This is a genomic window from Achromobacter sp. D10, from assembly GCF_035282245.1.
In the GTDB taxonomy this organism is placed as follows: domain Bacteria; phylum Pseudomonadota; class Gammaproteobacteria; order Burkholderiales; family Burkholderiaceae_B; genus Achromobacter; species Achromobacter insolitus.
Genome location: NZ_JAYJLE010000019.1, coordinates 1 through 53,115, shown reverse-complemented (window position 1 = coordinate 53,115; position 53,115 = coordinate 1). Strand labels below are relative to the sequence as shown.

Annotated in this window: 58 protein-coding genes; 30 read left to right on the top strand and 28 right to left on the bottom strand. The window is 66.3% G+C overall.

The window, feature by feature from the left end:
- The first annotated feature begins 91 nt into the window (after window positions 1-91).
- Complete coding sequence (locus VCS63_RS29580; protein WP_254594549.1) at window positions 92-1,321, top strand: patatin-like phospholipase family protein; 1,230 nt, start codon at window positions 92-94, stop codon at window positions 1,319-1,321.
- The gene (locus tag VCS63_RS29575; RefSeq protein WP_042794801.1) at window positions 1,318-1,785 is read left to right on the top strand and encodes a barstar family protein; all 468 of its coding nucleotides are present in this window, start codon (window positions 1,318-1,320) and stop codon (window positions 1,783-1,785) included. Before VCS63_RS29580 ends, VCS63_RS29575 begins: the two co-directional genes overlap by 4 nt.
- A gap of 10 nt (window positions 1,786-1,795) precedes the next feature.
- Here VCS63_RS29575 and VCS63_RS29570 read toward each other — a convergent pair whose 3' ends face one another.
- Window positions 1,796-2,527, bottom strand: a complete 732-nt coding sequence (locus VCS63_RS29570; RefSeq protein ID WP_063643493.1) for a 16S rRNA (uracil(1498)-N(3))-methyltransferase — start codon at window positions 2,525-2,527, stop codon at window positions 1,796-1,798.
- 221 nt (window positions 2,528-2,748) lie between these two features.
- On the opposite strand from VCS63_RS29570, the gene tkt reads away from it, so the two are divergent.
- From tkt to VCS63_RS29555, 3 genes are all read left to right on the top strand, one after another.
- Entirely contained in the window at window positions 2,749-4,785 is a 2,037-nt protein-coding gene (gene tkt, locus VCS63_RS29565) for a transketolase (RefSeq protein WP_042794799.1), read from the top strand.
- A gap of 14 nt (window positions 4,786-4,799) precedes the next feature.
- Complete coding sequence (gene gap / locus VCS63_RS29560; protein ID WP_042794798.1) at window positions 4,800-5,810, top strand: type I glyceraldehyde-3-phosphate dehydrogenase; 1,011 nt, start codon at window positions 4,800-4,802, stop codon at window positions 5,808-5,810.
- 134 nt (window positions 5,811-5,944) lie between these two features.
- Window positions 5,945-7,141: a phosphoglycerate kinase gene (locus VCS63_RS29555; RefSeq protein ID WP_063643367.1), complete on the top strand. Its 1,197-nt coding sequence runs from the start codon at window positions 5,945-5,947 to the stop codon at window positions 7,139-7,141.
- A gap of 38 nt (window positions 7,142-7,179) precedes the next feature.
- Here the strand turns inward: VCS63_RS29555 and VCS63_RS29550 are convergent, their stop codons facing one another.
- Window positions 7,180-8,163, bottom strand: a complete 984-nt coding sequence (locus VCS63_RS29550) for a Bug family tripartite tricarboxylate transporter substrate binding protein (protein WP_063961574.1) — start codon at window positions 8,161-8,163, stop codon at window positions 7,180-7,182.
- A gap of 280 nt (window positions 8,164-8,443) precedes the next feature.
- On the opposite strand from VCS63_RS29550, the gene VCS63_RS29545 reads away from it, so the two are divergent.
- A complete protein-coding gene (locus tag VCS63_RS29545) occupies window positions 8,444-10,132 on the top strand; it encodes a SulP family inorganic anion transporter (RefSeq protein WP_104653723.1) in 1,689 nt (562 codons plus the stop codon).
- A 35-nt stretch (window positions 10,133-10,167) separates the two neighbouring features.
- Here VCS63_RS29545 and fabI read toward each other — a convergent pair whose 3' ends face one another.
- The 7 genes from fabI to VCS63_RS29510 all read right to left on the bottom strand — a co-directional run bounded on the left by fabI (window position 10,168) and on the right by VCS63_RS29510 (window position 17,349).
- A complete protein-coding gene (gene fabI / locus VCS63_RS29540) occupies window positions 10,168-10,941 on the bottom strand; it encodes an enoyl-ACP reductase FabI (protein ID WP_042794796.1) in 774 nt (257 codons plus the stop codon).
- A complete protein-coding gene (locus VCS63_RS29535; RefSeq protein WP_323881907.1) occupies window positions 10,938-12,122 on the bottom strand; it encodes an acetate kinase in 1,185 nt (394 codons plus the stop codon). Before VCS63_RS29535 ends, fabI begins: the two co-directional genes overlap by 4 nt.
- 233 nt (window positions 12,123-12,355) lie before the next feature.
- Complete coding sequence (locus VCS63_RS29530; protein ID WP_278486134.1) at window positions 12,356-13,300, bottom strand: phosphate acetyltransferase; 945 nt, start codon at window positions 13,298-13,300, stop codon at window positions 12,356-12,358.
- Window positions 13,297-15,678: a DUF3141 domain-containing protein gene (locus VCS63_RS29525; RefSeq protein ID WP_063961576.1), complete on the bottom strand. Its 2,382-nt coding sequence runs from the start codon at window positions 15,676-15,678 to the stop codon at window positions 13,297-13,299. The genes VCS63_RS29530 and VCS63_RS29525 overlap by 4 nt, the downstream gene beginning before the upstream one ends.
- 181 nt (window positions 15,679-15,859) lie before the next feature.
- Window positions 15,860-16,258 (bottom strand): VOC family protein, encoded by a 399-nt coding sequence (locus VCS63_RS29520; RefSeq protein WP_042794792.1) that lies wholly within the window; start codon window positions 16,256-16,258, stop codon window positions 15,860-15,862.
- Window positions 16,259-16,278: 20 nt separating this feature from the next.
- Window positions 16,279-16,914, bottom strand: a complete 636-nt coding sequence (yfcF, locus tag VCS63_RS29515; RefSeq protein ID WP_063643360.1) for a glutathione transferase — start codon at window positions 16,912-16,914, stop codon at window positions 16,279-16,281.
- A 105-nt stretch (window positions 16,915-17,019) separates the two neighbouring features.
- Complete coding sequence (locus VCS63_RS29510; protein WP_042794790.1) at window positions 17,020-17,349, bottom strand: DHCW motif cupin fold protein; 330 nt, start codon at window positions 17,347-17,349, stop codon at window positions 17,020-17,022.
- 184 nt (window positions 17,350-17,533) lie between these two features.
- Between VCS63_RS29510 and VCS63_RS29505 the strand changes: the two genes are divergently transcribed.
- The 5 genes from VCS63_RS29505 to VCS63_RS29485 are packed head-to-tail and all read left to right on the top strand — an operon-like array spanning window position 17,534 to window position 20,570.
- Window positions 17,534-18,475 (top strand): DnaJ C-terminal domain-containing protein, encoded by a 942-nt coding sequence (locus tag VCS63_RS29505; RefSeq protein ID WP_063643353.1) that lies wholly within the window; start codon window positions 17,534-17,536, stop codon window positions 18,473-18,475.
- 2 nt (window positions 18,476-18,477) lie between these two features.
- Entirely contained in the window at window positions 18,478-18,795 is a 318-nt protein-coding gene (locus tag VCS63_RS29500; protein ID WP_042797279.1) for a chaperone modulator CbpM, read from the top strand.
- A gap of 57 nt (window positions 18,796-18,852) precedes the next feature.
- Window positions 18,853-19,569 (top strand): AzlC family ABC transporter permease, encoded by a 717-nt coding sequence (locus VCS63_RS29495; protein WP_042794788.1) that lies wholly within the window; start codon window positions 18,853-18,855, stop codon window positions 19,567-19,569.
- Window positions 19,566-19,913 carry an AzlD domain-containing protein gene (locus VCS63_RS29490; protein ID WP_042794787.1) on the top strand — a complete coding sequence of 116 codons (348 nt, stop codon included), beginning with the start codon at window positions 19,566-19,568 and terminating at the stop codon, window positions 19,911-19,913. The genes VCS63_RS29495 and VCS63_RS29490 overlap by 4 nt, the downstream gene beginning before the upstream one ends.
- A gap of 42 nt (window positions 19,914-19,955) precedes the next feature.
- The gene (locus tag VCS63_RS29485; RefSeq protein WP_042794786.1) at window positions 19,956-20,570 is read left to right on the top strand and encodes a glutathione S-transferase family protein; all 615 of its coding nucleotides are present in this window, start codon (window positions 19,956-19,958) and stop codon (window positions 20,568-20,570) included.
- A gap of 16 nt (window positions 20,571-20,586) precedes the next feature.
- On the opposite strand, the gene VCS63_RS29480 is transcribed toward VCS63_RS29485, so the two are convergent.
- The 4 genes from VCS63_RS29480 to VCS63_RS29465 form a co-directional block, all read right to left on the bottom strand.
- Window positions 20,587-21,240: a DsbA family protein gene (locus tag VCS63_RS29480; protein ID WP_076817853.1), complete on the bottom strand. Its 654-nt coding sequence runs from the start codon at window positions 21,238-21,240 to the stop codon at window positions 20,587-20,589.
- 97 nt (window positions 21,241-21,337) lie between these two features.
- Window positions 21,338-22,813 (bottom strand): inorganic phosphate transporter, encoded by a 1,476-nt coding sequence (locus VCS63_RS29475; protein WP_042794785.1) that lies wholly within the window; start codon window positions 22,811-22,813, stop codon window positions 21,338-21,340.
- 104 nt (window positions 22,814-22,917) lie between these two features.
- Window positions 22,918-23,043, bottom strand: coding sequence for a hypothetical protein (locus VCS63_RS29470; protein ID WP_008162923.1), 126 nt, complete (start codon window positions 23,041-23,043; stop codon window positions 22,918-22,920).
- Window positions 23,044-23,056: 13 nt separating this feature from the next.
- Window positions 23,057-24,181 (bottom strand): D-alanyl-lipoteichoic acid biosynthesis protein DltD, encoded by a 1,125-nt coding sequence (locus tag VCS63_RS29465; protein WP_042794784.1) that lies wholly within the window; start codon window positions 24,179-24,181, stop codon window positions 23,057-23,059.
- Between the two features lie 268 nt (window positions 24,182-24,449).
- Between VCS63_RS29465 and mog the strand changes: the two genes are divergently transcribed.
- From mog to VCS63_RS29450, 3 genes are all read left to right on the top strand, one after another.
- A complete protein-coding gene (gene mog / locus VCS63_RS29460) occupies window positions 24,450-25,076 on the top strand; it encodes a molybdopterin adenylyltransferase (protein WP_063643349.1) in 627 nt (208 codons plus the stop codon).
- Window positions 25,077-25,142: 66 nt separating this feature from the next.
- Entirely contained in the window at window positions 25,143-25,481 is a 339-nt protein-coding gene (locus tag VCS63_RS29455; RefSeq protein ID WP_042794783.1) for a hypothetical protein, read from the top strand.
- 5 nt (window positions 25,482-25,486) lie between these two features.
- A complete protein-coding gene (locus VCS63_RS29450) occupies window positions 25,487-26,353 on the top strand; it encodes a peptidoglycan DD-metalloendopeptidase family protein (protein ID WP_104653722.1) in 867 nt (288 codons plus the stop codon).
- Between the two features lie 41 nt (window positions 26,354-26,394).
- Here the strand turns inward: VCS63_RS29450 and VCS63_RS29445 are convergent, their stop codons facing one another.
- From VCS63_RS29445 to VCS63_RS29425, 5 genes are all read right to left on the bottom strand, one after another.
- Window positions 26,395-26,682: a hypothetical protein gene (locus VCS63_RS29445; protein WP_063643347.1), complete on the bottom strand. Its 288-nt coding sequence runs from the start codon at window positions 26,680-26,682 to the stop codon at window positions 26,395-26,397.
- A 152-nt stretch (window positions 26,683-26,834) separates the two neighbouring features.
- Window positions 26,835-27,098, bottom strand: coding sequence for a translation initiation factor IF-1 (gene infA / locus VCS63_RS29440; protein WP_042794781.1), 264 nt, complete (start codon window positions 27,096-27,098; stop codon window positions 26,835-26,837).
- Window positions 27,099-27,598: 500 nt separating this feature from the next.
- The gene (locus VCS63_RS29435) at window positions 27,599-28,135 is read right to left on the bottom strand and encodes an SRPBCC family protein (RefSeq protein WP_323881903.1); all 537 of its coding nucleotides are present in this window, start codon (window positions 28,133-28,135) and stop codon (window positions 27,599-27,601) included.
- Complete coding sequence (locus VCS63_RS29430; RefSeq protein ID WP_104653721.1) at window positions 28,128-28,493, bottom strand: ArsR/SmtB family transcription factor; 366 nt, start codon at window positions 28,491-28,493, stop codon at window positions 28,128-28,130. The genes VCS63_RS29435 and VCS63_RS29430 overlap by 8 nt, the downstream gene beginning before the upstream one ends.
- 53 nt (window positions 28,494-28,546) lie before the next feature.
- Window positions 28,547-28,978, bottom strand: coding sequence for a GFA family protein (locus VCS63_RS29425; protein ID WP_042794779.1), 432 nt, complete (start codon window positions 28,976-28,978; stop codon window positions 28,547-28,549).
- Window positions 28,979-29,174: 196 nt separating this feature from the next.
- Here VCS63_RS29425 and phnC point away from each other — a divergent pair, with 196 nt between their 5' ends.
- The 3 genes from phnC to phnE all read left to right on the top strand — a co-directional run bounded on the left by phnC (window position 29,175) and on the right by phnE (window position 31,901).
- Complete coding sequence (gene phnC / locus VCS63_RS29420; protein WP_042794778.1) at window positions 29,175-30,011, top strand: phosphonate ABC transporter ATP-binding protein; 837 nt, start codon at window positions 29,175-29,177, stop codon at window positions 30,009-30,011.
- A gap of 32 nt (window positions 30,012-30,043) precedes the next feature.
- Window positions 30,044-31,024, top strand: a complete 981-nt coding sequence (gene phnD / locus VCS63_RS29415; RefSeq protein WP_063961579.1) for a phosphonate ABC transporter substrate-binding protein — start codon at window positions 30,044-30,046, stop codon at window positions 31,022-31,024.
- A gap of 82 nt (window positions 31,025-31,106) precedes the next feature.
- Complete coding sequence (gene phnE / locus VCS63_RS29410) at window positions 31,107-31,901, top strand: phosphonate ABC transporter, permease protein PhnE (protein WP_063643335.1); 795 nt, start codon at window positions 31,107-31,109, stop codon at window positions 31,899-31,901.
- A 31-nt stretch (window positions 31,902-31,932) separates the two neighbouring features.
- Here phnE and VCS63_RS29405 read toward each other — a convergent pair whose 3' ends face one another.
- Genes VCS63_RS29405 through VCS63_RS29395 form a run of 3 tightly spaced genes read right to left on the bottom strand, consistent with a single transcriptional unit; the run spans window position 31,933 to window position 35,313 of the window.
- Complete coding sequence (locus VCS63_RS29405; RefSeq protein WP_112966112.1) at window positions 31,933-32,451, bottom strand: GAF domain-containing protein; 519 nt, start codon at window positions 32,449-32,451, stop codon at window positions 31,933-31,935.
- Window positions 32,448-33,422 carry a tripartite tricarboxylate transporter substrate binding protein gene (locus VCS63_RS29400; protein ID WP_323881900.1) on the bottom strand — a complete coding sequence of 325 codons (975 nt, stop codon included), beginning with the start codon at window positions 33,420-33,422 and terminating at the stop codon, window positions 32,448-32,450. Before VCS63_RS29400 ends, VCS63_RS29405 begins: the two co-directional genes overlap by 4 nt.
- A 55-nt stretch (window positions 33,423-33,477) precedes the next feature.
- A complete protein-coding gene (locus tag VCS63_RS29395) occupies window positions 33,478-35,313 on the bottom strand; it encodes a gamma-glutamyltransferase family protein (RefSeq protein WP_323881898.1) in 1,836 nt (611 codons plus the stop codon).
- Between the two features lie 106 nt (window positions 35,314-35,419).
- Between VCS63_RS29395 and VCS63_RS29390 the strand changes: the two genes are divergently transcribed.
- Window positions 35,420-36,385, top strand: a complete 966-nt coding sequence (locus VCS63_RS29390) for a LysR family transcriptional regulator (protein WP_042794774.1) — start codon at window positions 35,420-35,422, stop codon at window positions 36,383-36,385.
- Between the two features lie 9 nt (window positions 36,386-36,394).
- Here the strand turns inward: VCS63_RS29390 and phnN are convergent, their stop codons facing one another.
- The 4 genes from phnN to phnF form a co-directional block, all read right to left on the bottom strand.
- A complete protein-coding gene (gene phnN / locus VCS63_RS29385; RefSeq protein WP_063643324.1) occupies window positions 36,395-36,973 on the bottom strand; it encodes a phosphonate metabolism protein/1,5-bisphosphokinase (PRPP-forming) PhnN in 579 nt (192 codons plus the stop codon).
- Window positions 36,970-37,713 carry a DUF1045 domain-containing protein gene (locus VCS63_RS29380; protein ID WP_323881896.1) on the bottom strand — a complete coding sequence of 248 codons (744 nt, stop codon included), beginning with the start codon at window positions 37,711-37,713 and terminating at the stop codon, window positions 36,970-36,972. Before VCS63_RS29380 ends, phnN begins: the two co-directional genes overlap by 4 nt.
- A gap of 2 nt (window positions 37,714-37,715) precedes the next feature.
- A complete protein-coding gene (locus VCS63_RS29375) occupies window positions 37,716-38,915 on the bottom strand; it encodes an alpha-D-ribose 1-methylphosphonate 5-triphosphate diphosphatase (protein ID WP_323881894.1) in 1,200 nt (399 codons plus the stop codon).
- 113 nt (window positions 38,916-39,028) lie between these two features.
- Complete coding sequence (phnF, locus tag VCS63_RS29370; RefSeq protein ID WP_042794770.1) at window positions 39,029-39,751, bottom strand: phosphonate metabolism transcriptional regulator PhnF; 723 nt, start codon at window positions 39,749-39,751, stop codon at window positions 39,029-39,031.
- A 184-nt stretch (window positions 39,752-39,935) separates the two neighbouring features.
- Here phnF and phnG point away from each other — a divergent pair, with 184 nt between their 5' ends.
- From phnG to VCS63_RS29325, 9 genes are all read left to right on the top strand, one after another.
- A complete protein-coding gene (gene phnG / locus VCS63_RS29365; RefSeq protein ID WP_042794769.1) occupies window positions 39,936-40,406 on the top strand; it encodes a phosphonate C-P lyase system protein PhnG in 471 nt (156 codons plus the stop codon).
- A gap of 1 nt (window position 40,407) precedes the next feature.
- Window positions 40,408-41,025 (top strand): phosphonate C-P lyase system protein PhnH, encoded by a 618-nt coding sequence (phnH, locus tag VCS63_RS29360; RefSeq protein ID WP_063643317.1) that lies wholly within the window; start codon window positions 40,408-40,410, stop codon window positions 41,023-41,025.
- 1 nt (window position 41,026) lies between these two features.
- Window positions 41,027-42,142, top strand: a complete 1,116-nt coding sequence (locus tag VCS63_RS29355) for a carbon-phosphorus lyase complex subunit PhnI (RefSeq protein ID WP_063643315.1) — start codon at window positions 41,027-41,029, stop codon at window positions 42,140-42,142.
- Window positions 42,139-43,032: an alpha-D-ribose 1-methylphosphonate 5-phosphate C-P-lyase PhnJ gene (locus VCS63_RS29350; protein ID WP_063643311.1), complete on the top strand. Its 894-nt coding sequence runs from the start codon at window positions 42,139-42,141 to the stop codon at window positions 43,030-43,032. Before VCS63_RS29355 ends, VCS63_RS29350 begins: the two co-directional genes overlap by 4 nt.
- On the top strand, window positions 43,029-43,805 hold the full coding sequence (phnK, locus tag VCS63_RS29345; protein WP_063961585.1) for a phosphonate C-P lyase system protein PhnK: 777 nt from the start codon (window positions 43,029-43,031) through the stop codon (window positions 43,803-43,805). Before VCS63_RS29350 ends, phnK begins: the two co-directional genes overlap by 4 nt.
- A 2-nt stretch (window positions 43,806-43,807) precedes the next feature.
- The gene (gene phnL / locus VCS63_RS29340) at window positions 43,808-44,530 is read left to right on the top strand and encodes a phosphonate C-P lyase system protein PhnL (RefSeq protein WP_063643306.1); all 723 of its coding nucleotides are present in this window, start codon (window positions 43,808-43,810) and stop codon (window positions 44,528-44,530) included.
- Window positions 44,530-45,735, top strand: coding sequence for an alpha-D-ribose 1-methylphosphonate 5-triphosphate diphosphatase (locus tag VCS63_RS29335; RefSeq protein ID WP_042794763.1), 1,206 nt, complete (start codon window positions 44,530-44,532; stop codon window positions 45,733-45,735). Before phnL ends, VCS63_RS29335 begins: the two co-directional genes overlap by 1 nt.
- 21 nt (window positions 45,736-45,756) lie before the next feature.
- On the top strand, window positions 45,757-46,299 hold the full coding sequence (locus VCS63_RS29330) for an MOSC domain-containing protein (protein WP_149065425.1): 543 nt from the start codon (window positions 45,757-45,759) through the stop codon (window positions 46,297-46,299).
- A 140-nt stretch (window positions 46,300-46,439) separates the two neighbouring features.
- Window positions 46,440-46,874: a hypothetical protein gene (locus VCS63_RS29325; RefSeq protein WP_042797275.1), complete on the top strand. Its 435-nt coding sequence runs from the start codon at window positions 46,440-46,442 to the stop codon at window positions 46,872-46,874.
- Window positions 46,875-46,890: 16 nt separating this feature from the next.
- Here VCS63_RS29325 and VCS63_RS29320 read toward each other — a convergent pair whose 3' ends face one another.
- Window positions 46,891-47,283, bottom strand: coding sequence for a hypothetical protein (locus VCS63_RS29320; protein WP_232033805.1), 393 nt, complete (start codon window positions 47,281-47,283; stop codon window positions 46,891-46,893).
- Window positions 47,284-47,431: 148 nt separating this feature from the next.
- On the bottom strand, window positions 47,432-48,727 hold the full coding sequence (locus VCS63_RS29315) for a dicarboxylate/amino acid:cation symporter (RefSeq protein ID WP_088607809.1): 1,296 nt from the start codon (window positions 48,725-48,727) through the stop codon (window positions 47,432-47,434).
- Between the two features lie 358 nt (window positions 48,728-49,085).
- Here VCS63_RS29315 and VCS63_RS29310 point away from each other — a divergent pair, with 358 nt between their 5' ends.
- Both VCS63_RS29310 and fba read left to right on the top strand, forming a co-directional pair.
- Window positions 49,086-49,985, top strand: a complete 900-nt coding sequence (locus VCS63_RS29310) for an SMP-30/gluconolactonase/LRE family protein (protein WP_149063976.1) — start codon at window positions 49,086-49,088, stop codon at window positions 49,983-49,985.
- Window positions 49,986-50,189: 204 nt separating this feature from the next.
- The gene (gene fba, locus VCS63_RS29305) at window positions 50,190-51,254 is read left to right on the top strand and encodes a class II fructose-bisphosphate aldolase (protein ID WP_042794761.1); all 1,065 of its coding nucleotides are present in this window, start codon (window positions 50,190-50,192) and stop codon (window positions 51,252-51,254) included.
- A 105-nt stretch (window positions 51,255-51,359) separates the two neighbouring features.
- On the opposite strand, the gene VCS63_RS29300 is transcribed toward fba, so the two are convergent.
- Entirely contained in the window at window positions 51,360-51,815 is a 456-nt protein-coding gene (locus VCS63_RS29300) for a GFA family protein (RefSeq protein WP_042794760.1), read from the bottom strand.
- A gap of 259 nt (window positions 51,816-52,074) precedes the next feature.
- Here VCS63_RS29300 and VCS63_RS29295 point away from each other — a divergent pair, with 259 nt between their 5' ends.
- Window positions 52,075-52,956 (top strand): phosphoribosylaminoimidazolesuccinocarboxamide synthase, encoded by an 882-nt coding sequence (locus VCS63_RS29295; protein ID WP_323881890.1) that lies wholly within the window; start codon window positions 52,075-52,077, stop codon window positions 52,954-52,956.
- Window positions 52,957-53,115: the final 159 nt, after the last annotated feature.

The following is a 53,115-nucleotide window of genomic DNA, read 5'->3' as shown; positions in this document are numbered from 1 at the left end:
TTCCTGCTGGGCGCGAATGCGCCGGTGCACATTCTGACCTCCAGCTCCACCGTGCGCCGCATCGTCAACATGACCGCGATGACGGTGGTCGATGTCAACACACCGCGTTGAAGTAACGCCTGCCGGTCCGGCGTGCCCGCGCACGCCGACCGGCCTGGTCCTGACCGGAGGCGGCGCCCGCGCCGCCTATCAGGTGGGCGTGCTCAGCGCCATCATGGAATTGCTGGATCCGGACTGGCATTCGCGCTTCCAGAATCCATTCCACATCATTTGCGGCACCTCGGCGGGCGCCATCAATGCCGCCGCCCTGGCTTGCCGCGCCGACAGGCCCCATCTGGGCGTGCGCCGCATCCGCCGCCTGTGGTCTTCCCTGAACACCGACATGATCTACCGGGCCGACGCGCCCGGTCTCATACGCACCGGCGTGCGCTGGCTGGGTCTGCTGTCGCTGGGATGGATGTATTCGGGGCTGACGCGAAAGCGGCCCCATTCCTTGCTGGACAACAGCCCCATGCAGGCTTTGCTGGAGCGCGTGCTGGACTTCCAGCATCTGCGCGCCAACCTTGAAAGCGGGGCGCTGTCGGCGCTGGCGATCACGGCGTCCGGCTACACCAGCGGCGAGCACCTGACCTTCTACCAGGCGCATACGCCCATCGAACCCTGGCATCGCTATCTGCGCCTGGCGCTGCCCACGCCTATCGGTATCGACCATCTCATGGCCTCGTCCGCCATTCCTTTCGTCTTTCCGGCCCGGCAGGTACAGGTGCATGGCAAGGGGGAGTGGTGCGGCGACGGCTCGATGCGGCAGCTGGCGCCGATCAGTCCGGCCATCCATCTGGGCGCGCATCGCGTGCTGGTGATCGGCACCGGTTTCCGCGACGAAACGCATCCCGAGAACCGCGAGGACTCGCCGCCTTATCCCTCGCTGGCGCAGGTCGGCGGGCACGCGCTGGCCAGCATTTTCCTGGACGGCCTGTCGGCCGACGTCGAACGCCTGGAACGCATCAACTTCCTCATGGAGCAGTCCGGCGCGGACGCCGCGCAGCGCCATGCGCGGCGCATCGAGGTCCTGACGATCACCCCAAGCCAGTCGCTGGATGTCATGGCGCTGGAACATTTGGGGGATATGCCGGCCCAAGCCCGTGCTCTTTTCCGCGTACTCGGTGTATCGTCCGATCCAGACCGTCCGGGCGGCGGATCGCTGATGTCCTACCTCTTATTTGAATCCAGCTACACCAAGCGATTGATTGAACTGGGTTATGCCGATACGATGCAGCGTAACGACGAAGTGATCGCCTTTTTCAAGGAGGCTCAGGCATGACGCGCAATGGCCAATCTACTCTGCAGCGGCAACTGATGCGCGGCGGTGCGCTGGCCCATGAAGGGCTGGACAAGAAGGCCGTCGTGGACGCCGCCCATGAGCTCGGCCTGGCCCTGTTCGTCGCCAATTGCGATCCTGCCCGCAGCCGTTCCGCGGTGCTGCGCGCCATCGTCAAGGCGGTCGATTTCCCCGAATACTTCGGCGGCAACCTGGACGCCCTCTACGACTGCCTGTGCGACACCGTGCTGGACCACAAAACGGGCGTGGTGCTTTGGCTGTACCGTCTGCACTCGGGCGACCCTGCGCTGGAAGAGGATTCTGGCCGCATCGAAACCGTCTGTTCCGACGCCGCGGATTTCGCGCGCGAGAACGGTCGCGTTTTTGCGTATGTCATCGAACACGCCGGGCGCCATCCGGATCCCGAACCCGGGGTGGCGGCTGCGCCCTACGGCGAAGACAGCTGATCCGGTTGCCTTACCAGGCGAGCAGCGCGCTGGCCGCCGACAACAGCGCCAACCCCGCGGTCTCGGTGCGCAGCACCCGGGGGCCGAAGCGCACGGCCTGCACGCCTGCCTCGCGGGCCTGGGCCAATTCCTTATCCGACCATCCGCCCTCGGGCCCGACCAGCAACGTCAGGGCCTGCAGGCCGGCCGCGGCCCGCAGCGTGCCGGCAAGGTCCTCGTCCGCTTCCGGGTGGCACAGCAGGCAGAGGCCGTCGGCGGGCTGTTGCAGCCATTCGGCCAGGGTGAGGGGCGCGTCCACGGCCATCAGCCGGTTGCGGCCGCATTGTTCGCTGGCGGACTGCGCGATGCGCTGCCAATGGGCCAAGCGCTTGTCGAGCCGGGCGCCCGATAATTGCAGGACGCTGCGCTGGGCCGCGATGGGGCTGACTCGCGCGGCGCCCAGTTCCACGGCCTTTTCCACCACCCAGTCCATCTTGTCCCCGGAGGGCAGCCCTTGCACCAGGGTGACGCGCCCGGCCAGCTCGGCCTCGCGCGGTACGAATTCGCCCAGCTGGGCGAAACCGGCCTTGCCGTCCACCTCGAGCGTGCCGGGATATTCGCCTCCCTGGCCGTTGAACAGCACCACGGCTTCGCCCGCGCGCAGCCGAAGCACGCGCAGGGCGTGGTGCGCCAGGGCTTCCGGAAGCGCCACGCGGGCGCCGGCGGTCAGGGGGATGTCGCAGAAGAAGCGGGGGGCTGACATGGATGGATGTACGTACGGCTAGCTATGGAAAAAAGGGGCCGCCAGCCCGCTGCCGGGCGCGGCGCGGGGGCACTTGCCCCCGGGGCGGTAGCCTAGCATGGGGCCGCCTTCTGGCCGATGGCGTGGGGGAAACCCCTGGATGCTAAAATCCCATGCTTCGCAACCTACTCAACTGGCCCCTATTTTGACCGTAGGCACGCCAGCTTCAAAGAGCCTTCCGAATGAGCAATCCGACCGCCCCTAAACTTGCCTTGGCGGATGCCATCCGCGCCCTCGCGATGGACGCCGTGCAACAAGCGAACTCCGGGCATCCGGGTGCTCCCATGGGCATGGCGGAAATCGCCCAAGCCTTGTGGGCCGGCAACCTGCGTCACAATCCCAAGGATCCCGCCTGGGCCAACCGCGACCGCTTCGTGCTGTCCAATGGCCATGGCTCCATGCTGATCTACGCCTTGCTGCATCTGACCGGCTACGACCTGCCGATCGAAGAGCTGAAGAACTTCCGCCAACTGCATTCCAAGACGCCGGGCCACCCCGAAGTGGGCATTACCCCGGGCGTGGAAACGACCACCGGCCCGTTGGGCCAGGGCCTGGGCAATGCCGTGGGCATGGCGCTGGCCGAAGCACTGTTGGCCGCCGAATTCAACAAGCCCGGCCACACCATCGTCGACCATCATACGTATGCCTTCACCGGCGACGGCTGCCTGATGGAAGGCATCTCGCACGAAGTCTGCTCGCTGGCTGGCACGCTCAAGCTGGGCAAGCTGGTGGTGCTGTATGACGACAACGGCATTTCCATCGATGGTCACGTCGAGCACTGGTTTGCCGACGACACCGCCAAGCGCTTCGAAGGCTATGGCTGGAACGTGATCCGTGGCATCGACGGCCATGACGTCGCCGCCGTGGACGCCGCCATCAAGGCCGCCCGCTCGCAATCGGAAAAGCCGACGCTGATCGTCTGCCGCACCGTCATCGGCAAGGGTTCGCCCAACATGGCCGGCACGCACAACGTGCACGGCGCGCCGCTGGGCAAGGACGAAATCGCCGCTACCCGCGCCGCGCTGGGCTGGTCGTCGGAACCGTTCCAGATTCCGCAAGACATCTACGACGGCTGGGATGGCCGCAAGCAGGGCGCCGCCGCTCAGGCCGAATGGCAATCCGCGTTCGACGCCTATGCCGCTGAATTCCCCGCCGAAGCCGCCGAATTCAAGCGCCGCATGAAGGGCGAACTGCCCGCCGGCTACGCCGAACAGTTCAAGGCCTTCCTGGACGCCACGCTTGAAAAGGCCGAAACCGTCGCCACTCGCAAGGCGTCGCAGTTCGCGATCGCCGCGCTGGCTCCGCTGTTGCCGGAAATGCTGGGCGGCTCGGCCGACCTGACCGGTTCCAATTTCACCGACTGGAAGGGCGTCGCCGCCGTCCGCGCCGGCGACAAGGGCATCCAGTTCGGCCGCCATATCAACTACGGCGTGCGCGAATTCGGCATGGCCGCCATCATGAACGGCGTGGCCCTGCACGGTGGCTACCTGCCGTTCGGCGGAACGTTCCTGACGTTCTCCGACTACTCGCGCAACGCCATTCGCATGGCCGCGCTGATGAAGCAGCGTGTGGTCCACGTGTTCACCCACGACTCCATCGGCCTGGGTGAAGACGGCCCGACCCACCAGTCCATCGAGCACGCGGCCAGCCTGCGCCTGATCCCCAATCTGTCGCTGTGGCGTCCTTGCGATACGGCTGAAACCGCCGTGGCCTGGAACGCGGCCGTGACGCGCCCCGCCAGCATCGGCATGGACGTGCACGACGGCGGTCCGACGGCCCTGTTGCTGTCGCGCCAGAACCTGCCTTTCGTGCAGCGTGATGCCGCCACCGTCGCAGCCATCGCCCGCGGCGGCTATGTGCTGCGCGATGCCGAAGGCGCCCGCGCCGTCATCATCGCAACGGGCTCGGAAGTCGCCATCGCGCTGGACGCGCAGGCGCAACTGGCCAAGGACGGCATCGCCGTGCGCGTAGTCTCCATGCCCAGCACCGACGTGTTCGACCGCCAGGACGCCGCCTGGAAGCAATCCGTGCTGCCCAAGGGCCTGCCGCGTGTGGCCGTCGAAGCCGGGGTTACCGCCTTCTGGCACAAGTACGTGGGCCTGGAAGGCGCCGTCGTCGGCATCGACCGCTACGGTGAATCCGCGCCGGCCGGCGCTCTGTTCAAGTTCTTCGGGCTGACCGCCGACAAGGTGGCCGAGACCGTCCGCCAAGTTTTGTAAAAAGGAGCTTAGTCATGACCATTCGCGTCGCCATCAACGGTTACGGTCGCATCGGCCGCAACATCCTGCGTGCCCACTACGAAGGTGGCAAGAAGCACGACATCGAAATCGTCGCCATCAATGACCTGGGCGATCCCAAGACCAACGCGCACCTGACGCGCTACGACACCGCCCACGGCAAGTTCCCGGGCACCGTCGAAGTCGACGGCGACTTCATGGTCGTCAACGGCGACAAGATCCGCGTGCTGGCCAACCGCAACCCGGCCGAACTGCCCTGGGGCGACCTGAAGGTCGACGTGGTGCTGGAGTGCACGGGCTTCTTCACGACCAAGGAAAAGGCCGGCGCGCACATCAAGGGCGGCGCCAAAAAGGTCATCATCTCGGCTCCGGGCGGCAAGGACGTCGACGCCACCGTCGTGTACGGCGTGAACCATGGCGTGCTGAAGGCCTCCGACACCGTCATCTCGAACGCGTCGTGCACCACCAACTGCCTGGCCCCGCTGGTCAAGCCGCTGAACGACAAGCTGGGCCTGGAAAACGGCCTGATGACCACCGTCCACGCCTACACCAACGACCAGGTCCTGACCGACGTCTACCACGAAGACCTGCGCCGCGCGCGTTCGGCCACCATGAGCATGATCCCCACGAAGACCGGCGCTGCCGCCGCCGTGGGCCTGGTGCTGCCGGAACTGAATGGCAAGCTGGACGGTTACGCCATCCGCGTCCCGACCATCAACGTGTCGATCGTCGACCTGTCCTTCGTGGCCAAGCGCGACACGACCGTCGAAGAAGTGAACGGCATCCTGAAGGCCGCCTCGGAAGGCGAGCTCAAGGGCATCCTGGACTACAACACCGAGCCCCTGGTTTCGGTGGACTACAACCACAACCCGGCCTCCAGCACCGTCGACGCGTCGCTGACCAAGGTTTCGGGCCGCCTGGTCAAGGTCTCGTCCTGGTACGACAACGAGTGGGGCTTCTCGAACCGCATGCTCGACACCACCGTCGCGCTGATGTCGGCCAAGTAAGCAACCCGGCGAGGGCCCGTGCATGGCTCGCTTTAGTGTGAACAGGCCCTAGTCCATAGAGGGGACGGATTTGTTTTCCGCGCGTGCGGAAAATGGGTTCGTCCCCTTTGTACGCCCATCGTAGGAATCCAAATATGTCCAAGGTCAACACTCTGTCCGCGCTGGCCAAGTCCGGCGCCCTGTCCGGCAAGCGCGTGTTCATTCGCGCCGATCTGAACGTGCCGTTCGACGACGCCGGCCGCATCAGCGAAGACACCCGCATCCGCGCTTCGGTGCCCGGCATCCGCATGGCGCTGGACGCCGGCGCCGCCGTCATGGTCACCTCCCACCTGGGCCGTCCCAAGGAAGGCGTGCTGACTGATGCCGACTCGCTGGCCAAGGTCGGCCAGCGCCTGTCCGAGCTGCTGGGCATGCCCGTGCAGCTGGTGCGCGACTGGGTCGACGGCGTCCAGGTCGATCACGGCCAGGTCGTGCTGCTGGAAAACTGCCGCGTCAACGTCGGCGAAAAGAAAGATGACGAGACGCTGGCCAAGAAGATGGCCGCGCTGTGCGACGTCTACGTCAACGATGCGTTCGGCACCGCCCATCGCGCCGAAGCCACCACCCACGGCATTGCGCGTTTCGCGCCCGTGGCCTGCGCCGGCCCGCTGCTGGCCGCCGAACTGGAAGCCCTGGGTCGCGCGCTGCACGAACCCAAGCGCCCGCTGGTCGCCATCGTGGGTGGCTCCAAGGTGTCGACCAAGCTGTCGATCCTGCAGTCGCTGGCCGACAAGGTCGACCAGCTGGTCGTGGGCGGCGGCATCGCCAACACGTTCATGCTGGCTGCCGGCCTGTCCATCGGCAAGTCGCTGGCTGAACCCGACCAGGTCGATCAGGCGCGCGCCGTGATCGACATCATGAAGCAGCGCGGAGCCGCCGTGCCGATTCCTGTGGACGTGGTGTGCGCCAAGTCCTTCGGCGCCGACGCCGAGGCCACCGTCAAGGCGGCTGAAGACGTGGCCGACGACGACATGATTCTGGACATCGGGCCGAAGACCGCGGCGCAACTGGCCCAGATCCTGAAGCAGGCGGGCACCATCGTCTGGAACGGCCCGGTAGGGGTGTTCGAATTCGACCAGTTCGCCAATGGCACCGAAGTGGTGGCGCGCGCGATCGCCGAATCGGAAGGCTTCTCGATCGCCGGCGGCGGCGACACGCTGGCCGCAATCGCCAAGTACGGCATCGGCGAGCAGGTGGGCTACATCTCGACCGGTGGCGGCGCTTTCCTGGAATTCCTGGAAGGCAAGACGCTGCCCGCCGTGGCCGTGCTCGAAGCGCGGGCCACCAAGTAAGAGTTAGAGGTAGGGGGGCTGTCCCGCCTTGGGATGGCCTATTCCATCTTGGCGCCCGACATCTTCACGATGTCGGCATAGCGGTCGATCTCGGACCGTATGAATGCGCCAAAGGCTTCGGGCGTCTGGCCTTCGGGGACCAGCGCGCCCATGCCTTCCATCCGCTTTTTCATCTCCGGATCGGCGACCACGGCATTGACTTCCTTGTTCAGGCGTTGCACCACGTCGGGCGGAGTGCCGGCGGGCGCGACGATGCCGTACCAGGCGGACGCGTACATATCCTTCACGCCGGCTTCGGCGAAAGTGGGCACGTCGGGCAGCGCGGGCAGCCGCTGGCGCGACGCCACCGCCAGCGCGCGCAAGGCGCCGGCCTGCACCTGGGCCAGGGAACCCGTGTCTATCATCATGTCGACCTGGCCCGCGAGCAGATCGGACACCGCCGGCCCGCTGCCCTTGTAAGGAATGTGCATCACATCCACGCCGGTCAAATACTTGAACATCGACCCCGCCAGGTGCTGCGATGAACCGACACCGCCAGACCCGTAATTCAACTTGCCGGGATTGGCCTTGGCCGCGGTGATCAGGTCGGCGACGGATTGGAAGGGCGATTGTTTCGGGACTTCCAGGATATTGGGGATTTCGGCGACGAAGGCGACGGGCGTGAAGTCCTTGACCGGATCGAAGCCCAGCCGGGCATACAGGTGCGGGTTGGCCGCGTTGGTCGAGCTGGTGGCGACCAGCAGCGTATAGCCGTCGGGTTTTTCCCGCACGAATGCCGCGGTTCCGATATTGCCGCCTGCGCCCGCCTTGTTGTCCACGATGACCGTTTGACCCAGTCTCTCGGTCAGGCGCTGGGCGAGCATGCGGCCCAGCGCGTCGGTGGCGCCACCCGGGGGCCAGGGCACCACCAGCTTGATCGGACGGTCCGGATAGGACTGGGCGGAGGCGGCAGGGGCGATGGCGGTGGCCAGCGCGGCCAGCGCGAGCGCGCTGCCGGCGCGGCGCAGGAAAGCGAACGACATGGTGTCTCCAGTTGTGCGAGCCGTCTTGTCCGCCCGGGAGGAGGCGGAGAGTCGGCCATAGTGATGTACAGGCGCGGCCTGCCGGCCGCTTTTTCTTATGCTGGCGACTCTACGCATTGGGGCTGCTGTCGAAAAGGGATAAAAATTTAAGGAAGTTCATTCCTCGGAGGAATAAAGTGATGGGGCTTTGATCCCGGTCCGCCCGGGGCTGTCTGGCTTGGTGTAGCCTTGGCGCAAATCGGCGCGCTGTGCGCGCTTTCTCTCCGATTCCCGCAGCATCATGAATCTTCGTTTCATTCCCGGCCTCAACAACTTCCGTGGGATTACCCGGGAATCGGCGCGGCGAGACGTCACTGCCGGCCTGAGCGTGGCGGCGGTGGCGTTGCCTGTGGGCCTGGCCTACGCCGCCATGATGGGCGTGCCGCCGGTGGCGGGGCTGTGGGCAGCCATCGCCGGAATGTTGGGCTACGCCCTGTTCGGCTCGTCGCGTACCTTGATCGTGGGGCCGGACACGGCCACCTGCACCCTGATCGCAGCCACCCTGACCGGCATGGCGCTGACCACGCCGGAAGACCGCCTGGTCGCCGCCACCGGCATCGCCCTGACGGTGGGCGTGGGGTGCCTGATCGCGCGCGCGCTGCGGCTGGGCGTGCTGGCCAACCTGCTGTCCCGGCCCGTCCTGATCGGCTACATGGCGGGCGTGGCGATCACGCTGGCCTTGTCGCAATTGAGCGGGTTGACGGGCGTGGGCCTGCGCAACAGCGGCTTGGTGCATCCCTTCCTGGAACTGTCGCGGCGCCTGCCGGAAATCCAGATACCCACCCTGATCCTGGGGCTGACGTCCTGCGTGCTGCTGGTGGCGGTGAAGCGCTGGCGGCCGACCTGGCCTGGCCCGATCATGCTGGTGGTGCTGGCCTGCCTGTTGTCATGGCTTTTCAATTTCCCTGGCCTGGGCATCGCTGTCGTTGGCGAAGTGCCTGCGGGCTTGCCGGCCCTGAGCCTGCCGCTGCGGCTGGAGGGCGTGGATGGCATTCTGCTGGGCGCCGCAGGGGTATTGGTGGTGAGCTTTTCCAGCGGCATCGTGACGGCCCGCAGCTTTGCCGCGCGCACCGGCGAGCACGTGGATCCCAACCGTGAACTGGTGGGCTTTGGCGCAGCCAACATGGCGGCCGGCCTGTTCCAGGGATTTGTCGTGACGGGCGCAGATTCCCGCACGGCGGTGGGCCTGGTGGCCGGAGGTTCTTCGCCTTTGGTCAGCGTCACCGCGGCGGCGGCGCTGGCCATCGTGGTGGGCCTGTTGAGCGGTCCGCTGTATTGGTTACCGCAGGCAGTGCTGTCGGCCATTTTGCTGCTGGCCGCCGTCAGCCTGTTCGACGGCCACGCCTTCATGCGCCTGGCCCGAATTTCGCGCATCGAGCTGGCGTTCGGCGTTCTCGCCGCGGTCGGGGTGGTGGGCTTCGGCGTGCTGCAAGGCGTGGCGGTGTCGGTGGGCGCCACGCTGCTGTACGCGATGTACGTGTCGGGCAATCCGCGTGACGCCTTGCTGGGCCGGCTGCCTGGGGAGTCGGTGCTGGGCAAGCTGCATCTGAACCCCGAAGCGCAGCCGGTGCCGGGCACGGTGATCTGGCTGTTTGAGTCCTCGGTCTGGTTTTTCAATGCCGACACCTTCCGCCGGCGCGCCCGGGAAGTCATGGAGCAGGCGGGCGATGTGCGCTGGTTCGTGCTGGACGCGGAAGCCATGACGCAGGCCGATGCCGATGCCGTCGAGGCGCTGTATGAGCTCAAGCGCGAACTCGACGAACGCGGCATTACGCTGCTGGTCGCGGGCGGGCACGGTCAGTTCCGCACCGCGCTGGAGCGATCGGGCCTGGTCAAGAAGATCGGCCGCGAGAAGATTTTTGGCAGCCCTGAACAGGCGGTCGAGGCGATCGAGCGCTGGCGCCAGGCACCGCCCGCCGCGCTGGGCTAAGGGCGGCTTACCGCGCCACGCGCCTTGCGCAGGGCTTAGTCGATGATGTGATAGCCGCCGTCGATGTAGATCGTCTGCCCGGTCATGCGGCGGGCGGCGTCGGTGGCCAGCCAGGCGGTGGCTTCGCCCACGTCGTCGATGGACACGAGGCTGCGCGTGGGCGCCTTGGCCTGTGCGCGGTCCAGCAGCGCGTCGAACTCGGCGATGCCCGAGGCGGCGCGCGTCTTCAGCGGTCCGGGAGAAATGGCGTGCACGCGTATGCCTTGCGGGCCCAGCTCGGCCGCGAGATAGCGGGTGGCGGATTCCAGCGCTGCCTTCACCGGCCCCATCATGTTGTAGTGCTCGACCACCATCTGCGAACCGTAGTAGCTCATGCAGAACAGTGTGCCGCCATTGCGCATCAGCGGCTCGGCGAGCTTGGCCATGCGGATGAAGGACCAGCAGGAGACGTCCATGGCCTGCAGGAAGCCGGCGCGCGAGCAGTCGGTCACGCGGCCGTGCAGATCGTCGCGGGGTGCAAACGCGATGGAATGCAGCACGAAATCCAGCTGTCCCCATTCGTTGGCGACGGTGTCGAAGACGGCTTCCAGTTCCCCGTCGCGCATCAGGTCCAGCGGCAATAGAAGCGGCGCTTCCACCTGGCGGGCCAACGGCTCCACGTGCCGCAGGGCCTTGTCGTTCAGGTAGGTCACGGCAAGCTCGGCGCCCAGCGCGTGGAAGGCCTTGGCACAGCCCCAGGCGATGGAGTCGGCGTTGGCGATGCCTGTCACCAGGCCACGCTTGCCGGCCAGTGGCAAGAGCGCGCTCATCGCTGCCTCACCAGCGCCAGCGTGTGCTGCGCGATGATCAGTTCTTCATTGGTGCGCACCACATACACGCCGATGCGGCTGTCGTCCGCGGAAATGCGAGGTCCGTGGCGGCCGTTGCGTTCGGGATCAAGCTTGATGCCTAGCCAGCCCCAGTGCTCGCTGATCGCCTGGCGGATCTCGGCGGAGTTTTCTCCCACGCCCGCCGTGAAAACGATGCCGTCCACGCCGTTCATCGCGCAGGCCAGGCCTATCATGCCTTCCGCCACGCGCCAGGCGAAGTACTGCAGCGCCAGCTTGGCCGACGGCGCGTCACTGGCCAGCAATTCGCGCATGTCGTTGCTGATGCCGGAAAGGCCCTTCATACCGCAATCGTGATAGAGCAAGTGCTCGATCTCGTCGTGGTTCATGCCGCGTTCCATCATCCACAGCACGACGCCAGGGTCCAGGCGGCCGGGGCGCGTGCCCATGGGCAGGCCCTCAAGCGCGGTGAAGCCCATGGTGCTGTCCACGCTCTTGCCATGGTGCATGGCGCAAGCCGACACGCCGGAGCCCAGGTGCGCCGCGATGATCTTGCCGTCGGCGATGTCGGGCAGCGCCTTACGCAGGCGTTGGGCGATGTATTCGTAGGACAGGCCGTGAAAGCCGTAGCGGCGCACGCCTTGCTGGTACAGCCGTTCCGGCAGCGCATAGCGGTCGGCCACATCGGAGTGGCTGCGATGGAATGCGGTGTCGAAGCAGGCGACTTGCGGGATCCAGGGCCGGCGCTCGCGGATCACGCGGATGGGCGCCAGGTTGTTTGGCTGATGCAGCGGTGCCAGCGGCGTGAAGGTGTCGAGCTTGGCGAGGATGGCGTCGTCGATCAGCACCGGTTCGGAGAGCTCGGGGCCGCCGTGCACCACCCGGTGGCCCACGGCCAGCGGCGCGCCGCCCAGATGGCCGCTGAGCCAGGTGCCCACGACTTCCTGGGCATTGGGCACGTCGGGCGCGTGGCCGGGCGCGATTTCGCGTTCGACCAGGGTCTGGCCGGCCGCATCGCGCACCCGCAGCTTGGGGTGCGAGGTGCCTATTCCCTCGAGCTGCCCGCCCAGCCGTGGGGCGAGTTCCTGCGCGCCGTCGATGTCGTATAGATAGAACTTGATGCTGGAACTGCCGGCGTTGATGACGAGGATGGTGTCGGTCATGGCGCTGTGATTCCACGTTGAGACAAGTTGCGCGCGTGCTTCTCTGCCCGCGGTACGGCCTGCCGAAGACAAAACGAAAAATCCCGTTCGAGCGTCTCGACTCGGAGCGTGCCGTGGCATGCGCAATACGCGTCGGAGCCGATCCGGGGCGCCGCGGATCCGGCTTTGCCGGTCCGCCAGTGCCGCCCCCTTGAGGGGGCCCGCGTTAGCGGGTAGGGGGTGGTTTCCATGTGTTAAGCGAGCGGGCGGGCTTCCTGCTGGCCCAGGTGGTGGGCGTAGATCGCAGCAACCGCGCAGGACGCGAGGCGCGAGCGCGGACTGTCCGCACGGCTGGTCAGGATGATGGGCACGCGCGCGCCCAGCACGATGCCGGCGGCTTCGGCGTTGGCCAGGAAGGTCAGGTTCTTGGCCAGCATGTTGCCGGCTTCCAGATCGGGTACGACCAGCACCTGCGCCACGCCGGCTACCGGCGAGCGGATGCCCTTGATGCGGGCGGCGTCGGGACTGATGGCGTTGTCCAGCGCCAGGGGACCGTCCAGCAGGCCGCCCGTGATCTGGCCGCGGTCGGCCATCTTGCACAGCGCGGCCGCCTCGATGGTGCTGGGGATACTGGGATTGACCTGTTCCACTGCGGACAGGATCGCCACGCGCGGCTCGCCCAGGCCCAGGCCGTGGTGCAGGTCGATCACGTTGCGGATGATGTCGGCCTTGGTTTCGAGGTCCGGAAAAATATTGATGGCGGCGTCGGTGATGAACAGCGGCTCGGCGTAGGTCGGCACTTCCATGATGAACACATGACTGATGCGCCGGCTGCTGCGCAGCCCGGTGGTGCGTGCCACCACTTCGTGCATGAGTTCGTCTGTGTGCAGGCTGCCCTTCATGAGCAGCTCGGCCTCGCCGCTGCGCACCAGGCCGACGGCGCATTCGGCCGCGGCGTGGCTGTGCGGCGCGTCCACGATGCGGGCGTCGCCCAGGTTGAGCTTATGCTCGGCGGCGGTGGCGCGGATCTTCTGCTCGGGGCCCACCAGGATCGGCCGCAGCAAGCCCAGGTCGCGCGCTTCGAGCGCGGCCGACAGCGACGGTTCGTCGCAGGGATGGGCGATGGCGCAATGCGCGGGCGCTAGCGTCTGCGCGCGCGCGATGAGCTTGTCGTAATGGGTGGATGTAGGCAGCGTCATGCGGATTTTGCCTTGGTGGATTTGCGCGCGGGACGCGCGGCGGGTTTGGCGGAGGCGCTACGCTTCTTGGCGCGTACGGGGACAGCAGGCTCGGCCGTGGCCGAGGGTGCTTCGTGCCTGGCAGCCGCCTCGCGCACCGGTTTGCGCGCGACGGTCGCCGTTTTCCTGGGCGCCGGCTGGTGAGCCTCCTCACGCTTCTGCGCACGGCGCTCGGCGTATTCGAAGATGCGTTCCATCTCGTCCAGGCTGATGCGGGCGGCTTCGCTCAGGGGTTCGGCGGCTTCCAGCACGTGCTTCATGGTGTCGAGCGTTTCGCGGATCGCGGCGGCGGGCGCGTTGTCCAGCAGGTGCGGTATGGCCTGGATGGCGCCGGCGGCGTCCAGGGTCATCATCAAAGCCTGATCGCGGATGATGTCCTTGAACTCCTGCAACGACAGCGCGGTGTCGGATTCGGCGCGCATCTTGCGGATCAGCGCGTAGCTGCGTTCGTCCAGGCCGCCCTCGGCGCCCGACACATACAGCAGCATGCGGATCGCGGCCACGCGCAGGCCGCCTTCCAGCATCAGCGATCGCAGCTCGGCGGCGCGCTCTTCCATGAAGCGGCGGTGCTCGGGTGACACGCCCGGATGCTTGCGCGGCGGGCCGGAGCGCGCGCCCAGGCCGGCCAGGTCCTGCACCAGCGGCGAACCGTAAACGCCCATGAAGGTGCGCTCGTCGGCGGAGTCGCGCAGCTCCTGCCAGATGTTCAGACTGGTTTCGACCAGGTTCGAGAACATTTCCTGCGCCATCAGGAAGGGGTTGTCGGCCGATACCGGCTGGCGGTGTTCGCGTACCCGCTCGGCGACCTGGGCAATCGGCGCGATGGCCGGATTGCGGTCGGAGATCAGTTCGTAAGGCAGGCGCAGCGGATGCAGGCGCTGCGACCATTCCGCCGATTGCGGCGTCACCAGGGCGCGCAGCCAGGGCTGCACGAAGCTGCGGTACATGCCCAGGTTGATGTCGGAAATGCGGGCAACGGCGGCAAAGCGGCGGTCGTCCTCTTCGTTGCGTTCGACAATGGCGCGCACGTCGTCCAGGGTGCGCTGTTCGAACGACAGCACGTAGTTGCCATAGGCCAGGTCGGCATTGGGCGTGTCGGGCGTCTTGTCGGCGATCTCGGCCTGGTAGATGCCCGGCGGCAGCACGTCGATCATATCGATGTTGGACGTGAATTCCTGGTGCTCCTTGCGCGCCACGCTGCCGGACACGAAGATCCCCAGGTGGCCGATGCTTTCATGCACGGCATACACGATGGTCTGCCCGTGGGCCAGGACTTCGGCATCGTCCTGGTACAGGTCGGGGATCCAGCCCAGCGCCTGCGGCGGCGGCGTGATGTTGTCGCCCTTGGAGCAGAACACCACGATGGGCGAGCGGATGTTGCGCAGGTCGATGCGGATGCCGTCCGAGGTCACCAGGCCGGCGGTGGCCAGGCGGTTGCCGACGAAAAGGTTGTCGACGATGTACTGGATTTCCGGGCCGTTCAGGAAGACGTGGCCGCCCCACCATTTTTCGAAGCTGAGGTAGCGCTTGGCCTCGGTGTCGACGTTGGAGTACAGGTTGTACTGCTTGGACCACAGGGTATTGGCCGGATTCAGGTTTTCGAAGTTCTGCACCAGCCAGGCGCCGTCGAATTTGCCGTCGCCGAGGTCGCTGGTCAGCGCGGTGAGCCAGCTGCCGCCCAGCAGGCCGCCGGCGTAGCGCATGGGGTTCATGCCGCGCCAGCCCGCCCAGTACGACAGCGGCGCGCCGGCTACGATGATGGGGCCGAACAGTTCGGGCCGCACCGCGGCGGTCATCATGATCTGCCAGCCTGCCTGGCAATTGGCCACGACTACCGGCTTGCCTTCGGCATTGGGGTGCAGCGCGATGATTTCTTCCAGGAACCGCGCCTCGGCCATCATCACGTCTTCGACGGTCTGGGTCGGCATGGGTTGGGGCAGGAAGGTGGCGAAGTAGCAGGGATGGCCCGCGCGCAGCGCTACGCCGATCTCGCTTTCAGGCTTGAAGCCGCCAATGCCAGGCCCGTGTCCGGCGCGCGGGTCGACCACCAGGAAGGGGCGCTTGATCGGGTCGGTTTCCACGCCCTCGGGCGGCTTGATGCGCAGCAGTCCGTAGTTGACGGGGCGGGGCAGGCAGCGCCCGTCCATGACCAGCTCGGACTCCATGCTCAGCACATTGGGTGCGCGCTTGGCCATGTGTTCGTGGTACTGGTTGCCGCGCTGGCGCATCACGTCGGCATAAAGCACGCCGCGTTGCCAGGCGTCCACTGCGTATTCGTAGGCGGCCGTCCAGGGGTTGAAAGACGGGGCGGGTACGCGATCGTTGCCGGATCCGGCCATGGCGATCTCCTGTAGGTTGCATGCGGCGGCGAGCCGCCGCGCCGATTCCGAGTGGAACCGGCCGAGTTGACCTCTCCATTACACCGCAACTGATGTTGCGCTGCAACATCGGACATCTTGATACAGGTCAAAGAGGCTTGATCTACCTGTCCCCATTAGGAACGGGCAGCCAGGCTACAGCTCAAGCAGGGTCATGGCAGACCGCTTCGATGCGGTTGCCGGACGGGTCCAGCAGGAAGGCGGCGTAGTAGTGGGGGTGATAGTGTTCGCGCAAGCCCGGCGCGCCATCGTCGCGTCCGCCATGGGCTAGGCCGGCGGCATGGAAGGCGTCGACAGCGGCGCGGCTGGGCGCCTTGAAGCACCAGTGGCGGCGCGCGGCGGGCATTGCCGCGCCGTCCTCGGCGAATACGGACAGATAGCTGTGCTGGCTGCTGCCGGCGCGGCAGCGTTCGCCGTAACCGAGCGCATCGGGGCGGTCATAGACCTTGGCCGCGCCCAGCGCCTGCATGACGGCGTCGTAGAACGGCCGTGCCGCGTCCAGTCGGGTAACGGCGATGGAGACGTGATCCAGCAATTGCATCGCGGCTCCTGTGGGGCGGTTCAGGCGCGCGCAGCCGCGTTGTGCTCCAGCCATTTCTGGACGGAGGGGCGTTGCCACTGGGCGTCGGCGTAGGCGCGCAGGGCGTCGGGCAGGTCGTCCTGGAAGAGGCGCTTGAGCATGAGCGCCAGGTCGGTGTCCGCAATGCACCAGTCTTCGAATAGCGAAGTGCGGCCATTGCCCACCAGGTGGGTGCCCACATGGATGAGCTTGGCCGCCGCTGCATGGGCGGCGTCCGACAGCGGCAGGCCGGCGGCGCCGTAGAACACGGTTTCGGTCGGCCGTTCCTGGCGCAGCGCGCCCAGATCGCTGCGCAGCCAGGCCTGCAACTGGCGGGCGCGAGCGCGCTGGCGGACGTCGCGCGGATAAAGCGCGGTGTGCTCGGGGGCGGGGAAGGCGTCTTCCAGGTATTCGGTGATGGCGCTGGATTCAGTCAGGCTGAAATCCGCATGCGTCAACGCGGGCACCCGCGAGGTCAACGCGCGGCTTTGGTAGGGCTGCATGCGTTGTTCGCCCGCTTCCAGGTCGATGGGACGCACCTCGAATGGCAGCTGTTTTTCCGTCAGCGCGATATAGACCGACATAGCGTAAGGGCTGAGGAACAGGGAATCGACGTATAGCGTAAGCGGGGCGCCCAAAATCTAGTCTCCGGTCAGACGGGTAGCGGCAGGGCCGTGGCGCGAGGCCGCGGACACTTCAAAGCGTAACGCATCTGCGGCCAGCGTGTCGCCCCGGGGAGGGAGTCAGTCGACGATGAAGAGCTTGGCGCCGGTGGCGGTGGAGGAGCGGTGCGGTTCGGCCTGGTCCGCGACCTGGTAGCTCATGCCCGGCTTCAGCACGAATTGCCGGCCGTCTTCGAGTTCGGTGTGCAGTTCGCCTTCCAGGCAGAACAGGATGTGGCCCTTGCTGCACCAGTGGTCGGCCAGATAGCCCGGCGTGTACTCCACCATGCGCACGCGCAGATCGCCGAATTGCCGGGTGCGCCAGTAGGCCATGCCGGTTTCGCCGGCGTGTTCGGTGGGTTCCACCTCGGACCAGTCAGTGGTGCCGAAGGGGATGTTGCTCATCTTCATCGTGGATCCTGTCTCGAAGTCCGGGCGGAATCGCGCCCATGGAAAAAGCAGATACTACGCGAGCGCAGGCCGAAAGCCTGACCGGGCGCATTGAAAAATCGCCCCATAACCCCTATCTTGCTGATATCCCAGGCCGGATCCGGCTAACCCGGAGGCGGCCGCAACGCTTTGCCAAGGGCTGCACATGGAGTTCAAGGACTACTACAGCATTCTAGGGGTGGAGCGGGAGGCCTCCGAAGACGACATCCGGCGCGCCTACCGCAAGCTCGCCCGCAAGTATCATCCCGACGTCAGCAAGGAAAGCGACGCCGAGACCCGCATGCGCGACGTCAACGAAGCCTATGACGTGCTGCGCGACAAGGAAAAACGCCTGGCCTACGACAACCTGGCCGCCGGCGTATCGCCCGAGGGCAGCTTCCAGCCGCCGCCCGGCTGGGACGAGGGCTTCGAGTTCCACCGCGGGGCGGCGCCCGGCGACGAGGCGCAGTTCAGCGAGTTCTTCTCTTCGCTGTTCGGTGGCCGCGGCCGGCGCGGCGGCGCGCAGCAACAGGAGTTCCGCGCGCGCGGCGACGACCACCACGCCGCGATCGAGGTGGATCTCGAAGACGCGCTCAAGGGCGCCACGCGCGACATCAGCCTGCGCTCCATGCAGATGGACGAGCAGGGCCGCCCCCATATGCAGACCCGCACGTTGAGCGTGCGCATTCCCGCGGGCGTGCGCGAAGGCCAGTACATCCGCCTGGCCGGACAGGGCATGCCGGGCTACGGCGGCGGCGAGAACGGCGACCTCTACCTGGAAGTCCGCTTCAAGCCGCATCCGCGCTACCGCGCCGATGGCCGCGATCTCTACATGACCTTGCCGGTGGCGCCCTGGGAAGCCGCGCTGGGCGCCAGCGTGCACGCGCCGACGCCGGGCGGCACGGTGGAAGTCTCGATACCGGCGGGGTCCGCCAACGGCCGCAAGCTGCGCCTGCGCGGGCGCGGGATTCCCGGCGATCCGCCGGGTGACCTCTACCTCGTGCTGGACCTGGTGCTGCCGCCCGCCGACAGCGAGGCGGCCAAGGAGGCCTATCGCAAGCTGCAACAGGACCTGCCCTTCAACCCGCGGCGTCATCTGGGGGTATGACCATGAAAAAAATCGTCGTCACCACCGCCACGGTCGTGGGCAAGTCCCGCCCGCTATCCGCCGACGATCTGGCCCGCGCCTGCGGCGAGGAAGTCGAATGGGTTGCGCGGCTGGTCGAGGTTGGCATCGTCAATGCCAGCGGCCCCGGCCCCGCCGACTGGCGCTTCTACAGCAGCGACCTGCAGCGCGCGCTGGACGCCCGCCGCCTGGTGCGCGATTACGGCGCCGGCCTGGACGCGGCGGCGCTGATCCTGGACCTGAGCCAGGAAGTCCGCCGCCTGAAGGCGCAGTTGCGCGCGCTGGGCCTGGAGGACAAGTAGCGGCGTTTCCCGGGTGGGTAAACTAGCTGGTCGTAGAACCGGATAAGCGAACACACCTTGGAGACACCTTCTGCCCCCGCGGCGGCGGCCCTGGCGGGCGGCGCCCGCATCGATGGCCTGAAATCCTGCCTGCCCGTCATGATCGGCTACTTCCCGGTAGCCGTGACCTTCGGCATCGCCGGGGTGGCTGCAGGCCTCACGCCCCTGCAGGTCGTGCTGATTTCCGTGCTAGTCTACGCCGGGGCCAGCCAGTTCCTGCTGCTCGCCTCCATCAAGGCCGGCACGCCATGGTTGTGGGTGGTGGCGCTGTGCTCGCTGCTCAATGCCCGCCACTTGTTGTACGGCCCGCTGCTGTCCCGTTTCCTGCCCGCCGCGCTGCGCGACCGGCTGAAGGTCGCGTTCCTCTTGACCGATGAGGTGTTCGCCACTGCCTTCAACCGCCTGCAGGCCGTGGAGCCCGCGGGCCGCCAGCGCTGGATGATCGCCCTGGGGCTGGGCGCATGGCTCACGTGGATCGCCGGCACCGCCGTTGGCGTCTATGCGGGCGACGGGCTGGAACGCCACTACCCCATGCTGTCCCAGGTAATGCGCTTTGCGTTGCCTGCGCTGTTCATGGCGCTGGTGTGCCAGAGCGCCAAGCGGGGCATGGGCCTACCAATCGTGGCGGCGGTCGCGGGCGCCGGAGTCGTGGCCGCGCTGGGTCACACCAGCCTGGCCATTCTGGCCGGCGCCGTCATCGGCTGCGCCGCGTATCGCCTGAGGAGGTCCGCATGAACGTGGACGGACTGGGTTTCTGGGGCGCGGTGATCGCCATGGCGGCCATCACCTATCTGACACGCGCCTTGCCCTTCATGCTGTCCGAGCGCAGCCGCCTGTTGCGCCACCTGTCGCGCGAAGGCTCGGCGCTGGCCGCACTCGGGCCCTCGCTGCTGGCGGGGATCGCCGCCGCGGTGATCGTGCCGGACCTGCTTGCCGCCGGCGAGCAGGCGGCGACCATCGGTCCCTACGTGGGCGGCCTGGTGGTGACTGCCGTGGCGGCCCGCCTGGTCAGCAACGCTGGCGTTGCGGTGCTGCTGGGCATGGCCGGCTACGGGGTGTTGCTGGCCTTGGCGGCGTAACGCCCGCGGGGCAAAATGGTCGGACTTCCATGGAGACCGACCATGCTTACGCTCTATCACGCGCCGCGCTCGCGGTCGTTCCGGATACTCTGGCTGCTCGAAGAACTGGGGGTGCCCTACGACACCGAAATGGTGTCCATCCGCGGCAGCGACAGCGCCGGCCACATGCCCTCGGACTACATCGATATCCATCCGCACCGCAAGGTGCCGGCGCTGGTGCACGACGGCGTGCCCGTATTCGAGACGCCCGCCATCGCGCTCTATCTGACCGATCTGTTTCCCCAGTCCGGGCTGGGGCCGGTGGTGGGCGACCCGCTGCGCGGCCCGTACCTGACCTGGCTGGCATACTCCACCGGCGTGTTCGAGCCCGCGATGGCCGAGCGCGCCTTCAAGACGCCGCACCAGGCGGGCGCGCTGGGCTGGGGCTCGGCCGACGAGGTCCAGCAAGTGCTGACCCGGGTCCTGGAGGCACGCCCTTTTTTCCTGGGTGAGAGGTTCTCGGCGGTGGACATCGTGCTGGGCGGCACCTTGCAATACATGATGCAGGTGAAGGTCATGCCTGAAACGCCGGTGTTCACGGCCTATGCGGAACGGTTGGGCGACCGTCCAGCCATGCACCGCGCGCTGCAGCGCGACGGCGACATCGAAGAAACCTGAGGCGGAGTCCGGGCCTTCAACCGCGGTCGATGCGAGCGCGCAAGTCCGCCTGCCATTGCTCCGGACGGCCCAGGTAACGGCTGGGCTCCAGCATGTCGAAGGCGCCGCCTTGTTCCAGCGCCAGAGTCGGAAAGCCGCTGCCGCCGACCTGGGCCAGCAACCGGCGGCTGGCCGCGATGTGCGCCGCCGTTTCGCTGCCCTGGGCGCCAGCATAGGCTGCGCGGAAGGCGTCCTGGTCCAGTCCGATGTCCGCTGCCAGCGACTCCAGCACGGCCGGATCGGCAATCCGCAGGCCCTGCACGTAGTGCGCGCGCTGGATACGCTTTAGCAGGTCCAGTCCTCGGCCGGCGAGCGTCTGCGCGGCCAGGACGGCAGTGGTGGGCGGCTCGGAATCGAACACGGCGCCTTCATCGCGCAACAGGCCGTTGTAATAGTCGTCGCCGAAGGGCTGGCCGGTCAGGCCGGCGATGCGCTCGTCATGCGGCATGACGTAGCGGCGCAGCCTGTCGGTGACCGGCTGGCGGTTGCTGCCGGTCATCATGCCGCCGCCGTGCAGGGCGATGTCCAGACCGGCGATGGCGCGGGCCGCCTCCACCAGGGGCGCGGCGCCGTAGCACCAGCCGCAAAGCGGGTCGAAAATGTAATGCAGGGTGGGGTGTGGGGTAGCCATGGCGCCATGGTAGACGCGGGCCGGGAAGGAAGAAAGCCTGGCCGGGTAGCCAGAGTGTTGCATCGGCCGTGCAGATTGCCTGCACGGCCGCACATCATCACCCGGCGATCTGCACGCCGACCCAGAACAGGCCGGCGGCCAGCAGCATCGAGGCGGGCAGGGTCAGTACCCAGGCCATCAGAATGTTGCGCACCGTGCTGCCTTGCAGGCCGCTCTTGTTGGCGATCATGGTCCCTGCCACGCCGGAAGACAGCACGTGGGTCGTGGATACCGGCAGGCTGAAGACGTTGGCAATGCCAATGGCGCCCATGGCGGTCACCTGCGCGGACATGCCCTGTGCATACGTCATGCCCTGCTTGCCGATCTTTTCGCCCACCGTCAGCACCACGCGGCGCCAGCCGACCATGGTGCCCGCGCCCAGCGCCAGGGCGACCGCCACGATCACCCAGAAGGGAGCGTATTCGGTGGTGGCCGTCAGGTCGGCGCGCAGGCGCTGCAGATCCGCGCGCTCGCGCGAGGGCAGTCCTTCGATGCGCGCCACCTTTTTGGCCGTATCGTCCAGACAGAGCAGGTAGCGGCGCACGGCGATGCGCTTTTCGGCCGACAGGTCGGCGTAGTTGGACACGCCGTGCAGTTCGGACTGCAGCGCGGCGATGGTCGGCATGGTCAACTCGGGGTCGCAGCGGAAGTTGCGCGGCAGTTCGGTGGTGGCGTCCACGCGCTTGAGCGCCAGGTACTCGCCCAGCATGGCTTCGTTGCGCTGGTAGAACACGTTCAGGTGGTTGGCCGCGTCGCGGGTGCGCTCGATCTGGTAGGTGGTGCTGTTGGTGTCCAGCACGAAGTTGGCGGGCACGATGCCGATCAGCACCAGCATGATCAGGCCGATCCCTTTCTGGCCGTCGTTGGAGCCGTGCACGAAGCTCACGCCCATGGCCGACAGCACCAGCACCAGGCGGTTCCAGAACGGGGGATGCTTCTTGTTGTCGATGGCGCGGCGCTGTTCCGGCGTCTTGTGCATCTTCGACAGCGGCAGCCAGCGCTTGAGCATCAGCAGCAGTCCGCCCGCCACCAGGAAGCCGGCCACGGGCGAAACCACCAGGGACAGGCCGATGTCGATGGCCTTGCCCCAGTTGACGCCGTCCGCCAGGGGCAGGTCGGTGATCAGCGCATTGGCCAGCCCCACGCCCAGGATCGAGCCGATCAGGGTGTGCGAGCTGGACGCCGGGATGCCGAAATACCAGGTGCCCAGGTTCCAGGCGATGGCTGCGGCCAGCATGGCGAACACCATGGCCAGCCCGCGGCCGGTGTCGACGTTGATCAGCAGTTCCACGGGCAGCAGGTGCACGATGGCATAGGCCACGCCCACGCCGCCGAGCAGCACGCCCAGGAAATTGAATATGCCGGAAAGCACCACCGCCAGGTGGGGCGGCATGGCCTTGGTGTAGATGACCGTGGCCACGGCGTTCGCCGTGTCATGGAATCCGTTGATGAATTCGAAGGCCAGGACGAATGTCAGGGCCAGCGCAAGACTGAGGCCTACCCAGAGGTCTAGGCCGTGGAAGAGGTCGAACATGGAGGCGGGGGAGGTTCCGGCGAGAGGAGCCGATTATTGCAGATTTGTGACCTGTCACTGGTTGCTTGCGGCTACCAATTTGCAGGCACTGCTCCCGCAGCCGGTCAGAATTTCGAATACTGGAACTCGATTTCCATCGGTTTGCCCAGGTTGGCGGACGTGTCCGCCTGGATCACCATCACCGCCAGGACGCCCAGATACAGAAGGCACAGCCAAAGGGTTCTTTTCATTGCCGGCAGTCCTTCATGGATAGAAAACTTCCGCGATTTTCTGGTTGACCCGCAGCCAACCCAGCTCGCCCAGATGCTGCACGTCGCGCAGCATTCCCACTTCGAACGGCGCGCTGTACATGTCCATGCAGCGCATGGCGTAACGCTGGCACAGCGCCGCAACTTCCTGCTGCACCGGCCTGAAGCGGTCCAGGTCCTTGAAAACCAGGGGATGCAGCGGCTGCATGACGAAGAGGGCGGGGACGCCTCGCTGGCGCAGCAGGGCCATCAGGGAGTCCAGCTCGCGCAGTTCATCCCGGCCAGTCAGCGGCTGGGGCTGATAGGCGGTCTTGCCGCCCGCGGGAATGCTGCGCAGGTACTTGTTGAAGAACTCGTCGCGCACGGCATAGCGGTTGCCGGCCATGAGGGCCTGCTCGGCATCCTGGGCCTGCGCGGCCAGTGCCTCCCAGTCCACCACCCGGGCGGCCGCCGGCGGTCCCTCGCGCTCGCGTTCCGGAGCAGGCGCCGCGTGGGCGGGCGTCCATAGATCGACCAGGCGCTGGCGGAAGACGTAGGCCTGCTCGGCCGCCATTGACCAGGCGACGCCCGCATCGCCCTTGGCCTGCAGCCAGCGGACCACCTCCGCCCGGCCCTCGGGTTGCCGCAGCAGGCGGGGCAGCAGCGGATTGGCGTGCTCCTTGAACTCGTCCGGACCCAGTCCGCCGTCGCCATCGAACCAACCGGGCGACAGCATCACCACCACGCGGGACGCTGGCGACAGGTCTTCGGCCATGGCTGCCAGCACCAACTGCATGCCCAGCGACTGGAATCCCGAATGGCCATAGGCCAGCACGGGCATCTGCAATTCGTCAGCCAGATAGCGGTAGGGTACGAAACGCAGGTCGTTGCTGGTCAGTTCGGACGACCCCAGGATCACGAGCCGGTCGCCTGTGCGCAAGGCCTGGCTCATGCGCGACAGGTTACGTGTCTGCTCCTGCAGCGTATTGCCCAGGTTAGGGATGTAGATCCCGGGCGCGGCGGCGGGTACCGGCTCCGTTTTCAACGCCAGGGAGTGCCAGGCGCCCCACCCGGCGGCAGCCGCCGCGGCGAAGGCCAGCGCCGCCGCCAGCGCATGCTGCCGTAGTGTGCGTTTGAACATGGGGAACCAATAAAGCGCGGGGCGCCTCTATTTCCAGGTAAGAGGAGAGGTTTGTTAGCGGATGTTATCGAGCGGCCATGACCGGAACAAGCGTGGGAAACCCGCGCCTGCGGCCGATTCGCCTTTTTGCCACAGGCGGCGCCGTGAATCCCGCAGGGAGAGAATGCGATAGCATCGCTGTGGCGGGGGGCTTCTGGATTTCCAGTATTGACCTCGCCCGCGGCCGCATCCGCGCCGCTTGAATGCACTTCAGCCAGATCCGCAGCCCATGACCGCTACTACCCGTATCGCCCGCAAGCACCCCGACGAACTGATCGTCGGCCTGGTATCCGTTTCCGACCGCGCCTCCAGCGGCACATATCAGGACCTGGGGCTGCCCGCGCTGCGCGAATGGCTGGGCGGCGCCCTGGTTTCGCCCTGGCAGGCGGTGGACCGCCTGATTCCCGACGAACCCGCGCGCATTTCCGAAACGCTGATCGAACTGGTGGACGGCTGCGGCTGCGATCTGGTCCTGACGACCGGCGGCACCGGACCGGCGCGCCGCGACGTGACACCCGAGGCGACGCTTGCCGTCGCCACCAAGGAAATGCCCGGCTTTGGCGAGCAGATGCGGCAGATCAGCCTGCGTTTCGTGCCCACGGCCATCCTGTCTCGCCAGGTGGCGGTCATCCGCGAAACCCCCGATCACGCCGCCCTGATCGTGAATCTGCCGGGCCAGCCCAAATCCATCCGCGAAACGCTGGAAGGTCTCAAGGGCGAAGATGGCGCCGTGCTGGTGCCCGGCATCTTTGCCGCCATTCCTTATTGCATAGACTTGATCGGCGGTCCGTACGCCGAGACCCGGCCGGAAGTCATCGCGGCTTTCCGCCCCAAATCGGCCCGCCGCGCGTCCTGACGCCTCGCGGCGTTACGTTATATTGGCCGCCCCATCCACCTCCAACCGTTTGAGAGTTCCATCGCCATGAAGGTCCGCACCGCTTTGTCCCTTACTGTCCTGGCAGCCTTGTCGGCTTGCGCCAACGTCAAAGACGTGCGCGACCGCGATCCGGTCTTCTACGGTTCTACCCAGCGCACGCCCGAGGACTACACGGCCTGCGTGGCGGAGTCCTGGAAGAACATGGGCATCAATTTCCAGCAAAAGGCGGTGCGCAATGGTTTTGAACTGATCCAGGAAGACAGCCTGGGGGTGGAAGCCGTGCTGACGACCATACATTGGAAGGGCAAGACGGACGTGCGCCTGTCCACGCGCATCGCCCGCCGCGACCAGAGCATCATCGAACCCGCCAATCTGTGCCTGTGAACGCCATGCATCATCGTCGCGACGTCCTGCGGCTGGGCCTGGCCGCCGCCGCTCTCTGCCTGGGCCTGCCGGCCCGCGCGCAGCAGGCGGGCTTCATCAGCCGCAAGCTCAATGTTCCCGTGCCGGGCGGCGTTGCCGTCCTGGGTCTGGGCAACGGCGAGCGCGCGCCCGAGGTCACCTTCCTGGGGCGGCGCGTGCTGGTCGTGCGTGAAGAAGGCAAGCAGTGGATCGCCGTGGTCGGCATCCCGCTGAGCGTGAAGCCCGGCGAGCAACAGGTGGACGTGAAGGACGCCCAAGGCAAGCGCGCCCTGTCCTTCAAGGTCGGCGCCAAGGAGTACAAGGCCCAGCACATCACGTTGAAGAATCCGCGCCAGGTCAATCCGAATCCCGACGACATGGCGCGCATCGAACGCGAGCTGGCCGAGCAGACCGCGGCCAACCGCGGCTACCGTGCGGGCGTCACGCCCAGCAATCTGCTGCTGGACCGGCCGGTGAATGGCGGCCGGCTGTCCAGCCCGTTCGGCCTGCGGCGATTCTTCAATGGCGAGGAGCGCAATCCGCATTCGGGGCTGGATTTCGCCGTGCCGGCGGGCACGCCGATCAAAGCGCCGGCCGCGGGCGTGGTCGTGCTGGTGGGGGATTACTTTTTTAATGGCAAGACGGTGTTCCTGGATCATGGCCAGGGCTTCGTCAGCATGTTTTGCCACATGTCGGCCATCGACGTGAAAGTCGGCGACGAGGTGCCGCGCGGCGGGCTGGTGGGCAAGGTCGGCGCCACAGGCCGCGCGACCGGCCCGCACCTGCACTGGAACGTCAGCCTGAACGACGCGCGCGTCGATCCGGCGATCTTCATCGGGGCATTCAAGCCCTGATCCAGGGGAGAGGGGCGCCGCGCAGCCGGCGCCGCTTGCAGTCAGGCCGTGGCGGCCTGTTGCGCAATCAGCTGCAGCACGTGCTGATGCACGCGCTCCGCATATTCCATCTGCTGCCGCACCCGCAACTGCTCGGACTCCTGTTCGTCCAGGCAGTTGTCGTATTTGGTTTTAGCTTCGGCGTAGGTCAGGCCGGTATTGCGCAAGCTGTTGATGAAGGTCTCGCGCGACTGATGCAGCAGGCGCAAGCCTTCCTCGCCCTTGACGAATTTTCTACGCGCCAGGGCAAGCTGGTCGGCGGCGGCTTGCAGGTCTTGTGTCAGGTCCATCTTGCTTCATGCTCTTCCTGCCGGCGTCGCGCCTGGCAGAGGGCGCCATTCTTTCATGAACGGGCGCTCCACGCATTACGGCATCGCGCGGCCCAAGGTTAAGGCTCGCGAGAAAAGGGGAGCCGGCGCAAGGCCGGCCCTGTCGCGCCGGTTTAGCGGCGGTATTGCTGAGGACGCTGCGGCGCGGGACCGCGTTCGTCCTTGTGGCGGAAGTTGATGCGACCCTTGGTCAGGTCATACGGCGACATTTCCAGGGTGACGCGGTCGCCAGCCAGGATGCGGATGCGGTGCTTGCGGATGCGGCCGGAGGCGTAGGCGCCGACTTCGATGCCGTTATCCAGCGTGACACGGTAGCGGCTATCGGGCAGCACTTCGTCAACGATGCCATCCAGTTCGATGAGTTCTTCTTTAGCCATTCTTTTCTCCTATCAAAACGCGCAGCCATACCGGCGGCATGGCGCGCCGCGCGAAGCGGCAAGCGCGTCGGACCCGGACTAGCAGGTCCAGCGGTTTGAACGTAAAACGTCCGGGCAAGCGCGGGTATGGGCCATGGCATCCGAAGCGGATGTCTGAATTGACGGATACTCGCGCCGCGTGGGCAGTGTGCGCGCGATGCGCGGCTTGGTCGCGGCGGCGCGTTTTGCGCAAATCGCCGGAAGAAGCGGGGTGGAGCGTTTGCTGCCAGGCCGCGCAACGGTAGAGAAGCAGGCGCGCCTGGCGGCGGGTTTGTTCCGGGAAAACCGGGCGAGTTCCGGGTTGCCCCGGAGCGTTGCCCGCACGCGGTACAGGTTGGCACTCAGAGTGACCGAAGCCCGGTTTTTGCGGAAAAATCACGGACTTATGTTACTGCATCGAGCAATAATTAGCCAGTATTTATCTGTAGCCACGCCGTGATAGTTGCTACTCGACGACTCTGCTAGCCGGAGATCCGGCCCCGGTATTCCTGTTCCACTTGACCCAGGACGGACCAGAACGGGCCGGGGGCGCGGCTGGCCAGCCGGGCCTCCAGCACGCCCAGATGCACATGCCAGCCGCCGGCCACGTCCACCATGGCGTCGCGCGAGGCCAGCTTGCGGTGCGTCAGCACCAGGCGCGTTTCCTGGCCTTGCGGCGTCAGCTCGAACGTGACTTCGGAAGGATGGCCGGGGGAACCGCCCCAGGTGAACGCGAGCAGCCGTGGCGGCTCGCAGCGCGTGACGATGCCTTGCGTCGTCACGCCGTCTTCATATGGCTTGTACGCTTCGGGGACCGGCTCGGCGACCGAGGACAGGTCGGCATGCATGAAACGCAGCGTGACGCCGCCGCCTACGCGCAGGTCCATGTCGCCTGTGGCCAGCCAGCGGCCGCGTTTTTCCGATTCGGTCAAGAATGCCCAGACCTCCTCGACGCTGGCGGGCAGGATCCGCGTGAAGCGGATGGAGGTGGGGTCAAGAACGACGCCGTGATCACTCATGAGGTTCTCCAGGAGACGCGGCCGGGGAACGGCTGGCGACGAGCGCGGCTTCCAGCGCGCCCAGCTTGCCCGACCAGAATTGTTCATAGAAGCGCAGCCATTGCATGGCCTCGGCCATGGGCTCGGGATTGAGGCTGCATACGTGCGTGCGGCCGCGGATGGCCCGCCGGACCAGGCCGGCGCGTTCCAGGGCCTGCACGTGCTTGGAGGCGCCCGCGAAACTCATGCGGTGGGGCGCCGCCAGCTCGCCGATGGTCTGCTCGCCCTGGGCCAGGCTGCGCAGCATGTCGCGGCGCGTGGGGTCTGCCAGCGCGCGAAAGACGGCATCAAGGATGGGGGAGGGCATTGATTCAACCATGAGGTTGAATATAGGCCAGTCTCCGCGGGAGATTCAACTATATGGTTGAATTTTTATGTAACCGCCTGGGGATGATCTTCTTCCATTGCGCCATACGCGTCCGGGTACTGCGGCAGGTCGTCGGTAATGTCGTACCAGGGCGCCTTGCTGGCCACATGGCAGTGCGCAGCTGGCTTGATCCCCGGATCGTCGTCCAGCGGACCCAGCGGCAGGCCGTAGACGTCCGGGGTCTGGTCGAAGCGGGTGAGCAAGGGCGTCCCGCAGGCTTCGCAGAAGCCACGATAGCTGCCCGGGGACGAGCAGTACCAGGTGACGTGGTTTTCTCCGCGTGCCCAGGCAAAGTCCTTGGCCTGGACCGTCGCGCGGCTGCGGAATGCGGCGCCATGCGCTTTGCGGCAGATCGTGCAATGGCAATTGAGGGCGTCGGTGAGCGGGCCGGTGATCTCGTAGGCGACTCGGCCGCACAGGCAGGAACCTTTGATCATGATGAACGCCAGGCTGGTGGGGGAATATCCCCAATATACCTGCGGCGCGTGGCGCGGGAACCGGCTTTTATGACGAACGTCTTTCAGATCGTTGCGGCGTCCCTATTTTCAGCCAAATGAATCGATCCGCGGGTCATCGTGCTGTCATGCCACGAAAACAGAATGCCGCCATGAACACAACCATGGGGATTCAACGATGACTTACGCCATCGAAGTACAAGGGCTCTGCAAGAGCTTTCATGCTGGCGCCAAGGCGCTTGACGGCGTGAACCTGCAGGTCGCCGACGGCGAGATGGTTGCCTTGCTGGGCGCTTCGGGTTCAGGCAAGTCGACGCTGCTGCGCCATCTGTCGGGTTTCGTGGCGGGAGACTCGGGCAGCGTCGCCGTCAACGGCCGCATGATCCAGCGCGACGGCCGCCTCAGCCGCGACGTGCGCGCCGCGCGCGCCAGCATCGGGTTCGTGTTTCAGCAATTCAACCTGGTGGGCCGTCTGCCGGTCATCACGAATGTGTTGACCGGCTTGCTGCCGCGCGTGCCCCTGTGGCGCAGCCTGACGCGCTGGTTCCTGCGCGGCGAAGTGCGCCAGGGCCTCGAAGCGCTTGCCCAGGTTGGTATAGACGACTACGCATTTCAGCGTGCCTCCACGCTGTCCGGCGGCCAGCAGCAGCGCGCAGCCATCGCCCGAACCCTGGTGCAGAACGCCCGCGTCATCCTGGCCGATGAGCCCATCGCATCGCTGGACCCCGAATCGTCGCGCCGCGTGATGGACACGCTGGCCCAGATCAACCGCAGCCGCAAGGTGGCCGTGGTGGTGTCGCTGCACCAGGTGGACGTGGCCCTGCGCTATTGCCCTCGCGTGGTGGCGCTGCGCCACGGCAAAGTCGTCTATGACGGTCCCTCCGCGAACCTGACGCCCGCCATGCTGAGCGAGCTGTACGGCTCCGAGCTGAGCGAGCTGCTTCCCGAATATGCGCCGCAAGCGCCCGCCAGGCCGGGCATGGCGCCGCTGTCCCGTTTGGCGCGAGCCGCGTGATCTTCCGAACCCTTTCTCCCCGGAGCCTTTCCATGCTACGCAGAACCTTTGTCACCCTGATCGCCGCCGCCGCCCTGTCCACCCAGGCCTACGCGCAAGATGCCAAGACCTTGAACTTCGGCATCATCTCGACGGAGTCGTCCACCAACCTGAAGTCGGTGTGGCAGCCCGTCATCGACGACCTGAGCCGCGCCATCGGCGTGCCGGTCAAGCCTTTCTTCGCCTCCGACTACGCCGGCATCATCGAAGGCATGCGCTTTAACAAGGTGCAGATGGGCTGGTTCGGCAACAAATCCGCCATCGAAGCCGTGGACCGCGCCCAGGGCGAGGTGTTTGCCTCCGTCATCGACAAGGACGGCAACCCCGGCTACTGGTCGTTGCTAATCGTCAACAAGGACAGCGACCTGAAGACGCTGGACGACGTGCTCAAGCGCGGCGGCGCGCTCAGCTACGGCGCGGGCGATCCCAACTCGACCTCGGGCACGGCCGTGCCGGGCTATTACCTGTGGGCCGCCAACAAGATCGAACCCAAGACCTTCTTCAAGACGGTGCGCGCCAGCAACCACGAAACCAACCTGCTGTCGGTCATCAACAAGCAGGTGGACGTGGCCGTCAACAACACCGAGGCGCTGGAGCGCTATCGCCTGAACACGGGCAAGGATGCCAACGACAGCGTGCGCGTGCTGTGGAAGTCGCCGCTGATTCCCGCGGATCCCCTGGTCATGCGCAGCGACCTGCCTGCGGACCTGAAGGCCCGCATCCGCGACTTCTTCGTCAACTACGGCAAAGGCAAGGACGCCGAGCGTGAACTCGCGAATCTGAAGGCGCTGACCTACCAGGGCTTCCGCGCTTCCGATAACCAGCAACTGGTGCCGATCCGCCAGATCGAACTGGCGCGCGAGAAGGCCAAGGTCGAAGCCGACACCACGCTGGGCCAGGCCGAAAAGCAGAAACAGTTGGCCGAACTGGACAGCAAGCTGGCCAGCCTGGGCCAGCCCGCCGCCAAGCAATAAGCCTCTCACCGGCAAGCCGGAACGCCGCGGGGCGCGCCGGCTTGTCCGCCACTGATCACTACAACGCGGATCGCCTTTTCATATGAACGTAGCCATGCAGACCTCTCGCCTTTCCGCCGCGCCGCGCTCGTCGCTGCCAGTCCTGCTCGTATGGGCCGTCGTGCTGGCGCTGCTGGTCATGTCGTGGAAGGGCGCGGACATGCGGCCGCTGGACCTGTTGCGCGATTCGGGCAACATGGCGCAGTTCGCGGCCGACTTCTTTCCGCCGAATTTCCGCGATTGGCGCATGTACCTGGACGAGATGATCGTCACCGTGCAGATCGCTGTCTGGGGCACCTTCATGGCCATTGTGGTAGCCGTGCCGCTGGGGCTGCTGTGCTCGTCGAACATGGTGCCTGCCTGGGTGTACCAGCCCATGCGGCGCCTGATGGATGCCTGCCGCGCCATCAATGAAATGGTGTTCGCGATGCTATTCATCGTGGCGGTGGGCCTGGGCCCATTCGCCGGGGTGCTGGCGCTGTGGGTGCACACCACGGGCGTGCTGGCCAAACTGTTCTCGGAAGCGGTCGAGGCGATCGACCCGCGTCCCGTGGAGGGCGTGCGCGCGACCGGCGCCAATGCGTTGGAGGAAATCGTCTATGGCGTGATCCCGCAGGTGTTGCCGCTGTGGATCTCGTACTCGTTGTACCGCTTCGAGTCCAACGTGCGTTCGGCCTCGGTGGTCGGCATCGTGGGCGCGGGCGGCATAGGCACCGTACTGTGGGAAATCATCCGCAGCTTCCGCTACGCCGAAACGTGCGCAGTGATGATCATCATCGTCGCCTTTGTGGTGGTGATCGACATGGCGTCGGCCCGCATCCGGCGCGCGCTGATCTGAGACGACGGGGCCCTCGCGGGCCCCGCCATGCTCACGCCTGCGGCTGCAGCGCCTGGAACGCCGGCAAGGCCAGCAGACCCGCGAGCTGCGCCGCTTCTACGTCGGCGTCCGAGACCGCCACGCGGGGCATCAGGAAGTTGACGGTGCCCAGGCAGACTCCGCCATACACGACCGGCACATTGATGACGGACCGCAGGCCCAGCCGCTGGATCGCGTCATGGTCGTCGAAGAACTCGCGGATTGCTTCCTCGCCTTCGCCCACGAACAGCTTTTGCTCCAGCAGGACATGGCGGCCCCACGCCGTGCCGTTCTTGTCCTTGCTGCCGCCCGGCGGATAGGCTTCGGGGTTGGAACTGTACAAGCGCACCACCCGCATCGCTTGCGCGTCATAGCGGTTGACGGTGCACAGCGCATGCCCAAGGGCGGCGTGCGCGTGGGCGTCGATGGCGCGGAAGGCGGCCGCCGGATCGGCGGCGGCGTAGGCGAGGACGACGGCGGATACGCCAGCTTGCGCCGGCGGCGGCGAGACGCGGTTGCTGCTGACGGTCATTCGGCGCTGATTCCCAGTTCTTTGATGAGCTTGCCGTACTTGTCAGCGTCGCGCGCCAGGATCTGGCTGAATTGTTCGGGCGTGGTGTCGGTCAGCAGCACGCCCATGTCGGCCATCTTCTTGATGACCTCGGGGCGCTTGAGGATCAGGTTGATCTCGCGGTTCAGGCGCGCCGTCAGTTCGGGCGGCATGCCGGCCGGGCCGAAGGCGCCATACCAGACCGACAGTTCATAGCCCGGCAGCGTCTCGGCGACCGTAGGCACGTCGGGCAGCAACGGCGAACGCGCTTCCTCGGTGACCGCCAGGAGCTTGAGCTTGTTGCTCTGCACGTGCGGCAGCGTCTGCGTGCCGGCGCTGAACAGCACCTGCGTGCGGCCGGCCACGGTATCCAGCACCGCGGGCGCGCCACCGCGATAAGGGATGTGCATCATCTTCACGCCGGCGGCTTTCTCGAACAGCGCCGCGCTCAGGTGGTTGGTGGAACCCTGGCCGGCGGAGGCGTAGGCCACCGTGCCGGGATTGGCCTTCAGGTAGGCAATGAATTCCTTCAGGTCGGAGGCGGGCACGGACGGGTTTACCACCATGGTGTTGGTGACCAGGGCGAGCTCGGCAATGGGCGTGAAGTCCTTCACGCCGTCGAACGGCATGCTGGAATACAGGGCCTGGTTCATCGTGTGCGTGCTCATCGAGCCCACCAGCAAGGTGTAGCCGTCGGGCTTGGCGCGCGCCACGAAGGTGGTGCCGATATTGCCGGATGCGCCCGAGCGGTTTTCCACGATGACCGGCTGGCCCAGCGATTGGGTCAGTCCCTCGGACAGCACGCGCGCCAGGATGTCGGTAGAGCCGCCGGCGGCCCACGGCACGACCAGCGTGATGGGTTTTTCGGGCCACGCGGCATGGGCCAGCGCGGGCGCGGACAGCGCCAGTCCCAGCGCGAACGTGCGCAGCAGTCGTTTGAATTGCAGTTTCATGGTGTTTACCCCTTTGCTTGGTGTCCGGTCTGTGTGCCGGTTGAATGAAACAGGTTCAGCGGCCAGCGGCATAGCCCTGCATGCCGCGCGGGTTGGCGCCGGCGCGCAGCAGCAGCCGTCCGCCGGCCGCGGGCTCGCGGGTGCAGGCGCTGATGCGGCCTTCGGACCAGTCCGGTCCCACCTTGACCTCGTGGCCCGCCGCGCGCAAGGCATCCAGCGTCGCGGACGGCATCCGCGATTCCACGGTCAGCCGGTTCAAGGTCAGGCTGCGGGGCCAGAACGAGCCCGGAAAATGATCGATATGCCAGGAGGGCGACTCGATTGCCTCCTGCAGGTTCATACCCATGGCATGGCGCAGGAAAAACGCCACGGTCCATTGGTCCTGCTGGTCGCCGCCCGGCGTGCCGAAAGCCATATAGGGCTGCCCGTCGCGCAAAGCCAGGCCGGGCGACAGCGTGGTGCAGGGCCGCTTGCCCGGCTGCAGCTGGCCCGGCACGCCTTCGTCCAGCCAGGTCATCTGCAGGCGGGTGGTCAGCGGAAAACCCAGGCCGGGCACGACCGGGCTGGAGGACAGCCAGCCGCCCGAGGGCGTGGCGGCCACCATATTGCCGTCGCGGTCGATGACGTCGATCTGGCAGGTGTCGCCTACGAAGATCTCGCGCGCGGCCCACTCGGCCACCGGCGGCAGCGCCGCGAAGGTCGGTTCGCCCACGCCGAAGCGGGTATCGGACGCGGCCAAGGTGCGCGCGGCTGCGTCCAGGTCGGGCAGGCGTGGCGCCAGCCCCCCGGGGCTGCCCGGCCGAAGCTCGGACGAGGCGTGATCGCCGATGCCGGCCGAGCGGGCGCGCGCGTAATCGTCGCCGAGCAGGGCGGCTAGCGGTACTTGCGTGAAATCAGGGTCGCCATACCAGGCGCAGCGGTCGGCGAAAGCCAGCTTCGCCGCTTCGGCCACGCGGTGCACGAATTGCGGGGAAGTGGGCTCCAGCCCGTCCAGCTTCAGATGCCGCAGCATCGCCAATTGCTGCAGATGGACCGGCCCTTGCGACCAGACGCCGCATTTGGCCACGGTGTAGCGGCCGTACTGGACCGTGAGGGGTTCGTCGTAGGTGGCGCGCCAGTCCGCCAGGTCGGCCTTGCGCAGCAGGCCGCGGTTGCGCTGGCCGGTGGTATCGCGCACCGCCGCCTGGGTGTAGTAGTCGTCGATGGCGTCGGCCACGAAACCGCGGTACCAGATATCCAGCGCGGCATCGATGCGGCCGCGGCGGTCGGTGCTCTTGGCGTGCGCATCGTCCAGGATGCGCGTGTAGGTGGCGGCGATGGCGGGCGTGCGGAACAGCGCGTCTGGCGCGGGCACGCGGCCGTCGGGGAGCCAGACGTCGCGCGAGCTGGTCCATTCGTCGCGAAACAGCGCCTGTACCGCCAATATGGCCTGCGAGATGCGCGGCACCAGGGGAAATCCTTCGCGCGCATAGTCGATGGCCGGGCGCAGGACCTCGGCCAGCTCCCAGGTGCCGTAGTCGCGCAGCAAGGTCAGCCAGGCGCCGAACGCACCGGGGACGGTGGCGGGCAGCAGGCCTATGCCGGGCACCAGCTCCACGCCCAGGCCGCGAAAGTATGCGGGCGTGGCAAGCGCGGGCGCGGGGCCCTGGCCGCATAGCGCCCGCATGCGCTGTTCCCGCTCGCTCCACAGCAGGATGGGCACTTCGCCGCCGGGTCCGTTCAGGTGCGGTTCGACGATCTGCAATGTGAAGCCGCCCGCGACCGCCGCATCATAGGCGTTCCCGCCGCGTTCCAGCACGCTCATGGCCACTTGCGAGGCCAGCCAGTGGGTGGAGGAAACCACGCCGAAGGTGCCGCGTATTTCAGGGCGAGTGGTGAAGGATGCGCTCATGGGACCATTCCGGGCTGCGAGGAGGTGTTTCAGTATAGGGTCATGAAATAACTGTTTTTTCCTTTGTTGGCATAATTGAATAACCGTTTGGTTATAGGAAAAGCTCTTGAACTGGGATGCCGCACGTCTTGCCAACCGTCTCAAGCATCGTCACCTTACGTTGCTGATCGATATCGCCAGGCACGGTTCACTCACGCGGGTGGCGGCGGCTGCGGGCATCAGCCAGCCGGCCGTTACCAAGGCCTTGACGGAAATCGAGGACATCTTCGGCGCGCCGCTCTTCACGCGCACCGGGCGAGGCCTGCAGCCCACGCCATTGGGCAACCTGGCCCTGGTGCGGGCGCGCCACATGCTGAACGACCTGGATTTGTGGGCGCGCGAGGTCGAAGCGCTGCACGCCGGCCGTTCCGCGCATCTGCACGTGGGCGTAGTGCCCTACGTGTCCAGCGCGCTGTTGACGGTGGCGATCAGCCGACTGCACCAGCGCCACGGGGTGACGCTAAGCCTGCACCGCGCCACGACCGACCACCTGGTTCCCATGCTGCGCCAGCATGAGCTGGATTGCATCATCAGCCGTGCCACCTCCACCCTGGCGCCGGACGACCTGATCCACCGCGTGCTATACCGCCAGCGGCCGCGCCTCATCGCGCATGGCCGGCTTGCGCAGCGGCTTGCGCGGCGCAAGCCGGATTGGGCCGCGGTGGCGGCGATGGACTGGGTGCTGCCGGCGGCGAATACGCCCACGCGGCAACTTATCGTGGAGCATTTCATCCGCGCCGAGCTGCGGCCGCCGTCACCAGTGCTGGAGGCCTATTCCACCGACGTGATCGAGGGCATGTTGACGATGAACGAGACCTTTGTTTCGGTCGTGCCGGAAGATATCGCCCGTGAACTCTGCCAGCGCGGAAAATTGGGCATGGTGCCCTGGGACTTCGGTTGGGAACTGCCGCCGATCAACCTGATCCGGCGCAGGCGGGACCAGCCGCTGGCAGCGGAAGAGTGCTTTTCGGAGATTTTGCTGGACCTGTGCGGAGACGCTGCCGCGCCTTGGGCGCAGGGCGCTTCGCGCTGAAGCGCCGCGCTACGCGCCGAGCTTGCCGCGGGCGATATCCAGCAGGACCGCTGCGGCGGTCTCCGGCGCCGCATCGTTGCAGACCCGCAGCAGCCGGCATTGCCGCGGCACCGGAAATGCCTGCGTGGCGCGCGCCAGGCGCAGCGCGATCTGCTCCGTGCTTTCCCGGCCGCGTCCCGCCAGGCGGCGCGCGAGCAGAGCAGGGTCCACCGTGACTTCCACCGCCGTCAGCGCCGGATAGCGCGAATGCGCTTCTTCCAGGTGCGCGCGCGAGCCGTTGACGATGACCGCGGCGCCGCAGGACAGCCAGGCGTCGATCTCGATGCCGATGCCGTATTGCAGGCCGTGGCTGGTCCAGCGCAGCGCGAAGCACCCCAGCGCGGCGCGGCGTCCGAACTCGTCTTCGGTCAAGCGCAGCGCGTCCTCGGTGCCGCCGCTGTCGCGCGTGATGTAGCGGTGCGCAACCAGCACCGGCTCGTCGCCCCGCAACTCGGCGCGCAGCAGGCGCAGCATGGTGTCCTTGCCGCTGCCGGACGGACCCATCAAGTAGATCAGCCGCGTGCCGTCGGCGGGAGCGTAGGCAGTCATGTGGCCGCTGGACCCTGCAGATAGGCGGCGCCCGCTGCGTCGGTGCAGGAGCCGTCAAAGCCATAGTGGCGCGCGGCGACGAAGTCCGCGCCCGGGGCGGACTGCACATAGACGCTGATTCCGGGCACGTACATGGCCTGGCCGCGCAAGGGCTCCGCGAACATGGCAATGCCGGCCTGCGCCTGGGCCAGCGCATCGTCTCGCAGCTTGCCGGTCAGGGTGATGTGAAAAACGTAGGTGTCGAATACGTACGGATAGCCCCAGCGCGCCAGCATCGATTGCTGCGCTGGGCTCAACGACTGCGGTTGGCGGCGCGCGATTTCCTCGGGCGTTGCGGGCGCGCGCAAGGAATCCAGGTCGCGCACGGCCGCCTCGGCCAGCGTCTGGATCCGGGCCCGGCCTGGCGCATCGGACGCTGCGATGCGCCAGGCCAGGAAACCGCGCAGCGGTTCGCATTCCAATTCCAGCGAGAAAGGAGCGTTGCCTTCGGCCAGTCGGCGCGCGGCGGCGTCGACCTGTTGCGGGCTGGCGCCCGGAATCAGGCGAAAGGGCGGTTTCAGCGTTGCGTGCAGGCCGTAGTGGCGAGGTGCTTCGGTCCAGGCGCGCGACTCGGCGGGTTGGTCCGGCAGCGGCGGCAGGGCCTCGCCGGTGTCGGCGCAACGGCCCAGCCAGCGGCTGCCGTGTTCGCGCCAGAGGCCCGTGGGCGCCAGGTACAGGGCGTAGCGATGGGCAAGCGGCATGGTCAGGCGGCCATCCTCTGGCTGTGGCTGTCGCCGAAGGCGCGTGTGGCATAGCGCAGCTCGCCGCCCACGATGGCGGCGCAGACGCGGGGCAGGCCCGGCACCTGGTCGTCCACCACGATGGCATCGGCGATCAGCCCCGGCGCCAGCGCGCCGCGGTCCTTCAGGCCGGCGGCGCGCGCCGGGTTCAGCGACACCAGCTCCCAGGCTTGCGCCAGCGGCAGCACGCCATCGTTGACCAGCCGCATCACGGCGGCCAATGGAGCTGGGTAGTAGTAGTCGGAGGTCAGGATGTCGCACAGGCCCGCGCGGATCATCTCGGTGGCGCTGGGCGCGCCTGTGTGGCTGCCTCCGCGCACGACATTGGGCGCACCGAAGACCACGGAGTCCCCCAGGTCGCGGGCGACGCCGGCAGCCTCGCGGGTCAACGGAAATTCCGCCACGCCGCAGCCCAACTGGTGGTAGTAGCGGCGCGTGGCGGCATCCGGATCGTCGTGCGAGGCCACCTTCAAGCCGGCTTCCTGCGCGCAGGCGGTCAGCTCGCGCATTGCGTCCGCCACCGAATCGGCCGCGGACATGGCGGCGCGGATGCGATCCTGGAAGACGTCCAGGTCGCACTCTGCGCGGTTCGCGTACTGCATCAGCTTGCGTTCGTCACCGAGGCGGCGCGCCATGCTGGGCAAGTGGTCGTTCAACGCCAGGAAGCGGACACGGCCATCGCGTATCCACTGCTGGGCGGTTTCCAGGCCGCCCACGTGATGCGTTTCGAAGCGCAGATGCACATAGTGCCGGGCGCCCATGATGTGGCGCATGGTTTCCAATGCGCTGAACATGCGCTCGGCATAGGCTTCGCCGCGCAGTCCGCCTTCCCAGGACAGGGTGACGCCATGGAATTCGGTCGTAATGCCATTGGCCAACAATTGGCGATCCACGTCGAGCAGGGCGCTGTCATACGGAAACGTCACACTGGGCCGCGGCATGATGGCGCGTTCGAAGGCGTCGCCGTGCAAGTCCACGATACCGGGCAGCACCAGCAGATTTCCGGCGTCGAACCACGGCGCCGCGCTCCGCTGCGCCGCGGGCGAGCCTTCGATGAGTCCGCCATGGAACCGCAGGCAGGCCTGTTCGACGCCGCGCGGCGTCAGGATGCGTTGGCCTGTTACACCGGCCAGGGGCGATGGGGCGTGCGTGTGTGTGTTCATGGCGTGACGTTAGCGGGATTGCATTACAACCAGATGTCTAGATGAGTTGGGCGGCGTGGCGGGCAATCGTCTACCGCCTGCGCGCTATTGCGCGCGCAGGCGGAGGTATGCGGTCAGCTGTCGTCCGTCACCATCAACTGCACCATGTCGCCCACGAAGCGGGCGACGCTGTATTGCAGCGGCGCGCCTTCCTGGTCCACGTTCAATGCCTCTACTTGCAGAATGGGGCGGGTCTTGGGTTGGCCCAGCAGGCGGGCGATTTCAGGCGTGGGCAGGGCGGCCGTGATGCGCGACCACTTCCGTGTGTAGTCGCCGATGCCATAGTGGGCATAGACCTTGGAGATCGAGCGCAGGGATGCCAGCCGTTCCGCGAAATCGGGAAACCGCTTTTCGTCGAAGAAATGTTCCGACGCGCTGATCGGGCGGTTCTCCGCCTTGCCGACGATTTGCACGCGCAGCAGCGGCGCGGTGCGGCCCAGGCCCAGGTGCTTGGCGATGTCGCCAGCCCGCAGGCTCTGGCTGCCCAGGACTTCCTGGTGGCCCAACATGCCTTGGCTGCGCAGGTTTTCGGAAAAGCGCGTGCGTTTGCCGATGGCGTAGTCGATCGCATGTTCCTGGACGAAGGTGCCGCGTCCTTGCTCGATGCGGACCAGTCCGCCCTGTTCGAGTTCGCCCATCGCGCGGCGGATGGTGTGGCGGTTGACGGAAAACTTGGCAGCCAGCTCGGGCTCGGACGGCAATTGCTCGCCTGCCGCATAGAGCTTGTTGCGGATGTCGTCCGCAAGCGCTTCGCCGATTTGCCGCCAGACGGCGATGCCGGAACCTCTTTCGACCATAGGTTGTGCTCGTGCTGTCACATCAGCTTCATGAAGAATGGCTGTGATTGTGCACCATGCCGCGGCCGCCGGAAAGGCGCTGCGCGCACGCTGCAACTGTCATCAAAAATTCACGCCAGGCTGTTGAACTTCCATTTCGGAGCGATCATACTCCATCCGGTCGTCTAGACGTTTAGAGGAAAAAATGGATCACCCGAAGACAGGGCAGGATGCGGCGAACGCCCGGCGCGCCGCCTGGATGCGCGTGCTGGCGCTGGCCGACCCGGCCGCGCTGGACGGCGCTTTTAGCGCGCTGGCGGGCAAACCCGAGCACCAGACTCTGCGCCCCGCGCAGACCGGCATGGCCATGGTGCGCGCCCGCAGCGGCGGCACCGGCGCCCGCTTCAACCTGGGCGAAATGACCGTGACACGTTGCGCGGTGACGATGGGCGAGGGCGTGGTCGGCGTGGCGTACGTACAGGGCCGCTCGCAGCGCCACGCCGAACAGGCCGCCGTGGCCGACGCGCTCCTGCAATTGCCGGAATGGCACGACACGGTACAGGCGCAGTTGATCCAGCCGTTGGCGCGCCAGCATGCCGAACGGATCGAGCGCCAGGCCCGCGTGGCCGCGCAGACCAAGGTGGAATTCTTCACGATGGTACGAGGCGAGGACTGACATGCAGCAACAGATAACTGCCGCCGCGGCCTCGGGCCGGGCTCTGCTTGCGGGTTTCGCGGATCCCGTCGGCGATGCGCAGGCCACGTTCCGCGCCGCGCTCAATGCGATGGCGCATCCGGGACGCATCCATGACATCATGGCCGCGCCGGGCGTTCCCGCGGGCCTCTCTCCCGCCATGACCGCAATGCTGCTGACGCTGGTGGACGTGGACACGCCGCTTTGGCTGCCGGAGACCGTCAGCGCGGATGCGATCGCGTTCCTGCGCTTTCACTGTGGTTGCCCCATCGTGCCCTCGCCATCGCTGGCGCGCTTTGCGGCGGTGCCCGCTGGCGGCAAAGCGCCCGCGCTGTCGGCCTGCCACCAGGGCGATCCTGCCTATCCCGATTTGTCGACCACCTTGCTGATCGAGGTCGAATCGCTATCGGCGGGCGAGCCCGCGATTCTCAGCGGCCCAGGCATCAAGGGCCAGCAGACCCTCGCCGCGTCAGGTCTGCCCGAAGGCTTCTGGCGCGAATGGCGTATCAATCATCAACGGTTTCCGCTGGGCGTCGATGTGTTCCTGACGCAGGAACGGCGGATTTGCGCGTTGCCGCGCAGCACCCGCAGGGAGAACTGACATGTACGTAGCCGTCAAAGGGGGCGAACGCGCCATCCTCAATTCCTACCGCATGCTGGACGACTACCGGCGCGGCGATCGTGAAGTGCCCGAGCTGAGCCTGGACCAGATCCGTGAACAGATGCCGCTGGCGGTATCGCGGGTCATGGCGGAGGGCTCGCTCTACGATCCGCAGCTTGCGGCGCTGGCGATCAAACAGGCTGCGGGCGATGTGATCGAAGCGGTGTTCCTGCTGCGCGCCTACCGCACCACCTTGTCGCGCTTCGGCTACACGCAGCCTGTCGACACCGGCCGCATGCGTTTGCAGCGGCGCATTTCGTCCACGTTCAAGGACGTGCCTGGCGGCCAGATCCTGGGGCCGACTTATGACTATACCCAGCGGCTGCTGGACTTTTCGCTGGAAGCGCAGCGCGAGGCCGATGCCTTGCCTGCGGGCGACGAGGCGCTGGACAGTGCGATGCCGCGCGTCACCGATCTGCTGGCGCATGACGACCTGATTGATGCGGAGCCCGTGCCCGAGGGCGATCCAGAACCGTTCGACCTGACCCGGCAACCACTGGACTTTCCGGCATCGCGCGCGGCCCGCTTGCAGAACCTGGCGCGCGCAGACGAAGGTTTCCTGCTGTCCATGGGCTACTCGACCCAACGTGGCTACGGCAACACCCACCCGTTCGCCGCCGAGATCCGCTACGGCTCGCTGGAAGTGGATATGCACATCGAGGAACTTGGATTCGCCGTCACTGTAGGCGAAATCGAAGTCACCGAATGCCAGATGGTCAGCCAATTTGCCGGCTCCGCCGCGGAAGGCCCGAAGTTCACCCGGGGTTACGGACTGACTTTCGGCTATGGCGAGCGCAAGTCCATGTCGATGGCGCTTGTGGACCGCGCGCTCAAGGCGCGCGACCTGGGCGAGCGCGCGGATTCCCCGGCCAATGACCACGAGTTCGTGCTCTACCACAGCGACAACGTCGAAGCCTCCGGCTTTGTGCAGCACTTGAAGCTGCCGCACTACGTGGACTTCCAGGCCAATCTGGAACTATTGCGGCGCATGCGCGCCGAACGCGCCGCGCCCGAGGCCGCGCGCAACGATCTGATGGACGAGGCCGTTTCCTCATGACTACGCAACATGCAACGGTCGCACGCGACGACCATTACAACTTCGCCTATCTGGACGAATCCACCAAGCGCATGCTGCGCCGCGCTCTGCTCAAGGCGGTTGCCATCCCCGGCTATCAGGTGCCTTTCGGCAGCCGCGAAATGCCTTTGCCCTATGGCTGGGGAACCGGAGGCATCCAGGTCACGGCGTCCATCATCGGTTCCGACGACGTGCTCAAAGTGATAGACCAGGGATCGGACGACACGACCAACGCAATCAACATCCGCCGCTTCTTCGGCCGCGTCACGGGCGTGGCGACGACGGAATCCACCCCGGCGGCCACTATCGTCCAGACGCGCCACCGCATTCCGGAGACGCCGCTGGCGGAGGGGCAGATCATGGTGTTCCAGGTGCCCATTCCCGAACCGCTGCGCTGGCTGGAGCCAAGTGAAACCGAAACGCGCACCATGCATGCGCTGGCCGAATACGGCGGCATGCACGTCAAGCTGTACGAAGATATCGCCCAGCACGGCCATATCGCTACCACCTACGACTATCCGGTCATCGTGAACGGCCGCTACATGATGCGGCCTTCGCCCATCCCCAAGTTCGACAATCCCAAGCTGGACGGCAGTCCCGCCCTGATGCTGTTTGGCGCGGGCCGCGAGAAGCGGGTCTACGCCGTGCCGCCCTACACCGAGGTGAAAAGCCTGGACTTCGAGGATCACCCGTTCCGGGTGGAGACCTGGAGCGAATGCTGCGACCTGTGCGGATCGCGGGAGAGCTATCTGGATGAAATCATCCTGGACGACGCGGGCACGCGCCGCTTCGTCTGCTCGGACACTGAATATTGCAATGCGCGCCAGCTGGGGCAGGGCGTAAATCCATCCACCGACGAGGCCACGGCATGAACGCCCAACCTTTGCTTTCCGTGCGCAACATGACGCGCACCTGGGACGGCGTGCACGGCTGCCGCGACGTCAACTTCGATCTGTATCCCGGTGAAGTGCTGTGCGTGGTCGGCGAATCCGGCTCCGGCAAGAGCACGCTGCTGTCGGCCGTGTCGTACCAGACACGGCCCGACGCGGGCAGCGTCTGGTACGACACGCGTGACCAGGGCTTTATCGACCTGGCCGCGCTGCCGGGCGCGCGCCTGCGATTGCTGTCGCGCACCGACTGGGGCTTTGTGCGGCAGAACGCCAGGGACGGCCTGCGGATGCAGGTCAGCGCGGGCGCCAATATCGCGGAACGCCTGATGGCCGTGGGCGACCGGCACTACGGCGACCTGCGCCAGGCCGCCGGCAACTGGCTGCAGAAGATGGAGATCGACGCGGGCCGGCTGGACGACAGGCCCACCGCATTTTCGGGCGGCATGCAGCAGCGCTTGCAGATCGCCCGCAACCTGGTGACGCATCCCCGCCTGGTGTTCATGGATGAGCCCACGGCCTCGCTTGACGTGTCGGTGCAGGCGCGCCTGCTGGACTTGCTGCGCCAGTTGGTGGCGGACTTGGGCCTGGCCGCGATCGTCGTCACCCACGACCTGGCCGTGGCGCGCCTGCTGGCGCACAGGACCCTGGTCATGCGCGGTGGCGAGGTGGTGGAAAGCGGCCTGACCGACCAGATCCTCGACGACCCGCAGCATCCCTACACCCAGTTGCTGGTGTCTTCCATTTTGCAGAGCTGACCATGCGCGAAAAGACTCCCATGATCGAGGTGCGGGGCCTCGGAAAGATGTTCACCCTGCACAACCAGGGCGGCATGCGCCTGCCCGTGCTGGAATCGGTGGACTTCGACGCGTCCGCTGGCGACTGCCTGGTGCTGGCGGGCCCGTCGGGCACCGGCAAGAGCACATTGCTGCGCTGCCTGTACGGCAACTATCTGGCGACCGAGGGCAGCATCCGGGTGCGTTGGAACGATGAGTGGGTGGAGCTGGCGGGCGCGCCCGAACAGCGCATCCTGGCACTGCGCCGCGAGGTGATCGGCTACGTCAGCCAGTTCCTGCGCGTGATTCCGCGCGTGTCCGCGCTGGACGTGGTGGCCGAACCCTTGCGCGCGGCGGGCGTGGACGTCGATGAGGCACGGGCCCGCGCCGCCGAGCTGCTGCAACGTTTGAATGTCCCCCCGCGCCTGTGGGGCCTGGCTCCCGCCACCTTTTCAGGCGGCGAGCAGCAGCGCGTGAACATCGCGCGCGGCTTCATCGCCCGCCATCCCATCCTGCTGCTGGACGAGCCCACAGCCTCTCTGGATGCGGACAATCGCCAGGTGGTGATCGCGCTGATCCGCGAGGCCATGGCCGAGGGCCGTTGCCTGCTGGGCATCTTCCACGATGCCGAAGTGCGCGATGCCGTCGCTACGCAGATCCTGGCATTGCGTCCCGCCCAACCCGCCCTGGCCGATCTGGAGCAATGATGCAGAGCACCTATCTCACCCATGCCCGCGTGGTCCTGCAAGACCGCGTCCTCGAGGACAGCGCCGTGCTGATCGACGACGGCCGCATCGTCGCCATCGAGCCGGCCGGCGCGCGCGCGGACCGCGAGATCGATCTTGGCGGCCAGACCCTGCTGCCGGGTTTGATCGACCTGCATTGCGACGCCATCGAAAAGGAAGCCGAGCCGCGTTCGCGTGTGCTGTTTCCACTGGATTTCGCGGTGGCCCAGGTGGATCGCCGCAACGCCGCGGCCGGCATCACCACGCCTTATCACGCGCTGTCGTTCGCAAACAGCGAATGGGGCGTGCGCAATAACCAGACGGCGGCGGAAGTGGTGCGCACCCTGCGGGCCTTTCGTCAGCACAGCCTGGTCGACAATCGCGTCCACTGCCGGTATGAAGTCACCGACGCCACCTCGGTGGACGTGCTGCGCGCGCTGATGGACGAGGGCGCGGTGGACCTGCTGTCGGTCATGGATCATTCGCCCGGGCAGGGCCAGTTCAAGACGCTGGAGTCCTATCTGCAATACATGATGGGCAACCACGCGATGAGCCGAGAACAGGCCGAAGAAGCTGCCCAGGCCAAGACACGCGCCAAGGATGGCGCGGTGGCGCGGGTGGAGGCGCTGCTGACGCATGCGCAGGGACGGGGCATTCCCACCGCCAGCCATGATGACGATTCGATCCACCGCATCGCCACCATGCGCAACCTGGGCGTGGCCATGAGCGAATTCCCGATCACGCTGGATACCGCGCGCGCCGCGGTGTCTTGCGGCCTGCCCACCATCCTGGGCGCGCCCAATGTGCTGCGAGGCCAGAGCCAGAGCGGCTCCATGCGCGCCATCGACGCCATCCGGGCCGGCGTGGCCAGCTGCCTGTGCTCGGACTACCAGCCCTCTGCACTGATTGCGGCCGCCTTCACGGTGGCTGCGCAGACGGACCTGACGCTGCCGCAGGCGGTTGCGCTGGTCACGCTGAATCCCGCGCAGGCTTGCGGCCTTTCCGACCGCGGGCGGATCGCGCCGGGGCTGCGCGCGGACTTGGTGGCGGTGGCGCAGGTAGGGGCGCAGCCCCTGATCAGCCACACCTGGTCGGCGGGACGGCTGGTATTCTCGGCGCACTATCCGCAAGCGCACGCGCGCGCGAACGAGCAGCGGGCGCCCGAGGCGCAGGCCATGATGGCCTGAACCGGATACTGGAGAGAAATGATGCATCCCATCGTGACAGCCGTGGCCTGCAGCCCGATGCACGGGTTCAGCAAGCCGATCGTGTCCGCAATCATGCTGTTGAAGGGGCTGGGGGTGGAAGGCGACGCCCACATGGGCGTCACCGTGAAACACCGCTCCCGCGTCCGGGCGGATCCTGCCCAGCCCAATCTGCGGCAGGTCCACCTGATCCACGGCGAGCTGCACGACGAGCTGCAACTGGCCGGCTTCAACGTGGCGGAAGGCACCATGGGCGAAAACATCACCACCCGAGGCATCGACCTGTTGGGCCTGCCGCGCGGCGCGCGCCTCTGCTTCGGGGCGCAAGCGATCGTCGAGATTACCGGCCTGCGCAATCCCTGCTCACAGCTCGACAACTACCAGAAAGGGCTGACCGCCGCCGTGCTGGGCCGGCATCCTGACGGCAGCCTGATGCGCCGCGCCGGCATCATGGGCATCGTGATCGAAGGAGGGCGGGTGAGCGCGGGCGATGAGATCCGCGTGGTGCTGCCGGACTTGCCGCACCTGCCCCTGGAGCGCGTCTGAGGCCGGGTGGCGCAGCAGACGCGTTCCGTCGCAAAAACATCGCCGATATGCGCAGCCGGGACGCCGCGCATCTGGTTAAATGGCGGGAAAGGCGTGACCACGATTTCCGCGGCGCGCCGGCCCTTTTTCCGGAGCGCGCGATGGCACGATTCAATTTCACCCAAGATCCCGAGGAACCCGATCTGTGGGCCGCGGAAAACGTCGCCGCCGGCAAGGGACGCCCGCCGATCCACGTCATGGTCCAGACCGACGGCGAAGAACCCGACAGCAGCGCCTCCAAGGTGGTCAAGGCCATCATCGACGACCTCGACGACCAGATCCTGGCCGCGGCCGAGTTCCTGTTGGAAAACTACTCCTACGAGCACTACAAGAAGCTCGGCCTGGATGACAACCAGCTGCTGCAGGAAGAAACCCCGGAAGCCATGGCGCAACACGCGGTGCTGCGCGCCCTGTGGCTGTTCGATGAAGACGGCGACGGTTACGAACTGTGGTTCACGCTGCCCTGGGATCCGGTGCACACCTACGACGTGGAATTCGAGGACGGCGCGCCCGTCTCGTGCTCCGTCAACGATTAGGACCCGCCAAGAGCCGCTAGGGCCGTTGGTTTCGGTCCAGCTCGAACTTCGTCGCCTGGCTTTGGCCCAGCGAATCGTCATAGCGGTAAAGCATCTTCAGGGATTTGCCCTTGCGGACGGCGTTGGCGGCTATGTCCTCAAGCACGACGTCGATCTCGCGGCCGACGAATTCAGTGCAGTCCGTATCGGCGCGGGCGCCCTCGGGGATGTCCGCGTTCCTGACCCTGAGCCTGAACATCAATTGCGTCAGTTCCGTGCCGTCGGTGCGGTACTGGCGCATCACTACCGGCAGATTGGTCACGGTGCCGCCCAGCTCGCAGGAAATGCGGGTCCAGGCGTATGAGGCGGGCGTGGCGGACATCAGGGCCGCAGCCACCAGGGCGCAGCAGCGCAGGCTCGGGCGTTTCATGGCATGAGAACTGAGCGCGGCGCCCATGCGCGCCGCGCCGGGATAGGTCGCGAAGGGCTTATATGTTGCTCTCGGCGATGCCGCCGGTCAAGCTGGCGCAAGCCATAAAAAAACGGGCCATGCGGCCCGTTTTTCATCGCCTGTTGCTTCAGGCGTGCTGGCTCGCGGCCTGTTCCGCGGGGGCCTCGTCAGAGGCGTCCGCCGTTTCGGCCGGGACTTCGCGATTGCCTTCCAGTTTGGAGATGACGGCGGTAGCCAGGCTGTTGCCGACCACATTGGTTGCCGTGCGGCCCATATCGAAGAATTGGTCGATGCCCATGATCAGCAGCAGGCCGCCTTCCGGCAGATTGAACATCGGCAGCGTCGCTGCGACCACCACGAGCGAGGCGCGCGCCACGCCGGCCATGCCTTTGCTGGTCACCATCAGCACCAGCAGCAGCGTTAGCTGCTGGGCAAAGCTCATCTGAAGGTTGTAAGCCTGCGCAATGAACAGCACCGCGAAGGACTGATACATCATCGATCCGTCCAGATTGAACGAATAGCCCAGCGGCAGGACGAAGCCCGAGATGCGCTTGGGCACGCCGAACCGGGTCAGTGCTTCGATGGTCTTGGGATAGGCGGATTCGCTGCTGGCCGTGGAGAACGCGAGCAGTGTGGGTTCCTTGATCAGGCCCCCGAGACGGAACGCGGACTTGCCCAGGAAAAGGTAGCCCACCGCGAACAGAATGGCCCACAGAAGCGCCAGGCCCAGGTAGAACTCGCCGATCAGCTTGCCGTAGCTGACCAGCACGCCCAAGCCTTCCGTGGTGATGGCCGCGGCCATGGCCGCGAACACGCCCAGGGGCGCGAAGCGCATCACGTAGTCCGTCACGCGGAACATGATCTTGGCCAGTTCATCGATCAGGTTATAGATGGTGTTGTGGCCCTTGCCGCGGATGAACGACAGGGCGGCGCCGAAGAACAGCGAGAACACGAGGATCTGCAGGATCTCGTTGTTGGCCATGGCTTCGGCGATGCTGCGCGGGAACACGTGCGTAATGAACGCCTTGAGCGTGAAGTCGCCCGTCTTCAGGCCCGAACTCATGCCAGCGTCCGGCAGCGCAAGGTTCATGTGCGCGCCAGGCTGGAAAATATTCACCAGCGCCAAGCCCAGCAACAGCGACAAGGCCGAGGCCGCGATGAACCAGATCATGGCGCGCATCCCGATGCGGCCCACGGCGCTGGCGTCGCTCATGCTGGCCAGGCCGGTCACGAGGGTGGCGAAGACCAGGGGCGCGATGATCATCTTGATCATGCGCAGGAAGATGTCGGTGATGAGACTGAAGTACGAGGCGATCTGGGCCGCCTCCTTCTCGTTCTGCGCGTACTTGTGGCAGAAGTAGCCCACCAGGATGCCCAGCACCATGGCGATGCCGATATAACGCGTCAGCTTCTTAGTGTTCATGATCAAAACGGAAAACAGGGATCGCTTTGCCCGGCCCGCGGGCGGGCGGCGCCCGGCAAGGGGCGGGCTGGAGATCCAGAGACGGAATGCCAGGGGGTGCGCGAAAAATGCGGGTTTACCCTCGGGGCGCGATGTTAACGCCGCGCAGCTGACACGCAGTTGTCAGGTGGGGGACGGATAGCAAGCTTCCCCGGGGCAGGCGGCGATAGCAGATTTGTATCAATTTGGAACTGCTGCACTATCGGCCGCCAGCGTGCCAGAATGGACTGATCCCGACGCGCGCGGCAGCGGGCGGCGGGCAACGCGAACAACAGCGAACAACGGGCCCCCGCGCGGGGCCGCACAAGGAGACTAGGCAATGCCGAAACGCGAATTGTCCGTGCTGGCGTCCGGATATACCTATCTGGAGGGGCTGCGCTGGCACGAGAACCGTCTGTGGGCGTCGGACTTCTACTCCGAACAGGTCATTGCCGTGGACCTGGAAGGCAAGGTCGAGCAGGTTTGCAAAGTGCCGCAGCAACCGTCGGGCTTGGGGTGGCTGCCGGACGGCCGCCTCCTCATCGCTTCCATGAAGGACCGCAAGCTCCTGCGCCGCGAGGCCGACGGCACGCTGGCGGTGCACGCCGACCTGTCGGCGCTCACGGGCGGCCCGGTCAATGACATGGTCGTGGACGCGCAGGGCAGGGCCTACGTCGGCAATTTCGGTTTCGACCTGATGGCCGGCGAGCCGGTCCGCAATACCGGCATCGTGCGCGTCGACCCCGACGGCTCGATGCGCATGGTGGCCGACGGGCTGTGTTTTCCGAACGGTTCGTTCATCACGCCGGACGGCAAGACCATGATCGTCAACGAAACCTTCGGCAACCGTATTTCCGAATTCGACATCCTGGCGGACGGCGGGCTGGGGCCGCGCCGCGACTGGGCTGACTTCGGCCCGCTGCCCGCCAGCGACGACCTGGGCGTCCTGATTGCCGCCTCCGCCATCGGACCCGATGGCGGCGCGCTGGATGCGGAGGGCGCCCTGTGGGTGGCGGACGCCATCGGCAAACGCATCGTGCGCGTCGCGCGCGGCGGCAAGATCCTGGAACAGATCGACACGGGGGAATTCGGTATCTTCGCCGCCGCCCTGGGCGGACCCGACGGCCGGACCCTGTTCATGGCCGCCGCGCCGGACTTCATCGAAGCCAACCGTCGGGCCAAGCACGAGGCCCGGATCCTGATGACGCGGGTGGACGTTTCGCACGCCGGCAGGCCGTAGCCGGCATCGTCCCGGCGCCGTGTCGGCTCCGGGACGCCATCGGTCCTTTGGGGGATCGGGAAGGGGGGGCTGAGCCTTTCGTGCTCATCTGAATGGACCGGATACGGGCGGTTGCAAGACCTTTCGTCGAATCCCCCGTAAAATCTCCCCATTCAGCAAGACTTCAACCATCTTTCAATAGACAGTACCTAAGGAGGACCACTCATGGCCCTAGTCTCCATGCGCCAGTTGCTCGACCACGCCGCCGAGCACGGCTACGGCATTCCCGCTTTCAACGTCAACAACCTGGAGCAGGTCCAGGCCATCATGGAAGCCGCTGCGGAGACCGACAGCCCGGTGATCATGCAGGCTTCCGCCGGCGCGCGCAAATATGCGGGCGAAGGCTTTCTGAAGTACCTGATCCAGGCCGCCGTGGAATCCTATCCGCACATCCCCGTGGTCATGCACCAGGACCACGGCCAGTCGCCGAAGGTCTGCCAAGGCGCCATCGACCTGGGCTTTTCCAGCGTCATGATGGACGGCTCGCTCAAGGAAGACGGCAAGACCATCGCCGACTACGACTACAACGTGGAAGTGACCAAGAAGGTCGTGGACACCGCCCATAAGCTGGGCGTGACGGTCGAAGGCGAACTGGGCTGCCTGGGTTCGCTCGAAACCATGCAGGGCGACAAGGAAGACGGCCACGGCGCCGACGGCAAGCTGACCATGGACCAGCTGCTGACCGATCCGGAACAGGCCGCCGACTTCGTGCGCAAGACCCAGCTGGACGCCCTGGCCATCGCCATCGGCACCAGCCATGGCGCCTACAAGTTCACGCGCAAGCCCACCGGCGACATCCTGTCGATCTCCCGCATCAAGGAAATCCACGCCCGCCTGCCCAACACCCACCTGGTGATGCACGGCAGCTCCAGCGTGCCGCAGGAACTGCTGGCTGAGATCCGCGAATTCGGCGGCAACATGAAGGAAACCTACGGCGTGCCCGTCGAGGAAATCCAGGAAGCCATCAAGTACGGCGTGCGCAAGATCAATATCGACACCGATATCCGTTTGGCCATGACCGGCGCGATCCGCCGCTTCTTCGCCGAAAACCCGGAAAAGTTCGACCCGCGCGAATACCTGAAGCCGGCCCGCGCCGCCGCCAAGGCCATCTGTGTGGCTCGCTACACCGAATTCGGCACCGCCGGCAACGCCAGCAAGATCAAGCCGCTGCCTCTGACCGAAATCGCCGCGCAATACGCGTCGGGCAAGCTGGCCCAGGTGGTCCAGTAAGCACGTGCACGGCGCGCCGGACGCCATCGGCATCCGGCGCCTCCATGCAATGAAAGAGCGGTCCGCAAACCATGCGGACCGCTCTTTTTTTGTCTGTGCAGTGCCTCAGGGGGCGGGCGAGTTGCGTGGAAAGTGCGGCACCGTCCGGTCCACGTGGTGCCAGGACGGCGCCGATTCGGTCCAGAGGCTGGCTCGGGCGCGGAATGCCTCGGGGTCGTCCAGCGAACCGGCCCGCACGATTTCGTAGCCCATGCCTGCCGAATTGCCAAATAGCGGGGTGCCGCAGTCCGCACAGAAGCTGCGCATGACGGTATGGCCGGATTCGCCCCGGTAGCGATGCTCCTTGGCGCTGCCGCGCAACAGGGTGATGGAGCCGGTCGTGAAAATCAGGGCGTGGGCGGGGGCGCCGCCACTGGAATACTGGCAGTCGCGGCAATGACAGGTGGCTGCCATGATGGGTTCGTCCGTAATGGCGTATCGGACGGCGCCACACTGGCAACCGCCAGTGAAATGCACTTGCGCGTCGGCGTGGGCGCTGCGTTTGAGTGAAGCATCCTGCATACGACTCTGTCTCCGGGTGTGGGGCGGCGTCGTGACGCCAGAGGCGGCCGGCGCGCATCATGTTGGAGATCAGAGCCTAACCCGGCCGCCGGGCGGCGTCGAGCGGTCCGGCAAAACTGGCCTATTTGCAGTAACCTATGCGCTTTGCAGGGCCCGCGCGTGCCGCGCCAGCCTTGTCCGCGTTTCCGGATTCCGTTCTACTTCCCGCCCTGGCGCTTGCCCGAGGCGGGAATCTTCATTATTGCCATAGGCCATTCCCGTGACTTCTGCTTTGCATCAATCCAGCATCAAGTCCTTGCCGCTGCTGGGCCGCGGTAAGGTGCGCGACATGTACGCGGTGGGCGACGACAAGTTGCTGATCGTCGCGTCGGATCGTATCTCCGCGTTCGACGTGATTCTTGACGACCCCATCCCCGGCAAGGGGCAGGTGCTGACCGAACTGACCGAGTTCTGGCTGCAGAAGCTGGCCCACATCCTGCCGAACCACTCCACGGGCATCAAACCCGAAGACGTGGTGGCGCCGGACGAAGTGGATCAGGTGCGCGGCCGTGCCGTGGTGGTCAAGCGCCTCAAGCCCATCCTGGTGGAAGCGGTGGTCCGCGGCTACCTGATCGGTTCCGGCTGGAAGGACTATCAGGCCACGGGCGCCGTCTGCGGCATCAAGCTGCCCGCCGGCCTGCAGCAAGCCAGCCAATTGCCCGAACCCATTTTCACGCCCGCCGCCAAGGCTGAATTCGGCATGCACGACGAAAACGTGGACTTTGCCCACGTGGTCAAGGAAGTCGGCCAGGAAATGGCTGAACGCATCCGCGACGTGACCCTCAAGCTGTACGCCGAAGCCGCCAAGTTCGCTGCCACCAAGGGCATCATCATTGCCGATACCAAGTTCGAATTCGGCCTGGACGACGATGGCACGCTGTACCTGATGGATGAAGTGCTGACGCCGGACTCCTCGCGTTTCTGGCCGGCCGACGGCTATCGCGTGGGCATCAGCCCCCCCTCGTTCGACAAGCAGTTCGTGCGCGACTGGCTGGAAACCCAGACGTGGGACAAGACCCCGCCCGCGCCGCGCCTGCCCCAGGACGTGCTGGAAAAGACCGCCGCCAAGTATCGCGAAGCCCTGGACCGCCTGGTCGCCTGACCGCTGCCGGCCAAGGAAAACCCGCTCCTAGGGAGGGCCGGAGGAGGAAAATCCGGATCGGTTGTTTTGTGACGCGGGGTTCTGGGGTTCTTGAGCCGCCGGCGTCCGAACTGCGGGATTCCGATGCTCGCCCCAATGGGGCTGCGCTTCGGATCCCTC

What these genes read in the sequence shown, in the direction of transcription:
- VCS63_RS29405 (WP_112966112.1), bottom strand. Translation starts at nt 32,451, where the DNA reads ATGACCGTCAGCAGCAACCGCGTCTCGCCGCCGCCGGCGCAAGCTGGC.
- VCS63_RS29520 (WP_042794792.1), bottom strand. Translation starts at nt 16,258, where the DNA reads ATGCAATTGCTGGATCACGTCTCCATCGCCGTTACCCGACTGGACGCG.
- VCS63_RS29525 (WP_063961576.1), bottom strand. Translation starts at nt 15,678, where the DNA reads ATGGCCGGATCCGGCAACGATCGCGTACCCGCCCCGTCTTTCAACCCC.
- VCS63_RS29500 (WP_042797279.1), top strand. Translation starts at nt 18,478, where the DNA reads ATGAAAAAAATCGTCGTCACCACCGCCACGGTCGTGGGCAAGTCCCGC.
- VCS63_RS29475 (WP_042794785.1), bottom strand. Translation starts at nt 22,813, where the DNA reads ATGTTCGACCTCTTCCACGGCCTAGACCTCTGGGTAGGCCTCAGTCTT.
- tkt (WP_042794799.1), top strand. Translation starts at nt 2,749, where the DNA reads ATGAGCAATCCGACCGCCCCTAAACTTGCCTTGGCGGATGCCATCCGC.
- VCS63_RS29330 (WP_149065425.1), top strand. Translation starts at nt 45,757, where the DNA reads ATGCATCCCATCGTGACAGCCGTGGCCTGCAGCCCGATGCACGGGTTC.
- VCS63_RS29470 (WP_008162923.1), bottom strand. Translation starts at nt 23,043, where the DNA reads ATGAAAAGAACCCTTTGGCTGTGCCTTCTGTATCTGGGCGTCCTGGCG.
- VCS63_RS29315 (WP_088607809.1), bottom strand. Translation starts at nt 48,727, where the DNA reads ATGAACACTAAGAAGCTGACGCGTTATATCGGCATCGCCATGGTGCTG.
- phnK (WP_063961585.1), top strand. Translation starts at nt 43,029, where the DNA reads ATGAACGCCCAACCTTTGCTTTCCGTGCGCAACATGACGCGCACCTGG.
- VCS63_RS29480 (WP_076817853.1), bottom strand. Translation starts at nt 21,240, where the DNA reads ATGGCTACCCCACACCCCACCCTGCATTACATTTTCGACCCGCTTTGC.
- phnF (WP_042794770.1), bottom strand. Translation starts at nt 39,751, where the DNA reads ATGGTCGAAAGAGGTTCCGGCATCGCCGTCTGGCGGCAAATCGGCGAA.
- VCS63_RS29400 (WP_323881900.1), bottom strand. Translation starts at nt 33,422, where the DNA reads ATGAAACTGCAATTCAAACGACTGCTGCGCACGTTCGCGCTGGGACTG.
- VCS63_RS29445 (WP_063643347.1), bottom strand. Translation starts at nt 26,682, where the DNA reads ATGGACCTGACACAAGACCTGCAAGCCGCCGCCGACCAGCTTGCCCTG.
- phnH (WP_063643317.1), top strand. Translation starts at nt 40,408, where the DNA reads ATGCAGCAACAGATAACTGCCGCCGCGGCCTCGGGCCGGGCTCTGCTT.
- phnE (WP_063643335.1), top strand. Translation starts at nt 31,107, where the DNA reads ATGAACGTAGCCATGCAGACCTCTCGCCTTTCCGCCGCGCCGCGCTCG.
- fba (WP_042794761.1), top strand. Translation starts at nt 50,190, where the DNA reads ATGGCCCTAGTCTCCATGCGCCAGTTGCTCGACCACGCCGCCGAGCAC.
- VCS63_RS29300 (WP_042794760.1), bottom strand. Translation starts at nt 51,815, where the DNA reads ATGCAGGATGCTTCACTCAAACGCAGCGCCCACGCCGACGCGCAAGTG.
- phnC (WP_042794778.1), top strand. Translation starts at nt 29,175, where the DNA reads ATGACTTACGCCATCGAAGTACAAGGGCTCTGCAAGAGCTTTCATGCT.
- VCS63_RS29575 (WP_042794801.1), top strand. Translation starts at nt 1,318, where the DNA reads ATGACGCGCAATGGCCAATCTACTCTGCAGCGGCAACTGATGCGCGGC.
- VCS63_RS29580 (WP_254594549.1), top strand. Translation starts at nt 92, where the DNA reads ATGTCAACACACCGCGTTGAAGTAACGCCTGCCGGTCCGGCGTGCCCG.
- VCS63_RS29425 (WP_042794779.1), bottom strand. Translation starts at nt 28,978, where the DNA reads ATGATCAAAGGTTCCTGCCTGTGCGGCCGAGTCGCCTACGAGATCACC.
- phnD (WP_063961579.1), top strand. Translation starts at nt 30,044, where the DNA reads ATGCTACGCAGAACCTTTGTCACCCTGATCGCCGCCGCCGCCCTGTCC.
- VCS63_RS29350 (WP_063643311.1), top strand. Translation starts at nt 42,139, where the DNA reads ATGACTACGCAACATGCAACGGTCGCACGCGACGACCATTACAACTTC.
- VCS63_RS29320 (WP_232033805.1), bottom strand. Translation starts at nt 47,283, where the DNA reads ATGAAACGCCCGAGCCTGCGCTGCTGCGCCCTGGTGGCTGCGGCCCTG.
- VCS63_RS29535 (WP_323881907.1), bottom strand. Translation starts at nt 12,122, where the DNA reads ATGACCGACACCATCCTCGTCATCAACGCCGGCAGTTCCAGCATCAAG.
- infA (WP_042794781.1), bottom strand. Translation starts at nt 27,098, where the DNA reads ATGGCTAAAGAAGAACTCATCGAACTGGATGGCATCGTTGACGAAGTG.
- VCS63_RS29505 (WP_063643353.1), top strand. Translation starts at nt 17,534, where the DNA reads ATGGAGTTCAAGGACTACTACAGCATTCTAGGGGTGGAGCGGGAGGCC.
- VCS63_RS29485 (WP_042794786.1), top strand. Translation starts at nt 19,956, where the DNA reads ATGCTTACGCTCTATCACGCGCCGCGCTCGCGGTCGTTCCGGATACTC.
- phnG (WP_042794769.1), top strand. Translation starts at nt 39,936, where the DNA reads ATGGATCACCCGAAGACAGGGCAGGATGCGGCGAACGCCCGGCGCGCC.
- VCS63_RS29545 (WP_104653723.1), top strand. Translation starts at nt 8,444, where the DNA reads ATGAATCTTCGTTTCATTCCCGGCCTCAACAACTTCCGTGGGATTACC.
- VCS63_RS29455 (WP_042794783.1), top strand. Translation starts at nt 25,143, where the DNA reads ATGAAGGTCCGCACCGCTTTGTCCCTTACTGTCCTGGCAGCCTTGTCG.
- VCS63_RS29550 (WP_063961574.1), bottom strand. Translation starts at nt 8,163, where the DNA reads ATGTCGTTCGCTTTCCTGCGCCGCGCCGGCAGCGCGCTCGCGCTGGCC.
- VCS63_RS29325 (WP_042797275.1), top strand. Translation starts at nt 46,440, where the DNA reads ATGGCACGATTCAATTTCACCCAAGATCCCGAGGAACCCGATCTGTGG.
- VCS63_RS29465 (WP_042794784.1), bottom strand. Translation starts at nt 24,181, where the DNA reads ATGTTCAAACGCACACTACGGCAGCATGCGCTGGCGGCGGCGCTGGCC.
- VCS63_RS29490 (WP_042794787.1), top strand. Translation starts at nt 19,566, where the DNA reads ATGAACGTGGACGGACTGGGTTTCTGGGGCGCGGTGATCGCCATGGCG.
- VCS63_RS29310 (WP_149063976.1), top strand. Translation starts at nt 49,086, where the DNA reads ATGCCGAAACGCGAATTGTCCGTGCTGGCGTCCGGATATACCTATCTG.
- VCS63_RS29335 (WP_042794763.1), top strand. Translation starts at nt 44,530, where the DNA reads ATGCAGAGCACCTATCTCACCCATGCCCGCGTGGTCCTGCAAGACCGC.
- mog (WP_063643349.1), top strand. Translation starts at nt 24,450, where the DNA reads ATGACCGCTACTACCCGTATCGCCCGCAAGCACCCCGACGAACTGATC.
- VCS63_RS29355 (WP_063643315.1), top strand. Translation starts at nt 41,027, where the DNA reads ATGTACGTAGCCGTCAAAGGGGGCGAACGCGCCATCCTCAATTCCTAC.
- fabI (WP_042794796.1), bottom strand. Translation starts at nt 10,941, where the DNA reads ATGAGCGCGCTCTTGCCACTGGCCGGCAAGCGTGGCCTGGTGACAGGC.
- VCS63_RS29380 (WP_323881896.1), bottom strand. Translation starts at nt 37,713, where the DNA reads ATGCCGCTTGCCCATCGCTACGCCCTGTACCTGGCGCCCACGGGCCTC.
- VCS63_RS29530 (WP_278486134.1), bottom strand. Translation starts at nt 13,300, where the DNA reads ATGACGCTGCCTACATCCACCCATTACGACAAGCTCATCGCGCGCGCG.
- VCS63_RS29375 (WP_323881894.1), bottom strand. Translation starts at nt 38,915, where the DNA reads ATGAACACACACACGCACGCCCCATCGCCCCTGGCCGGTGTAACAGGC.
- phnN (WP_063643324.1), bottom strand. Translation starts at nt 36,973, where the DNA reads ATGACTGCCTACGCTCCCGCCGACGGCACGCGGCTGATCTACTTGATG.
- VCS63_RS29435 (WP_323881903.1), bottom strand. Translation starts at nt 28,135, where the DNA reads ATGAGTGATCACGGCGTCGTTCTTGACCCCACCTCCATCCGCTTCACG.
- gap (WP_042794798.1), top strand. Translation starts at nt 4,800, where the DNA reads ATGACCATTCGCGTCGCCATCAACGGTTACGGTCGCATCGGCCGCAAC.
- VCS63_RS29510 (WP_042794790.1), bottom strand. Translation starts at nt 17,349, where the DNA reads ATGAAGATGAGCAACATCCCCTTCGGCACCACTGACTGGTCCGAGGTG.
- VCS63_RS29395 (WP_323881898.1), bottom strand. Translation starts at nt 35,313, where the DNA reads ATGAGCGCATCCTTCACCACTCGCCCTGAAATACGCGGCACCTTCGGC.
- VCS63_RS29555 (WP_063643367.1), top strand. Translation starts at nt 5,945, where the DNA reads ATGTCCAAGGTCAACACTCTGTCCGCGCTGGCCAAGTCCGGCGCCCTG.
- VCS63_RS29570 (WP_063643493.1), bottom strand. Translation starts at nt 2,527, where the DNA reads ATGTCAGCCCCCCGCTTCTTCTGCGACATCCCCCTGACCGCCGGCGCC.
- VCS63_RS29450 (WP_104653722.1), top strand. Translation starts at nt 25,487, where the DNA reads ATGCATCATCGTCGCGACGTCCTGCGGCTGGGCCTGGCCGCCGCCGCT.
- phnL (WP_063643306.1), top strand. Translation starts at nt 43,808, where the DNA reads ATGCGCGAAAAGACTCCCATGATCGAGGTGCGGGGCCTCGGAAAGATG.
- VCS63_RS29430 (WP_104653721.1), bottom strand. Translation starts at nt 28,493, where the DNA reads ATGGTTGAATCAATGCCCTCCCCCATCCTTGATGCCGTCTTTCGCGCG.